The organism is Spirosoma agri (assembly GCF_010747415.1).
GTDB classification, from domain to species: domain Bacteria; phylum Bacteroidota; class Bacteroidia; order Cytophagales; family Spirosomataceae; genus Spirosoma; species Spirosoma agri.
The window spans coordinates 1557132-1614802 of sequence record NZ_JAAGNZ010000002.1 but is presented as its reverse complement, the minus strand read 5'-3'; the positions used below and the strand labels follow the sequence as shown (position 1 = coordinate 1614802).

Here is a 57671-nt window from a genome sequence, read left to right as displayed (position 1 = left end):
ATAAACCACGTACCAGACTCTGTTAGTTGGTCAATGTACTGGCCGAGGAGTTCATTTTCCTGAGTACTGTAAAATCCCCAACTGGCATTAACGGCGGTTAACTTTCCTCGTAAACGATCTGTCAGTAAGTATTCGCAAGCACAACAAATAGCAAACAAGCTACCAATTCCTTGACTATCAATTACTTTTAAAGGCATTATACGAACCTTTCCATCGGCAATACGGCTGATGATGGCCGCGATTCTACTCCCGTGTTTGTTCGTTTCATTATCATCATAAGGGTAATTATGATCGTTGATAAAATCCCAGCCAATATAGTCAGGTTCTATCATATCACACGTTGGCGGCTCCGTGTTGTAATAAGTAGGCAGACTTTCTGTATTAGGATACCGAAAGTCAATGCCTGTATCCATCACAGCTACAACCGGATAGTCGTCCAGCGAATCGTGCTGCTCTCGTATTCGACGAAGCTGGTCGTCAAATGACGCCGGTAATAAGGGGACTGGGTGCCCCCCACCGCCAGACGATGACCGAATAACGTGCGGGGGCGATGTATCTTGTTCAGGACTGTATCCAATATCGTTTGCACTGCTTCTAACGACACGCGGTAGTGAGGTGTCCTGATCAAGGCTGTATCTTAGGTCAAGCTCGTCGGTCAGCAAATGGGCCTGTTCTCCTTCTACTAAAACCAATAAAGGATTGCAGCGGCAAGCCCGTGTGACGACAACGTCAACTGCTTTTCGTTCCGAATTTATTATGTACTTACCCGTTAATCTTAGCTTACTTTTTCTGGAAACTTCCAATGGTTTATCCAGATGCAGGATCAGTTGGTTGCGGACAACCAATCGCAGCGGGTCAGTAGGATATTCAACTACATCGGGAACAGCATGGCCGCGCTCACCTAATCTTCGAATTTTATCATGAAACTGGATGGATTTAATATCACGGGGAGGTACTTGCTGAAAATATTGCTCGTCATTGTCCATAGATTACTAGTGTGGGTTTGAATGTCTTGAATTAGTACCTCAACCTTCGTTTGCCCTCCAAGTTCTTAGTAATCACCGCATCAAGCAATTTTTTAGCCTCGCTTTTATCTATCGGTCGTCCGCGCTTCAATAAGGCAAGGCTCTCGTAGAATAAGCCGGGGTTGGCGAACAGATCGATGCGCTGGCTCAGGCGGTGGAATAGGTCGATGGATTTGTCGTGATAGCTATGACAGAAGATAATAAACCCAGCGATTAAAATGCGCTGGGTTTATTATACCAAAGTGTTTTTGCATTGAACTGTATTCCTGTAGTAGCGATTTTTATCCCTTCGCTTCTTTCTACACGACTATTTACAGCGTATTATCCTGGTAATAATTATCTTGACTAGCCCTTTGTACCAACTGTTGGCGGAGGAGTATCCGTCCCTGGGCTAAATGTGGTAGGAAGTTTAGCCTTTTTAGGCTGAATCTCTTCTTTCTTGCAACAATAAAACGAAAGCGAAAAGACAGATAAGGTCACTACTAAGCGAAACGTCTTCACAAGTAACTAAATTTAGAGTTAGCGAATACTAGATAATAGTAAAATTTAAAAAACCACAAAAATCAAATTATACAGATTGTTCATTAATACGACAGGCATTTTCCTAGATTCAGTCACTTATAATCTGACTTTTTAGCGATCCCAATTATCGTTTGTTTGTTAATCACATCCGCTTCTTTTTCAGATAAACCAAACTTAGTGAAAAGACATTATGTACTATTCAGATTTACGTGCAGATCAACTTGGGAATATCTTTCACAACTGCTTAACCAATTCTTCGGCTTCACGTTTGCCCTCCAAGTTCTTAGTAATCACCGCATCAAGCAATTTTTTAGCCTCGCTTTTATCGATCGGTCGTCCGCGCTTCAACAGGGCAAGGCTCTCGTAGAATAAGCCGGGGTTAGCAAACAGGTCGGTGCGCTGGCTCAGGCGGTGAAACAGGTCGATGGCTTTGTCGTAATTGCCCTGCTGGAAGGCAACAATACCCGCAAATTTTAACGCAGTGTCACTATCGGGATGGCGCGTCAGAATAGCCTGAAAGACGTTGCCCGCTTCGGTCAAATTGCCTTTATTGAAGAGATCGACGCCCGTTTTCAGACTGTCGGCATCGCTATCCATCATCGTCGGTAACTGCATGAAATGCGAAGAGACGTACGAATCAACCTGCTGGCTGGCAACCAGGGTCGCATCCGTTGCTGGCCGGAAGAAATACCAGCCCAATCCCAGTAATAGTACAATACTTGCCGCAGCAGCTGCATAGGTTATCCAGCTGGCAGACGACCGCTGACCAATTCGGGGTTGCTGACGCAGGGCTTTAAATTCAGCGATACGTTCCTCACGGGCCTGCGCCTTTGCCACCTGCTTCGAGAGGACATAAAAAGCCAGCGCGTCGGCTACGGCAGGGTCCGTTTCGAGCGCTGATTCAAACTGCGCACGTTCTCCGGCGGATAGCTGGTTCGTCAAATACTGTTCAATTGTTTCCAGATCAGTGTTCATAGGATGTCGCGAAAACGTTCACGGAGTTTATCCAGACAGCGCAACCGGCTGGTTTTGGCCACAGCGGCCGAATTATACCCAAGCGTCTGCGCAATTTCGTCGTCCGAATACCCTTCACCCCACGACAGAATCATGGTTCGACACTTCTCTCCCAGATTATTCAATTGACGATAGAGACGCTCTACATCACTCCGGGCAATGAGGTCCTGTATAGCCGACCGGGCCGCATCGGGCAGTTGTAGCAAGGAATCGTCGAGCGAAAGTGCATCGTGGACGCTACTTCGATTAGTCGTCTTTTTTCGAATAGCGTCAACACATTTGTTCGTAAATATTTGATACAGGTACGTTTTGAGCCCGGAACGGCCCTCGAAACGGTCACTAATTACGTTTTCGATCACCGTCATGATAGCATCCGAATAGGCGATTGCGCAGTCATCTTCACTCAATCGATGCTTACGGGTTCCTTCAGCAATCAAATAATCGTATCGCTCATACAGCTTATTTTCATAGAGCCGACGCTGCGTTCCGCCCGCTCGTATACCCGCCATCAGGTCAACATCGGAAAGTTGTCGGGAGAAGAAAGCCATAGGTTGGTAGATAGAACAGGCGGTAAGGTACTAAAAAATAAGAAACAGGGAAGTACTAGTCCTCAGTCTTTTACGAACGAACTACGCACCTCGCTTGTCATTTTTATTCCCTAAAGTTTCAACCCCCGCATCACTTCGGAATGACTTAATTCCTTAACCTGACCGGGTAACATAGCTTCAGCCGTGAGCCCTTCGATGGCCCAGCGAACAAGCCGAAGCGTTGGAAAACCGACAGCGGCTGTCATTCGGCGCACTTGCCGGTTTTTGCCTTCGTGGAGCGCGATCAAGAGCCAGGATGTTGGAATGCTGGCCCGATAGCGAATGGGCGGATTTCGTTCCGGCAACCTCGGTTCGATCAGTGTCCGGGCCTCGGCGGGGAGCGTGTGGTAGGCTTTACCATCGACCGAAATAGTAACTCCTTCCGACAACTGACGGCAAGCTCCGTTTGTCAATTCGCCTTCAACCTGCACGTAATAGGTCCGATTGTGGCGAAATTTTGGATTCAGCAACCGGTGGTTGAGTTGCTTATCACTCGTCAGCAACAGCAGCCCTTCGCTGTCAGCGTCGAGCCGACCGACCGGATACACGTCCTTCGGAAACTCGTAGTCCAGATCCGCCAATGTTGGTTTACCACCTTCCCGGCTAAACTGGGAAAGCATCAGGTAGGGCTTGTAAATGAGGTAGTACATCGTTAATGGTGAATCTGCGAAGGAGTGATGGAGTGAATAACTGACGGATTGTATTCACTCCATCACTCCTTCGCAGATTCACTCATCGACAGCCACACGGGGCAATGGTCGGCGTGAACGACATCGGGCAGCATCTGGCAATCGATAAGCCGATCGCGCAACGTATCGGTGATGGACGCGTAATCGATTCGCCAGCCTTTGTTATTCGTTCGGGCCCCGGCGCGGTAACTCCACCAGCTGTAAGCAACCTTGTCAGGATGTTTGAACCGAAATGAATCCGTCATGCCAGCCGCAAACCAGCGATCCATCCAGGCCCGTTCTTCGGGCAAAAAGCCCGTCGTATTTTTGTTCCGGACCGGATCGTGAATGTCAAGGGGCGTATGCGCAATGTTGTAGTCGCCTACAACAATAAGCCTGGGACGCGTCTTTCTCAATTCATGAACGTAGTCATAAAAATCGCGCAGGAATTCCATCTTAACCCCTTGCCGCAGATCGCCACTCGTGCCCGACGGGAAATAACAGTTTAGCAACGTCACGTCGCCAAAATCCGTACGAAGAATCCGGCCTTCGCAGTCGTACACCGGTAAGCCGCAACCGAGCACGACATTCGTAGGGGCAATTTTCGAGAACGTGGCCACCCCCGAATAGCCTTTTTTTTCGGCGGCATGCCAGTGGTATTGATAACCCAATTGCTCAAAAATCGACAAATCCACGACATCGGTCGTTGCTTTCACTTCCTGAAAGCAGAGAATATCGAACGGTTGCTGAGCGAGCCAGTCGACCAATCCATTGCGGATCGCGGCCCGAATTCCATTTATGTTATACGAAATGAGTTGCATATAAAAAGAGAAGGCAGGCGTCATTCACCTGCCCGTTCGTCTTGCTTCTTTACTTCATCAATTGATTTGCTACTCGTCACTACTCACGGTACGCTCAATCATAAATTTCCCGGCACCAGTTCGTCACTGTTGGTCTGAACGCGTTTGTTGTCGGTAAAGAGCAGCACAAAAACGACCAGCACCGCAGCCGCAATACCCGCCGGAACAAGCCAAAAACTAGTCCAGTCGACAGTATCCCCCGTTTTGAACATATCTTTTACAATACCAGACAGGTAAGAACCGATACCCATACCAATACCGTACGTAGCGAGCGAAATGAGTCCTTGCGCCGATGATTTAATTTTTGCACCTGCTTTGTTATCCGTATAGATCTGACCCGTAACGAAGAAAAAATCGTAGCAAACGCCATGAAGCAGAATAGCAATGTAAAGCATCCATTCGCTTGACCCACCATCTCCGTAGCCGAAGCCAATAAACCGTACAATCCAGGCAACCAGTCCCACAACCAGCATATTCTTGACACCAAGACGTGTGTAGGCCAACGGAATAAGCAGCATAAAAATCACTTCCGATGCCTGTCCCAGTGACATTTTATTCTCCACATTCTGCATGCCACCATCTGTCAGGGAGGGGTTGGCCATCGCGTAATAGAACGACAGGGGAATGCAAATGAGAACCGATGAGAGAAAGAAAATGGCGAACGAGCGGTCTTTGAATAATTTGAACGCATCCAGACCCATAATTTGCGAGAACGAAGTTGCCGTTGTCGCTTTAGGGGGCGTGTCGGGCAGAAAGAAGGCAAACAGGCCCAATGCAACGGACGAATACATCGACAATTGAAAAATGGTCACTTTGTCGCCGAAGCCATAGTAGCCAACAATATTAGTTACAACGATCCATGAAACGGTTCCCAGCACACGAATACCCGGAAATTCCTTCTCGGGACTGGTCATCTGCTGCATCGCGATAGACGTGGTCAAAGCCAGCGTTGGGGCAAATGTCAGACAGTAAAGGAGCAATACCCAGAAAAATTGATCAGCATCATCCACTTGAAGCAGATAGAACAGAATAGCCGCCCCCAGCAGGCTGAGAACACCCAGAACTTTTTGCGCAGCAAAGTAACGGTCGGCGATCATACCAACGAAGAACGGAGCGACAAGCATGGCAATCGAAAAGGTAGAGAAAGCGGCCCCCTGTTGTATACCAGTAGCATGGAGCTGCGTCTCAAGATATTTTGTTACCTGACCGTACCAGGCTCCCCACACAAAAAACTGGAGGAACATCATAACGGAAAGTTTAAAGCGGGTTACTGATAGCATTTTATGGATTTATTGCGTTTTATAGTTAAGCCAGTGAAGGTATATAACCGCCATCAGCCCTGCAAGCCGATTGCCCGCTAAAATTGCCGATCGTGCAGGATGCAGACTGGTTTCTGCCCATCGCTGTCGAAACTCGTACCGTCTTTCAGCAGCGATTAGTATCTTTGACCATGTTACTGACTATTTTTTCATGAGAAAACAACTGATTACCCTTGTTGCCCTGGTGGCGATTCCGGCACTGACCTTTGCGCAAACGGCCGATGAAGTAATTAACAAGCATATTGCGGCCCTGGGTGGAGCCGACAAAGTGGCAGCGGTTAAGACGATGGATTTTGAGCAGTCGATGTCGCTTCAGGGGATGGAACTGACCTCAAAAAGCACGTTCGTCATCGGTAAATCATTCCGCAACGACATCTCGGTGATGGGCCAGCAGATTACCAACGTTATCGACGGCGACAAAGGCTGGATGGTTAATCCAATGGCGGGGGGCACTGCTGCGCAGGATATGCCCGCCGATGCCCTTAAAGCCGCGAAGAGCGCAACTGAACCACCGATGTTTCAGTTGGCTTACGCAAAAGCCAATAAACTTCCTTACGAGCTGGTGGGCAAGGAAAAGTACAACAACAAGGATGCGTTCAACATTAAACTGACCCGTCCTGAAGGTGTGTTCAACTATTTTGTGGACGCGGCCAATTACCAGCTGCTGGGCATGAAAGGAATGGTCAACATGGGTGGTCAGCAAAGCGAAACGTCAGCTACGTATTCGGACTATAAGCCCGTAGATGGCCTTTCGGTCCCGTACACCAGTGAAGTTACGGCTCCGCAGATTCCTGGCTCCATTACAGCAAAAATCACCAAGATCAACGTGAATGGCACGATCGATCCCTCGGTTTTTAACAAACCTAAGTAACCGGCCGTAGTTTGCTGATCGTCGTCAACTGCTTCTGTTCTCGATAAACAGGCAAACGATTCGATCGGCCAGTTGGCAATAAAAAAGGAGATGTACGATTTGTACGTCTCCTTTTTTATTGCCAAATAATTAATTAATAGTTCCCGATTTTACCACATCTAATTCCGATATTTGATGCGAATACAACCTGATTCTTATGCAATACTTCTCTTTACGTAAGACGACTTCTCTGGCAATCACGCTGGCATTCGGTGCCATTACGGCGCAGGCGCAGTCAACAGCGGCCCCGTCACTCACTGGATTCATCCCAGCGCGACAGGCTGCACAAACCAAGCTCGAAAGCGACTTCAAAACCAAACAGTCAACGGACGCGTTCAAACAACACCTCATCAAGCTGAGCAGCGTGCCACACATCACCGGCTCGAAAGAAAATGAGCAGGTGCGTGATTACATCGCCGAAACCATGCGCAAGGCAGGCTGGCAGGTTGACATATACCCGCATGATGTGTTACTGCCCAAAGGTCCGGGCGATATTGCCGTCGAACTGGTCGAGCCAACCCGGCAACCCCTGAACATCCGTGAGTTTCTGTTTAAGGAAGATAAGTACAGCAGCGACCCTCGGCTAACACCTGGTTACAATGCCTGGTCGGGATCGGGTGACGTGACCGCCGAAGTTGTCTACGCAAATTACGGTCGCAAGGAGGATTTCGAGCAGCTCAAATCGATGGGCATCTCCGTTAAGGGCAAAATTGTACTGGCCCGCTATGGTGGTAATTTCCGGGGATACAAAGCGCAATGGGCGCAGGCGGCCGGAGCCGCTGGTGTCATTATTTTCACCGATCCAGCCGATGCCGGTTACATGCGGGGCCTGACCTTCCCCGAAGGTCCATTTTACAGCGAGAGTGTTATTCAGCGCGGTTCTCTATTGACGACACCGTATACGGGCGATCCGCTCACACCCGGCGAAGCGGCCCTCCCCATGGACGCCAAAAACACGCCGAAACGAATCGACCAGAACGCGGTCGGGTTGCATAAAATTCCGGTAACGCCCCTCCCCTACGGCTCTGCAACCGAAATTTTGAAGCGCATGACGGGCACCAAAGCCGTTCCGGCGGGCTGGCAGGGCGGTTTACCGTATACCTACCGGCTCGAAGGCGGAAACGGGTTAAAGGTTCGGCTGATGGTGAAGCAGGAAAATACGATTCAGCGCATTTATCAGGTCGTTGGCACATTGACCGGATCGGACTTTCCGGACGAGTGGATCATTGCCGGTTGCCACTATGATGCGTGGTCGTACGGAGCTACCGACCCAAACTCGGGAACGGCGATGCTGCTAAGCATGACCGAAACGATGGGCAAACTGGCCAAAGCCGGTCAACGCCCCCGCCGGACCATCAAGGTTTGCCATTGGGATGCCGAAGAACCCGGTGTGATTGGGTCGGCCGAGTGGAGTGAGCAGTTCCGCGATGAACTGACGCAAAAAGCGGTAGCCTACATGAACTACGACGCAGCCGTTTCGGGTCGGACGTTCGGGGCCAGCGCATCGCCTTCCATGAAGAAACTGATCATCGAAGCGACTCAATCTGTTCAATATCCTGATTCGAATAAAACGGTTTATCAGCACTGGCTGGGTCATAAAGCAGCCGGAAATCCAACGCGGGTTACGGGTTCATCGGCTCCGGCAACACAAGCGGGCGAACCGACAATTGGTAACCTCGGCGGTGGATCGGATCATATTGCGCCCTACATGCACATTGGCATTCCGTCACTCAGTGCGGGTATGGAAGGGCCGACGCTCTACCATTCGCAGTACGATGATTTGTATTTCTACGACAAATTTGCCGACCCGACCTATAAAATGGGGCCGATGATGGAGCAGGTTGTCGGAACAATGACCATGCGACTCGCCAACGCCGACCTCGTTCCCTACGATGTTGTACGATACCCTAACGATCTGGCCGTTCACCTAAAAGCCGCCGAGAAAGCTATTCAGGCCTACGCCCCAACTTACTCGATCGAACCCGTGCTAACCGTCGTTGCTGATCTGAAAAAGAATGCCGAAGCCTGCGAACTAGCGCGGCAGACTTATCTGAAAACGGGTCGTACGGACAAGCTGGTCGAATTAAACAAAGAACTGCGGCTGCTGGAGCGGTCATTCATTGACCCAAAAGGCAATGCATTCGGGGCCTGGTATCGCTCGCTCTACGCGTCGTCGGACCCCAATAGTGGCTATGCTTCGTGGATGCTGCCCGGCTTTTTGTACGAAGCCTCGCTGAAATCGACGGCGAATCTGCCTGACCTGGAAATGCGCTACAAAAAAGCCATTCAAACACTCAGTGACAAGCTCTTAACGCTATCGCAGGGGATGGGTAGCCCATCAGCCGTGGGTGGCGGAAAGTAGCCTTTTTAGCCGCAATACCCCCGCTTCCGGCAAGTCTGACTTGTTGTTGAAGCGGGGGTATTGGCGTTTTAACGCTACACCAAACCGGATAATCAGTTATGCAACGGTCCCTAGTCAAGTCTGTCGGCACCGATTACCTTTGTTGAATTCAACTCCATTCACGACAAACGATGAGTTTATCTTTGCATGAAATTCGCCTACATTGATGCTTTACGCGGTGTGGCCATTCTGAGTGTGATCTGGTTCCATTGCCACCTTTATCACTACAGCGATCCAGCCTTTTATTCGCTTATGGACACGTTAGGGTCGCCAGCGGCCATGGGCGTTCAACTGTTTTTTGTGCTAAGTGCTTTCACGCTTTTTCTGTCCCAGAGCCAACGCAAAGACACCGAACATGCGCGGTTTAATTTTTTCATCCGGCGCTTCTTCCGCATTGCACCCATGTATTACGTGGCGATGGCGTATTATCTGTGGCAGGATGCTTACTCTTACCAGCAATCGCTGTCTACTACAATCGCCTACAATAAGTATGGTATTATAGCCAATTCGCTTCTGCTGCACGGTCTGAGTCCGGTCTGGATAAATAGCATTATTCCGGGCGGCTGGTCAGTTGGCATTGAAGTATTGTTCTACGCAATGGTACCGTATCTGTTCACGCGGATCACCACCCTAAACCGGGCCGTTCTTTTCACCACTGCTGCATTGCTGGGCGGTTTTGTGTTCACATCGGCATTGTCGCAGGTTCCAGCCATCCAAGCGAACAGGCAGCTGAACGAATACCTCTTTTATTACCTGCCGTACCAATTACCCGTCTTTGGGTGTGGTATCGTTGCCTATTATCTGGTCATTCGGGGAGAACGACATATTCGTCTAGGGGTAGCCATCTTCGCGATTGGTGTACTGGCTTTCCTGATTCTCAGCAAAACCGTTGGCAAATTATTTATTCCAGACCTACCCCATACCCTGCATCTATTTGGTAGCCTTGGTTTCATTCTGCTTATTATCGGCGCATCCAGGCATATGTACCCGGTCCGGTTTTTCCTGATCAACCGCCTTACCCGATACGTTGGTAAGGTCAGTTATAGTGCCTACCTGACCCATTTTGGCGTTTTGTTCTGGATGGATCGGGTAATTCCTCAGCAACTCATACCGGTGCATAGCGTTCTGACAAATATGCTTAACTTTCACCTCAAGTTCCTGCTGATCGTCTTGATAACGGTGCTGATTTCGACCGTCACGTATCGTCTGATCGAGGAACCCGTTCAGCAGTTTGGCAAGCGTTTTTTGCGCCGACGCGTCGACCGGGAAGTTCTCGTAGCGGCTTAACAGAGTGGTTGGTGAACGTGTCACGTATTCCCCGAAAAAGACAAATGCCATAACCACTGACGGTTATGGCATTTCGTTTATCAGACCGCTTTGGCAGCCGGTTTCGCATGTTCGGGCTTCAGCACCACCACATCCCGAACGATACCGCCCGCGTTTATTTTTTCGACCATCTTGTCGAGCAAGGGCGTTGCCCAGTCGGGAATGTATTTGTCAGTCGTTTGAATCAAAACCTTGGGGAAATCATACAAGGCGCGGCCTAATCCGAACTGGACAGCACACCGCTTCATGGCATCGCTGATCCCTCCTTTTACCGGCTCGACACTCGTGCGGCTGGCCCCGTCCGTTTTCCGAACGATTTCGCCACCGGGCAAAACTGCCGTGATCGTGCACAGAAAACCGCCTTCAATTTCCTTGATCTCGTTCTGCCAGCCTGCCCAGCCGAACTGATCGTCGAATCGCTGCATGACACACCGGTTGGTTATGTAGGGTACAACAACAATTTTTTGCCCGTCTTTCGTCTGACTTTGTACCCGCCATTCAACTTCCTGAGGAGTGAGTGGAGCTGTTAATACGTTTAAGTTCATGTACTTGTTGTTAACTAGTTAGTTTTTAATTGTCTCACTCCGCCATCTTCAACAGCTCATTCAGTTTCAGCAACGCTTCAATAGGTGTCAGCCGGTTTACATCAATCGTGCGCAGCTTTTCTTTGATCGCTTCTGATTTCGGGTCGCCGGATTCGATGATTCGCAACGCCAGTTCCGGTCCCATGTCGCGGGGGGCAGCATCCCGAATTTTTTCCCGATTCTGTTCGCGCCCGTGCGACGATTCGAGTTCTTTCAGTATCTCATTGGCCCGGCTTACGATCTGAGCGGGCATACCGGCCATTTGCGCCACGTGTATCCCGAAACTATGCTCCGATCCGCCTTCTTTCAGCTTCCGCAGGAAAATCACTTTGTTGCCCATTTCCTTGACGGACACATTGTAATTTTTAATCCGGGAGTTGTCGGTAGCCAGGTCGTTCAGTTCGTGGTAGTGCGTGGCAAACAGCGTCTTCGGGCGGCAATCCGTCTTGTTATGGAGGTATTCGGCAATGGACCAGGCAATCGACACCCCGTCGTACGTACTCGTACCCCGGCCAATTTCATCCATTAGTACCAGACTACGCTCGCTGAGGTTGTTGAGGATACTGGCCGTTTCGGTCATTTCGACCATGAACGTACTTTCTCCCCGCGACAGGTTATCGGATGCGCCTACCCGCGTGAAAATTTTATCAACAATTCCGATCTCGGCAACCGACGCCGGCACAAAACTCCCCGACTGAGCCATCAGGACAATCAGTGCCGTTTGCCGCAGCAGCGCCGATTTTCCGGCCATGTTCGGTCCGGTGATAATAATGATCTGCTGTGTTTCATCATCCAGAAAAATGTCGTTTGGAATGTACGATTCGCCGGGGGGCAGTTGCTGCTCAATAACCGGATGGCGACCGTCCTGAATACGCAGCACTTTGGTCTCCGTGATCTGTGGCCGCACGTACTTGTTTTTGACGGCTATCCGCGCAAAGGAGCCCAGCACATCCAATACCGACAAGGCACGAGCGTTCTGCTGAATAGCTCCGACGTATTCGCCAGCCGCCAGAATCAGCTCATTGAACATCCGGGATTCGATCTGAAAGATCTGCTCTTCAGCGTTCAGAATCTTATCTTCATATTCCTTAAGCTCCGGCGTAATGTACCGCTCGGCATTGACCAGCGTCTGCTTCCGGATCCAGTCTTCCGGCACGCGACTTTTGTGCGCATGGGTCACTTCCAGGTAATAACCGAACACTTTATTGTAAGCGACTTTCAGGGACGTAATGCCCGTACGCTGCACTTCGCGTTCCTGTAGCTGTAATAGATAATCCTTGCCCGTATACGCAATGGCGGTCAACTCATCCAGTTCGGCGTTGATACCCGGCTTGATGATGCCGCCCTGGTTGGAAAGCGTCGGCGGATCCTCACGCAGTTCAGCCTCGATCCGGTCGATCAGGAAGGCTACCGGATTAAGTTGGTCCGCGTATTTTTTTAACGAACCGGGATGCCGGCCCCCGGAGTGCCGGCCAGGCGATTCGCTCTGGCTCAGGGCCGTAATGAGCAGTTCTTTGATCGGCAGCACATGTTGCAGTGACCGTTTGAGTTGCAACAGCTCGCGCGGGTTGATGCGTCGCACGGCTACCTTCGACACCAACCGTTCGAGATCGCCGATTTGCTTTAGGTGATTGACGAGCGTTTCCGACAGGTCAACGTCGTCCGTCAGCAGTTCAACCATGTTCAGCCGCTCGTCGATCAATGCTTTTTCTTTGAGGGGTAAACTGAGCCATTTCCGGAGCAATCGCGCGCCCATCGGTGTAACGGTCTGGTCCAGAATCTGGATCAGGGGAACGCCCCCCTCCTGCTGGGCAACGGTCAGCTCAAGGTTCCGAATCGTAAACCGATCGAGCCAGACATAGCGGTCTTCCTCCAGCCGGGTTACGCGTGTAATGTGCTGAAGGTCTTTGTGCTCTGTTTCGTTCAGGTAGTGCAGGATGACACCAGCAGCTATAATACCATCGGGTAAGCCATCAATACCAAATCCTTTCAGCGAGGTTGTCTGGAAATGCTGTTTTAAGAAATTATAGCCAAAATCGTAGGTAAACGCCCAGTCTTCGAGCGTGTAGGTATGAAACTTATCGCCAAACAGGGTGCCAAACTCCTGCCGGTTCCGCTTGCAGTACAGCACTTCGGATGGATTGAAGCTTTGCAATAACTTATCAACATAGGCCGAATTGCCCTGTGATGCCAGAAACTCACCCGTCGAAATATCGAGAAATGAGATGCCGAATGTGTCATCGGCCTTACCGAAATGCACTGCTGCCAGGTAGTTGTTGCGCCGGGTATCGAGCACGTTATCGTTGAACGAAACGCCCGGTGTTACCAGCTCCGTAACCCCCCGGCGAACGATCCCTTTGGCTACCGAAGGGTCTTCCAGCTGATCACAAATGGCTACGCGTTCACCCGCCCGAACGAGCTTGGGTAAGTGCGTATCGAGGGAATGATGCGGGAAACCAGCCAGCTCTTCGTTCGATCCGCCATTGTTCCGTTTTGTCAGTGTGATGCCCAGAATCTTGCTGGCCCGCACGGCATCTTCGCCGAATGTTTCGTAGAAATCACCGACACGGAAGAGCAGCAACGCACCGGGATATTTGGCTTTAATCTGGTTGTATTGGCGGTTGAGCGGAGTTTCGTTCTTCTTTAGATGCGGTTTTACTACCGTGGCTGTCTTCACTGACTTTGGTGTATTGTTATTAAACAAAAATACCAAAATTTGCGGAGAAAGTGGCTATTTTCCGCCCCTATTAACGACATACCCCTTTCCCCAAACCACCTACTTATGCTCCCTCAATCCGAACCAGTGCTTCCGTTCAGGGTCACGTTCAATCCAATCATCCGGACGTACCTATTGCTGTATGTATCGTTCTGTCTGCTTGTCTCTGTTGTTGGTATCCTTCTCCTCCCAATCTGGCTGCTGGGTGTAGGTCAGTGGTGGAGTAGTCATTACTTCAGGAAGCTTGACTGCGAATTATCGGAGCATTCCTTACGCTTCCGCAAGGGTATTCTGGTCGAAGTTGAAAAAACGATCCCACTCGAAAACATTCAGGACGTTACCTTTGTGGCGGGCCCATTGCTGCGCTACTTTGATCTTTGCATTTTAAAATTCGAAACCGCCGGGCAGAGTCCCAATCAGGCTCACAACATGGAGCTCATCGGCATCATCGATGCACAGACGTTTCGGTCCCGGATTCTTAACCAGCGGCAGAAACTGATCGCGGTCCGAACCAGCCAGCAACCGGTCGATACGGATCAGACGCTGCTTGCCGACATTCGGGATACGCTGCACGACATCCGGCGGTTAATACAGGCTAATCTCAATCAAACAAATGCATAAACTTTCCCTCGACGAACTCAATCGTTTATCGGTCGTTGACTTTAAAGAATCCGAGAAATTCCCCTATTGTCTGATCCTGGATGATATCCGCAGCCTCAATAACGTTGGGTCGGTCTTTCGGACGGCGGATGCGTTTCGGGCAGACACGTTGTATCTCTGCGGCATCACCGGTCAGCCACCCCACCGTGATATTACGAAAACGGCGTTGGGCGCTACCGAGTCCGTTTCCTGGACCTACGTAGCCGATGTTGTATCACTGGTCAGGCAGTTACAGGCAGCAGGCTGGGTCGTGGCAGCAATCGAGCAGGCAGCGGGCAGTACGTCACTGAGCGATTTTGAACCGGAGCCAAACAAACGATACGCGTTTGTGTTTGGTAACGAGGTGACTGGCGTACGGGATGACCTTATTCAGCTGGCCGATCTAGTGCTTGAAATTCCGCAATTTGGCACGAAGCACTCCCTAAACATAGCGGTCACAGCCGGTATCGTCTGCTGGGATTTCATCCAGAAAATATAACAAAAACTTAACATTGGGCTTTTGATTCTCCCAATTTTTCCGTATTTATTTGTAAATTTTTTTTATCTGAACAAATGGCAAACAAAACCACCAAAACCAAGCACAAGTCGCTGGCAGCCGACATCGTCACCTCAATCGAATCGAAGTTGAGCGAAGCAGGCACCGCTACGAAAAAAATGAAGAAGTCTATCGAGAAATCGGCAGACAAGTTGGCCAAGAAATTAGCCAAGCTGATTGACAAATCGGAAAACAAGAAAGCGAAGCCGACCAAGAACGCCGAGAAAAAAGCGAAAAAAGACTTATCAAAAGCGAAGAGAAACGCGGAGAAAGCCGAAAAAAACGCAAAGCGGGCGGCCAATAAGATAGATGATACGGCTGCCGATGCAGTGGTATCAACGGCACCCAAGCAAACGCGGGGACCCCGTAAACAGACGCCAGCCCCTAAACCGGCACCGACCACGCGTCGCGCGGCCGCTAAGCCTGCTTCCGTTCCGGCTGCCACTGATAGTCCGGCTGATACCGAGTAGATACGATATGCGTTGATACCGTTTTATCATTTGCCCGTCACAAGCGGGCATTTTTGTTTACATAATTAGTATTTTTATTTCCATATATTACTTTTTCTGTATTTTTTTTGTGACATTTACAGAGAAGCTACGTCTATTTACCGTTTTCTCGCCAACCCTATTCAGCAGGAGTTATGTTGCCACGGTCTACAGTCCCTCCTCTTTTTATAGTCTCCCTTCTGCTGTCGATTGGTACGGGCGTGTTGATCTATGTCAACTGGTCGGCAATTCCCGCAGCTACGTTGGTAGCCATTCCATCGCTTCGCTGGGTGGCGCTATTTCTCCTCGCGCTGTCATCACAGTTTCTGCTTGGCTTCTCGCTATGGTGGTTATTACGCCGTCGTCAGCGGTCGGTGGTACAGACCGAAGTACTCCATTCGATTGTGCACGAATTTCAGACGCCCATTACGGCCATCCGGATGGCAGCCGATATTCTGGATTCGCCCATCGCCCGAAACCAGCCGGAGCGGACGGAAAAATACGTGCGTATTATTCGCGAAGAAACCGAGCGGCTCCAGCATCAGGTTGAAACCATGCTGACCCTGGCCCGCGCCGATCGAAACACGTTAACACTAAATCACGAGCCGGTTCACGTCCATCACCTTCTGCACTCCATCGCCGAACGTCATGGTGACTATCTGGCGTTGAATCTGATCAGCACTGATGTACACGTACTGGCCGACCGGCTTCATCTGACCAATGTACTGCACAATCTGATTGACAACGCGCTAAAATACAGTGCCGACAATCCTGAGATCACCCTCTTCACCAAAGTAAACGCCGACGGTCTGACGATAACGGTGCGTGATCGTGGTGTTGGCATTGCGCCCAAGTTATTGACCCAGATTTTCCAGCCTTTTTTTCGGGTTCACGACCAGAATCAGCCGAGTGTAAAAGGGTTCGGATTGGGGCTGAGTTACGTGCAGCGTATCATTCAAGCGCACAATTGGGCGATCTGGGTGAAAAGTGACCTCGGCCACGGCAGTGATTTTATTATTCAGATACCCCCTTCATCCTTATTACCGGTTTTACCCGACCCAATTCGAACAAAAAAAGCGACGTCGGAATAACCAGCCCCATCACAAACAGCAATTCCGATCATTGATTACCAGAGGTAGCCAATGACCGGAATTACTAGTTACTGTCTATACCTACTTTGCTGTTACAGCAGAAGTTCCTTTAGTAACCTTCATTACGCCATTCATAATACGCCAGTGACCCGGAAACGTACAGACGAAGGGATAGTCACCGGGTGTAGACGGAGCCGTGAACTTCAACCGATACGTTTGATCCGGATTGACCAGCGGTGTTGCCGCAATGATCTGCGGTATGGTCGGCACGTAGTTTTTCTCCGCTCCGTCCTTTGCTGTAATCAACTTATCGGCAGCAGCCCCAATGGTTTCCATGCTTTTGGGTTTACCGATCACCAGATTGTGCTGCATGGCATCGGGGTTTTCCAATACGATCTCGACCTGTTTCCCCGCCGTGACGGTAAACTCTTTTTTGTCGTACCGCATCTCTTCACGAACCGTTTTCATGCGTACAACCTCTACGTTTGGATCGGCCGGAGCCTCTTTCGTTATACCCCAGGCTTCGTAAAGACGACCCAGCCGTTCGCGGTTATCTGCCGAGACCGAACTAGTCAGGCTCGCCAGAAATTCCTTGTCCTGTGGAGTTACCTGCGCCTTGTTGCGAACATTCCAGCCTTCCGATACGCCTTTCACAATGGCTTCACTCTGGGATGCGTCGAGCTTTTTGGTCTGGCGAAGCAGGGCAACAACGGAGTCAATGGGCGCAACGGATGCATAACTACGGGAGGCCCGTTCGAGCACGTAAGCACTCAGGCTTTGTGGAGCACGATAGGTCAACGTATGCGTAGCATTGTTATTTTGCTCATTGCTTTCGGCAATTTTGTTCTCCCGATCGAGCATAGCCGTCAGCGTATACTGTCCGGCGCGCTCGAAGGTAACGCCCATATCGCCAACCCACGGTCCGTTGTTCGATTTACTGATCGTCACGGTTTCGCCCGGTTTGATACCCGTATTATGCGTAACGCTGACAAAATCGATCTTCGCGCCTTCGGCAGCTCCTTTCGGCCCCTCAACACGTAGCGACAAGGGAATTGGCGTTCCCGCCGGAATTTCCACCCCGCCCGCGTTTGTCACATCCACAAAAATTTTGGTTCCCTCCCGAACGCTGGGTGACTCCGGTGTTGTACGAATGGCTGCAATAAGCAGGTCAGGCTGGTTACCAGAAACCACAGGAGCCGCTTTAGGCATTGGCGCGTTAGGACCATGACCTTCGGCATGTGTGCTCATATCGTGAGCGGGAGCCGCCTTAGGTTGTGCCGGTGTGTTCATACTAACCTGTTTCAGATACGTCTTCATCAACTGACCGTCCTGACCCGTTAATGCACAGGCAAATGCGTCGGGCAACCAGCGGTCACTCACTTCGGTCGATTTGTCCAAACGGCTCAGAATCGCCTGTTGAGTGGCCGGACTCTGCGGCATTTCAGACAACGCCAGCAAAGTATTCAGCACAACAACGGGCTCTTTATCGCTTAGCATGTTGGTCTGAAGGAGCGCATTGACCGTCTGTTGATTTCTGGGCAATACCTGAACGGCTGTCTTACGTACACCGGAACAGGGGTGTTTCAGCGCCGAGTTAGCCGCCTGTAAGGCATCGCCATCCAACGCACCCAGACCATGCAACGTCCACAAAGCATGAACAGCCGCCGGATTGATACCAATTTCATCGACTGACTGGTCATTCACGAGGGCGATCAGCTGGGGCACAACGTCTTTGTTATTACGTTCGATCAGCAACCGCTGAGCCGCTGTCCGCCAGAACATATTCGTGTTTTTCAGGGCAGCTACCAGTTCGGCGGGGCGGTCCTTGCTCAGGGCCATCGGCACATACGCCGGCGCATTCTTGTACCCTACCCGATAAATCCGGCCGTGGGTAAAATCACGAAGCGGGGTTTCGTAGGCGTTGCCAGATCCGTTACTTCCACCAGGTGGCGTTGGGTTATGCTGAATGATGTAGCTGTACCAATCGACAACCCAGACGGCTCCGTCCGGACCGACTTCAGCGAAGACGGGTGCAAACCATTCGTCCGCTCCTGCCATAAGATTAAAGCCTTCCGCATCCTCATAATCGCTGCCGTTCTTCTGCATTACATTCTGATGAAGAATGTGGCCCGTTGGCTCCGATACGAAGGCAACCTTGTTCCAGTATTTTTTTGGAAACGCGCGGGCGGTGTAAAGATTATGGCCTGCTGCCGCCGTAAAGCCACCAAATACATCGACCTGCCGCACTTTTTCGGTGATCGGTTTCATATCCTTGTGCGTATCCGTACTCCGGCTACCGTTTTCGCGAATATGCGGTGCGCCGTGAAAATACCGATTCGGAATAGCCATGTACCAGCCATGTGCGTTATTGGCCGTACTGCCGAAAATGTCGCCGGTTTCGCTAAAGCCCAGACCCCATGTGTTGTTCGACGTGCTGGTCACGTGTTCAAGCTGCGATCCATCGGGTTTGAAGCGGAAAAATCCCTGGCTGAACTTCACACTGTCGGCCCCTATTTTTCCTTTGAATCCCGAATAGCCAACGCTACCCCAGATCCAGTTATCGAAACCATAGTGCAGGTTGCTTGGTCCGGCGTGCGTATCAAACGTACCGAAGCCCGTAAAAACAACTTTCTTCACATCGGCCTTGTCGTCACCGTTGGTATCCTGCAAAAACAGCATGTGCGGTGCCTGTGATACGTACAACCCCCCATTGCCAAAGGTCATCCCCGTTGGAATGCTGAGCCCTTCCGCAAAGTTGGTAAACTTGTCGGCTTTACCGTCTTTGTCGGTGTCCTCGCAGATAACAATGATATCGGAACCACCTTCGGGTTTGCGCTCGTTCGGGTAATCCTTGGTAATGAGCGCATAAAGCCGGCCCCGTTCATCCCACGTCATGGCGATGGGGTGCATCACGTTTGGCTCGTGGGCAAACAGATCGAGGGTAAAATCGACCGGAACCTGGATGTGCTTCATTGATTCTTCCGGCGACAGAGGCTCCTGCTCCATCTGTACACCGGGCCGTTTTTCGTAGTTCGGCAGTTTGGCTTCGTGGTAGGCAAACGCCTGTGGGTTCAGGTTATCGTGCAGCTTTTTCACCTCGTCGCCAACCGACCAGAGAATCCCCCGTTCCAGCAACTGCTGAAATCCGGGCTGACCCCAGGTACGCTCGTCGTGCCCGTAAGCCGTGTAAAATACTCGCCCTTTTCCGTACTGACGCGTCCAGGTATACGGTTCTTCCTTGACACCCGGTTTATCTTTGGCCTGATCGGCTTTGATTTCGCGAACGGCAAGGACATTGTTGTCGGCTTGAAGGTGTGAGTGCAGGTAGGTTTCGTCATACGCTTTGAACGACGGTAAGCCTGCTACAATCGGATTGTTCGGTTGCGTGAAGCGCGTCTGGATCGTGTCCATGCGATGCCGCCAGAACTGACCACCAACAACCTTATCGACGTATTCCGTCGAATTACGGAAGCAATACGACGCACAGTGCACCGGAATCAGCCCTTTTCCCGACGATACGTAATCGAGCAATGCTTTTTCCTGTGGCTTGGGAATGCTATCCCAGTTCGCAAAAATCAGCAGTCCGTCATACTTGTTCAGATTGTCCGGATTGAGGTCTTCCAGCTTGTCCGTATAGGTGATATTGATCCCTTTGCTACCCAGGGCCGCCATCAGTTGCGGCACCCGTTCGATGGGTTTGTGATGCCCGTTATCGCCCAGAAACAGAATTTCGATCCGACGCGCTTTGGTGACGGTCTGCTGCGTTGACGATTGATTAGCCGACTGGCGGGCGCACTGGGTAAGCGATGCGATCACCGCCAGGGCCAGAAAAATTTTTATTTGCTTCATCAACATAGAAATAGTTCTTTCAAAAAGGTAGTTCATCCAATCCGCCACTGATATCGGCACTTTCGCCGTTCGCCATCCCGATACATATCATTGTCCGGTGGCAGATCAATGATGTCTATCAATTCAGCGCCAATGTATTCGCACGTACGACGCGATGGCCAGTTATCGGGATCGCAGGTAATGATCAGTTCTATAAATCCATTTTGCAACGCTATGGCTTTCAGCGCTAAACACGCATGGGCAGCGTAGCGTTTACCCCGGTGAGCCTGATCCACATTGTAGCCGATATGCCCGGCGTACAGCAGAATATCATCCTTGTTGCTCAACCGAAATCGGATTGCCCCTACTTTTTCCAGTGACTCTTTTTCAACGATCGAATACTGTTCAGCAGGAACTGTACCATCGACCAGATATGATTTCGCAAACCGGAGAATCACTGGCGACTCGTTCATGCATTCGTAAAATCCGGTAGCTTGATCAGTTGTCCGCCCTGTAGAGCCGACTCATGCGCCAATATACCTACGCTCGTCCAGTTCGCCGATTGGGCCGCATTGGGAAACGGATCACGATCCTCCACAATGGCCGACACAAACTCATGGACCATGTGCGGGTGTGACCCACCGTGACCACCGCCCTGCGTGAAGGACAGGTGTTGCTGGTCGTCGGCGTCGTAAACGCCCTTCGTCGTAAAACGCTGAATTTCTTCGGGAAGCAGTCGGGCGTAGTCAGGTACGGCGACTTTTTCGGGGATTTCCGGCTCCGGCTTTTTCGCGGTATGAATAACGGGCTGCTCATCTTCGATCAACTGCCACTCGAACGACTTCTTATCGCCATATACTTCAAAACTCTCCCGGTATTGCCGCGCCACATCAAACAGCGACCGGTAAACATAGGCCGACAAATCGCTGTCCTTGAACTTAATGTGCGCCGACTCGACCGCAAACGGTGAATTGTGGATTTTCGTCAATTCCTCCCGAATCGTTCCCGAGCCAAAACAAGACACATAGTCCGCTTCGAGTTTCAACAGACCCGCCACCGGTCCAACGCAGTGCGTAGCGTAGTGCATTGGGGGCAACCCAGGCCAGTAATCAGGCCAGCCGTCCATATCCTGCTGGTGACTGGCTTTCAGGAACTGCACCTTTCCTAACTCGCCATTTTCATACAGTTCTTTTACGAACAGAAACTCGCGGCTATACACCACCGTTTCCATCATCATGTATTTTTTGCCGGTCTCTTTCGTCACCTTCACGATTTCCATACACTCCTCAACCGTCGTAGCCATCGGTACGGTACAGGCAACGTGTTTGCCCGCCCGCAACGCTTTCAGGCTCTGTTCGGCATGGTTCGGAATCGGCGAATTGATGTGAACAGCATCGACGTCTGGATCGGCCAGCAATTCATCGTAATTGCTGTAGCGTTTTTCAATACCATACGCGTCGCCGATCTCGTTCAGTTTGTCGACGTTACGCTGGCAGATCGCGTACATGTTTGCGTTCGGGTGGCGCTGATAGATCGGGATAAATTCAGCCCCAAATCCGAGGCCAACAATAGCTATGTTAATCATTGTAAACGAGTAAAAGAATGAATGAGTGACTGATTCGCCGTAGCGATAAAAGAGCGAAAATCCGCAGAGCACTCGAACGAGGCAGCCTTATGATGCGAGTACTTCGCTCCCTTGTTTTTTCGTTAGCTCACTTTTTATAAACGCCAGTCCATCGACCGCCAGCTGTTCGGGCGATTCAAACATGGGCCGGAAAATATGAGTAGCAGCAGCCAGTGCGGGCGGGTTCGGACCGAAGGCTTCGATGGCAATCGGGCCGGTGTACTCTACTTCCTGCAAAGCGCTGAACACATCGTCGAAATTGATATGTCCGTGGCCCGGTGTTGACCGGTCATTTTCCGAAATCTGTACATGCATCAAGTAAGGCGCGACTTTCCGCAGCGCGTCACCGATGTTTTTTTCTTCCATGTTGGCATGAAACGTATCAAAAGCGGCCCCGCAATTGGGATGATCGACCGCTTCCACATAACGTACGAGTTCGTCGGCGCAGGTGAGCAGGTAGGTTTCGAAACGATTCAGGTATTCCATCGCTAGAAGTACCCCTTTGGTTTGAGCATGTTCAGCAACTTCGCGCATGCCGGCAACGGACCACGCCCATTCATCGGCGGTGGCGGGTTTGCCGGTAAATGCTTTGAAACCGGCGTAGAATGGCCCCATCAAAATCGTAGCGCCGGCCAGCGAGGCACAGTCGACAATCGACTTGAGGTAGTCGATACCAGCCCGACGTACAGATTCATCGGCGCTGATCAGACTGTACTCTGGTCCGCAAAGCGTGCAAGCCTGTACGCCCAGGCCCAGTTCGGCCAATTGTTGACCGATACGCGTCCATTTGTCTACATTCGTGTCGTTAATTGGTATTTCGACAAATTCAAAGCCGCTCGTTTTCAGGAACGATAGCGTGTCAGAGAGGTCTTCGTCCATTGACATCGTCCAGACGAACATGTTCATTCCCAGCTTATTCATATTCAGTCTCTAAAAAATTAAACAAATGTAAAGAGTAGCGAATATATTTGTACGGCTTTTATTAGCGAATACCGACTCTATTTTTACATAAAACGGGAAAACAAGCCATCATTTACGTTAAAAAAGAAATAATTGAATGAAACAACCTCTCCGTAAAGACCTTGAGCCAGTTGCGACCTCATTCATTGTCAAAGAGTTGACTGAACTCCACTTTGATCCCAACTGGCACTTTCACCCGCACTACCAGTTATTTCTGGTTGAGGAGGGAACGGGGACTCGCTTTATCGGGGATTCAATAAAACCGTTCGGCCCAGGAGATCTGGTTTTTCTGGGGCCAAATTTGCCGCATCTCTGGCGCAGTGATCAGGCTTATTTCAACAAACAGTCGGGTTTAGTCACCAGAGGTATCGTTGTTTATTTTGCCGAAGATTTTCTCGGTACGGACTTCTTTGGCAAACATGAGATGACCTTACTGCGGCAGTTGCTGAACCATGCCCGGCAGGGGCTCGAATGGACCGGCCCGACGCGCGCCCAGGTCGAAGCTGCTCTACGCACGATGAGCAAACAATCGGGGGGCTTTGACCGAGTCATTAGCCTGCTGACTTTGCTGAACAGCCTGTCTCACGCGACTGATTTCCGGTATCTAACCAGTCCCGGCTACACGAATACTGTTAAACCGACAGAAACGGATCGGATGCAACTGGTTCATGACTACGTATTAGGCCATTTTCCGGACGATCTCAGCCTCGATACCATTGCTGATCTGGCGGGTATGACGCCCCCGGCATTCTGTCGCTATTTCAAGGCTCGTGCCAACAAGACGTTTTCGGAATTTGTCTCCGAAGTTCGGATCGGTCATGCCTGCAAACTGCTCATCGGGGGCAAATTAAGTGTAACCCAGATCAGTTTTGAAAGTGGGTTCCGAACGCTCTCTAACTTCAACCGTCAGTTCAAGGACATTACCGGGCAGACACCGTCGGCCTACGTCAGAACGTATCGACAGTTGTAAATGATAACGTCGGGGTCAGCTTCACGTTGTTCATATGCCGTATCTTGGATATACGGCATATGAACAACGTGAAGCTGACCCCGACGCGCAAAGAATAGTATCAATAACTTAATACAACGTTGTTGTACCAACGGGTTCGCGAACCGTTACGCCTTCCTGAATGAATGCCAGCAGGTCTTCGTTCAGCCGGTCTTTTTCCGTCATGAACAAGCCGTGTGGCGCTCCGTCATAAACAAGGTACTGAGCACTTGGCAAAGCGTTGGCGGTTAACTCGCCTGACGATTCGATGGGCACTGTTTTGTCGGCATCACCATGAATGATCAGGGCTGGTACATGAATCTGGGTCAGGTCATTCCGGAAGTCCGTCGTGGCAAAAGCATTCGCGCAATCGAGCGTAGCTTTGTGGGAGGCCACGTAGGCACGGGCAAAATCGCCATCAAGATGAGCCTGGCTGACGGGTTTACTAAGCAGACTCACGCCGTAGAACTGCTTACCAAAGGTTTGCAGGAAGTCAGCGCGGTCTTTCTGAAGGTTTTCTGTGATCTCGTCAAATACACTCTGATCAACGCCGTCTGGGTTGTCGTCTGTTTTGAGCAAATAAGGGGTTACAGCACTAACGAAAGCTACTTTCGATACACGTGCTCCACCGTAACGGCTCATGTAGCGGGCCACTTCGCCCCCACCCATCGAGAAACCTACCAACGTAACATTCTGTAGATCAAGCTCGTCGAGCACAGCTTTTAAATCGTCTGCTAATGTATCGTAGTCATAACCGTCCCAGGTCTGGGTCGATTTACCGAATCCCCGGCGATCGTAAGCGATCACCCGAAGTCCGTGAGCGGGAAGTTCTGCTAGTTGATAATCCCACATTTCGTGGCTCAATGGCCAGCCGTGGATCAATACTACTGGGTTGCCAGTACCTAAGTCCTGGTAGAAAAGTTTAATGTCATTGCCGGACGCATCCGTACCTGCTTTGATGTAGCTCATAACGTATTAACTTGTTGAGTTGAACTCTTGTACTCTATTCACTTACTTAACTAGTACGGTACAAAATGGTTTTCCGTCGCTCATCCATTTGGTAGTTTTTCACGATTGGTTTATCATTAAGCCATGAAACAAGCGCTTCTTACCCGGCTGGCTACTCAGCCTGATGCCCTGACCCACCTGTTGTTTGGTCTTACGGAAGATCAAATCAGGCAACGACCCCAATCTGGCAAATGGTCAATTTTCGAAAATCTGGCTCACCTGGGACGGTATCAGGAAATTTTCACCGATCGAATTCAACAGATTAATACCGAGGACGCTCCAGTATTCAGCCGCTACGTTGCTGATAGTGATTCCGGGTTTATGGGATGGACACAACTCTCGTTCGACACCCTGATCGAGCGGCTACGCGGTGAGCGGGCTGCGTTAAATGCGTTTCTGAGTATTCTGCACGAGGAGCAGCTCACGAACATTGGCATTCACCCCGTCTACGGCCCGATGACCATTGAAGGATGGGTAGAGTTCTTCCTGCTCCACGAAGCCCACCATTTCTTCACCATTCTGCAAGTAGGTGGCCCCCTTCGAACGAGCGATCAACCGATGGGCTTGTACCCGCTGGCCGTTGGGTAAAAGCGTTCGTATACGTTTTCCCGGATCTGCTTGCTGAAAGTGCTGAACCGTTCCTGATCGTGAATAGCCGGTATTGACAACAGTTCCATCGGAATGCCGGTGCCGTCTGCGCGGTAGGGAGGCTGGTGGTAAGCGAAGGGATTGCGGGAAAAGCCCTGCCGTTCATAAAACTGAATCCGTCGCCTGCTGATGTCGTCGGTGGGGAGTTCCACTTCCAGAACCAGCCAGGCAGGATCTAACGTTACTAAAAGCTGCATTGCTTTTTGTCCAAACTGCAATCCGCGCTGCTGCGGGTCAATGGCAAAATGCTCAACGTAGAGCAACGTGTCCCACTGCCAGTAGATAATGAATCCGACCAGTTGCTCCTGCTCCAGTATGGCGCAGAGGTTCATATCCGGACAATCGAGGAGTTGGATCAGTTGCCCGAACGTACGCCGTTCGGCTAGTGGGAACGACTCTTCATACCACATTCGGATTTGCGCTAAATAAGGGTGTTCCTGGGTGATTCGTAGAAAATGCATAGCCAGTTATTAATCAGTACCGTACAGTCCGTTTCCGCAGTCGAATTCGTCAACCCGACTGCGGAAACACTTACATCAACACACCCTGAAACACTTCATCCAGGCGGGATACAGGCTTGATACTGATCTTATAGCCTTTCGTATCCAGCCCTTTCATGTTGTACTTGGATATAAACATCTGCTTGAACCCTAATTTTTCGGCTTCGGCGATGCGCGACTCAATCCGGCTCACCGCCCGCACTTCACCTCCCAACCCAATTTCGGCAGCGAAGGCAACCGAGGGCGGAATGGCAATATCTTCGTAACTGGACACCACGGCAGCACACACGGCCAGATCGATCGCCGGGTCTTCGACGCGCAGGCCACCCGCGATGTTCAGGAATACGTCCTGCTGCCCTAGCCGGAACCCGCCACGCTTTTCCAGTACGGCTAGTAACATGTTCAGTCGCTTGGCGTCGAAGCCAGTGCTGCTACGCTGCGGAGTACCATACGTGGCGACGCTGACCAACGCCTGGGTTTCGATCATGAGCGGTCGGTTTCCTTCCAACATTGAACCAATCGTTACGCCACTCAGGGCTTCGTCTCGCTGAGAAATCAGAATTTCGGAGGGGTTGGTTACCTGACGGAGACCCGTACCCAGCATTTCGTAAATACCCAGTTCGTCGGTGCTGCCAAACCGGTTCTTGTTTGTCCGCAGAATTCGATACGTCGTATGCCGGTCGCCTTCGAACGTCAGCACGGTATCGACCATGTGTTCCAGCACTTTAGGACCGGCCAGCGCGCCTTCTTTGGTGATGTGCCCGATCATAAAGACCGGCACCCCGCTCTCTTTGGCGTATTTCATGAACTCGGCGGCACACTCACGCACCTGCGAAACACTCCCCGCCCCCGACTCGACCAATGACGACTGCATAGTTTGAATCGAGTCGATAATCAGGATTTCCGGTTCAAAATGCTCGATCACCCGGAAGATGTTCTGCGTTGACGTTTCGGTCATTACGTGGCAGTCGCTTACGGGCACGTCCAGTCGTTCGGCGCGCATCTTGATCTGTTGTTCGCTCTCCTCGCCCGATACGTACAGCACGCGCATACTCGACAGGCTAAGCGCGATCTGAAGCAACAGGGTGGATTTACCGATGCCGGGTTCTCCACCAATCAACACCAGCGATCCTGGCACTATGCCGCCACCCAGCACGCGGTTCAGCTCAGCATCGTTCGTATAAATGCGCGGCTGTTCTTCGTAATTGATGGCGTGTAGAGCTTTCGGTTTGGCTACTACTTTTACGCCACCGGGTCCGGTCGATGGGCTGCGCCAGCCGCCTTTTTCGGGTTCATCCTTTTGAAGAACTTCCTCAACCAATGTATTCCATTCCCCACAAGCCGGACAGCGGCCCAGCCATTTGGCCGACTGATGGCCACAACTCTGACAAAAATAGGTGGTTTTAAGCTTAGCCATTTTTCGGTTAACAGTGAGCGGGAAACTGGGTATTATTAAAAAAATCGAGCGTCAATTAAACGTTTTGGCAGACGGCTTATCCAACCGACAATGCCGGCCAGATTGGCGTCTGTTTAGGGGTAACTACTCTACCAGGTAAACGCCGTTTGATCGAAATAAGTTGACTTTTCATACCGCTCCGGGACAATTCGCGTTTAACCAAATGGTTCATCTATTTTACAACCAACTATGAAAAAGAACCTTTTATTCATTGCACTTTTACTGCTCCCGGCACTGACATTTGCCCAGGGCGGCTTTCAAATCGGCATCAAGGGAGGAGTTAATCTTTCCAAGCTCAGTTTCGGCGAGTTCATACGAACGGGCACCAACGCCAACGGTTCACCAACGGCGGGCGTTGATGGGCAAACATTTCGCGACAATCTGAGCGCAAGCCTCGACACCAAAACGGGTACCTCGTTCGGTATTTATACTCGTTTTGGCAAGAACCTGTTTCTGCAACCCGAATTGCTCTACTCCACAAAGGCCGGTTCGTTCAACATCGTGCGCAATGGGGTTTCGGAAAACGTAACGGTTAAAACAACCAGCTTCGACGTGCCAATTTTGCTGGGTATCAAAGGCGGCCCGATTCGGGTGATGGCTGGTCCTATCGTTTCATTCAGAATCAACGACAACCAGAGTTTAAGTAACGCGATCCAGCAATATACAAGCAGCTCGCTCAATGACGCCTGGTCTAAAGCGTATTACGGCTATCAGGTCGGTGGTGGATTAGACCTCGGCTCATTTGGTCTTGATGTTCGTTACGAAGGAAACCTGACGGATATAGCGCAGATCGAAAACGGTGCGGGCAAATTTAGTCAGCGGCTGAATTCGTGGCAGCTCACATTAGCGTACCGCTTGTTCTAATTAGTAACGGTAACAACCCGTATTGAAAAAGGCGATCCTGCACATTGCGGGATCGCCTTTTTCAGTACGGGTTTGTTCAGGTCAGCACACTATGTTTTAACATTCCGCGACAAATCACCGTAACAAAAACAAACCGTTGCCATCCACTCCCAGGGAGTCCGCAGCAACGGTTGTTCTGTTTATTAACCCACTAGATTATGTGCAAACCAATTGCATTCGTCAGCTCCCGATAAGCGGAGTCTGGTCCACCCACACTTGTTAGTTGAGTAGCCGCTGCCAGAACTGCGTTAGCTGCAACGTGATGTCTTTCATGCGACGACGGGAAATAGCGACTTCACGGCCATCGGCAAGTTGTACCTGGCGTTCTTTATTGAAAACGCTGCGTTGCACGTAAGCCAGATTTACGATGTATGATTTGTGAACACGAAGAAAGATCGATCCGTCGAGCGTTTTTTCGAACTCTTTCAGTGTTTTGGATACCAGGTATTTTTTGCGATCGCGCGTAAAAAGGAACGTATAATTTCCTTCGCCCTGAAGACATAAAATGTCATCGACAGAAATAAAAATGGTACGGTTCAAGTAAGGCAAAGCGATTCGCTGCGAACCCCGCTGATAAGAAGCCGGGAACTGAGGGATTATGGCGAGTGGCGGAGAAGAGAGAACAGTGGCTTCCATAGCGATTACGTTTTTGGTTCAGTGTATTGATTGGTCATTGGTGAAACAAAATTACCGTCTTCGCATGGGTTGAAAAACGAATGGCTTGATCGTCAAGGCCTGAATTTTCATCCAAGCTATTGACAATCAAGCCATTGTATCAATATACACTAAATTCTTCGAGTGAATGTACCCAACTTAATACGTAAAACTACGTGGTTGAGCCAGTGGGAAGCATACGGGGTACTTCCGGGGAAATAACCCCATTCTGATCTAATTCAAGGCTACAGGTTGAAAATCGCGGATACGATCCATAAACATTTGCGCCCGGCGACGTGAAATTTTCACCTGCTGGCCATCCGTCAATTCTAACTCGCCTTCTTTCTTCACGAAAAACTTTCTTACAAAACCAAGATTAACGATACATGACTTGTGAACCCGAACAAACGCCTGGCCATCGAGCAGCATTTCATACTCTTTCAGGGTACGAGACACTAACATTTTGGTACCATCTTTCAGGAAAAAATTAGTATAGTTGCCGCAACCTTCCAGACGAACGATTTCGTCGACAGACACGGTACGTTTACGGTCGTAAAATGGAATCAGTAGTTTTTGCAGACAAGAGGAATCGGCAATTTTTTCCACACTTTTGTGGAACGGCATGGACATGGGATCGAAGATGGAGTCGTTGGCAAATGTTTTCATAGCCGCTACAAGTGAGGTTTGATGATTAATACTTTGAGATTGACTTTCAGGGACTTATTCTACCGATCCACCGACGGATTGTGTAATCTAAGTGTGTATTCTACTGAGTATAAGCACAAGAATCAGTCCTACTTAGTGCACAGACGACAATTTCTTCATATTATTTTCTAAATATCTATATTTCAGTGTAGTTTTGCCGCTTACTCAACAAATCTCGGCGGAAATATTTGTTTACTACGAGGGCATCTGTTTCGTAAAGCTGAGCAAGTATGACCTCAATCGGTACGTATGGCTGGCAACTAACAATGGCTGCTCTGCCGGTTTTACGTATCTTTGCCGGTAAAAAGACTGATCAACCTGTAGCTTATGCTGGAGAACGTTAAAGCCATATACGAAGAGATTAATCACTATACGGTTGCCTCAAAAGAGCAGCTGGAACAATTTCGGATGCGGTTCATCAGTCGCAAAGGTGTTATAACCGAGTTGTTCGAAGGACTGAAAACCATTCCGGCAGCCGACAGACGCGCCGTTGGACAGGAACTCAATGGGTTGAAAAATCTGGCGCAGGAACGTTTCGACGCCTTTAGTCAGCATGTAGACGATCAGCAGACTTCGGCCAATAGTGCTCCCCCCGTTGACTTGACGCTGCCGACGGTTCCCAACCTGACCGGTACGCAGCACCCGTTAACCCTGGTCAGACAACGAATTATCCAGATTTTCGAACGTATCGGTTTCAATGTGGCCGACGGCCCGGAAATCGAGTCAGACTGGTACAACTTCGGCGCGCTGAATTTCCCCGACAATCACCCGGCCCGCGACATGCAGGACACGTTTTTCGTCGATAAGAAGGACAACGATCCGTCGGGCGATATGCTGTTGCGGACGCATACATCGAACGTGCAGATACGCCTGATGGAACACCAGAAACCGCCTATCCGCTCCATTATGCCCGGACGGGTTTACCGGAATGAAACTATCTCGGCACGGGCGCACTGCATGTTCCACCAGGTCGAAGGTATTTATATCGACCGCAATGTTGGGTTCAAGGACCTGAAAGACACGCTTTATCATTTCGTGAAAGAGTTGTTTGAACCGGGTACGCAGATACGGTTCCGCCCCTCCTACTTCCCGTTCACGGAGCCAAGCGCCGAAATCGATATTTCGTGCCAGATTTGCGGTGGTAAAGGCTGTAATATCTGCAAACAGTCGGGTTGGGTCGAAATTGCCGGATCGGGTATGGTCGATCCGCAGGTTATTGCCAACTGTGGCATTGACCCGGACGAATATACGGGCTTCGCGTTCGGTATGGGTATCGAGCGCATCACCCAGTTGAAGTACGTAGTGAACGACCTGCGGCTGTATACTGAAAACGACGTTCGCTTCCTGCGACAGTTCGAAGGCTTATAATCTGGCGAAAAAGCGAGTGAGTGAACGGGCAAATACGACTCATTAGTTATTCACTCAATAGCTCACTCACTCTTTCACTCACTCGCTTTTTTCACTATGTCTCCCATCCGTCTTTCTGATTTAGCCTTTACACTCGAAGCCGTTATCGACGAAGCGTTCGGGCAGAAAGCGGTTTGGGTCATTGCCGAAACGAGCGACATTAAGAATTATCCGGATCGAGGCTATTGCTTTCTGACGCTGGTTGAACGCGATACGACCGGCTCATCGACCGGCAAGGAAACACTGGCCAAGCTCGATGCGGCCATCTGGCGGAAACATTACCACACAATCAGGGAGTTCGAGAGCGCTACCGGCGTGGGGTTTGCCCGTAATATTCAGGTCTTGCTGCTCGTCTCCGTAGGCTTCAATCCAGTTTATGGCTTACGACTGGAGATTCTAAAAATTGATCCGTCCTACACGCTCGGGAATCTGGAGCGCGAACGGCAGGCTGTTCTGGATGCCCTCGTGCTCAATCATCCTGATCTGGTCTGGCTCGAAGCGGGTCAGTACATTACGGCCAATCAATTACTGCCCCGCCCCGCCGTGATGCAGCGACTCGCCCTGATTGCCGCCCCCGGCTCCGATGGCTGGCGCGATTTCCGGCACGAGTTAACACAGAATCCGTTCGGCTATAATTTTCTGGTCGATGAGTATTTGACGCAGGTTCAGGGAAAAGGAGCCGAAAAGTCCATTTGCGACCAGCTGGAGCGCATACGAACGAGTGGTGTAGCCTATGATGCCGTGATCATTGTGCGGGGGGGTGGCTCACAGCTCGATTTCGGCTCGTTCGATACGTATCTAATGGGGGAAACCGTTGCCGGGTTTGGTATCCCTATTCTGGCTGGTATTGGGCACGAGCGTAACGTCAGCATTACGGATTTGCTTTGTCACGAGAGCGTCAAAACGCCCACGAAAGCAGCCGCCTTTCTGCTTGAACACAACCGCCAGTTTGAGGAAAGTTGCCTTCATCTGCGCGACCGACTGAGTGTAGCCGCTCGTGAAGCGCTGCAAACGGCCCGCGAACAACTTGATACTGAAACCGAACGGCTTCGGTTCGTTATGCACAATTATTTCCGCGATTGCCACACCGATCTAGCAAAGAAAGCCGTCACCATTCGCCACCTCGATCCGGCCAACGTGCTTCGTCGTGGCTACGCACTTATTCTGCGCAACGGTCATATTTTGACCCAACGAAGTACGATCCAATCCGGCGAAACACTTCAGATACAGATGGCTGACGGAGTTGTTACTGTAACCAGTGATTAGATGACGAGCCAGCCATCTGAAAAATTGCCTATTAAACACGCACCTATGACTTACCAGGAAGCCTACGATCAGCTCGCTACATTGGTCGATGAAATTGAAAATGACCAGGTTCCACTCGATGAGCTGCCCGGAAAAATTCGATTAGCCACCGAATTGATCACCTTCTGTCAAAATCGGCTTCGGGATGTCGAAACAGAATACCAGGAAGTTATAGAGCGGTTACCCAAACGGTGAAATCGGGAATTTTATCGGTAAGCTTTATGTGTCCTTTGCCAAACCTTACCTAATTTTATCGCCATGGGACTTACCCTGGGGTATATGTGCCGATTTTCGGTTGTGATGTGAGAAGTTACCCCTACAGACTGCCTGATTGAAACTCGTTCTATGAATTTGTTTGCCACGTTAACTGAAGTATTGAATCCGGACGTCCTGACGCGTATTGCGGCCTATATTGACGAGCCGACCGAAAAGACAAACAGAGCCGTCAATGGTCTTGTTTATACGATCGTGGGTGGACTGATGAAACGGACCACGACCGAAATAGGTGTTAATCAGCTTTTTAATCATATTCAGAAAGGCCGTTACGACGGTTCTCTGACTGACAATCTAGCCAACGTTTTAAAGGATGCCACGCAAACCTATGCGCTCATCAACCAGGGCGACGAAGTGATCAGTCATCTGCTGCCAGCCATGAAAAGCTCCATTGGCAGCATGATTTCCAGTTATGCTGGTATTCGTAATTCGTCGGCGATCTCGTTGCTCGGTCTAACCAGTTCTATCGTCCTGCATGTCCTGGGCAAGCAGGTAAAAGACAAGAAACTGGACGCTGATGGATTAGCCTCTTCGCTCTTCGCCGAACGGGACGCCTTTGTCACTACGGTTCCTGAAGATTTTCTTCCCCGACTCGTTGAGAAAGTTGGTCTTCAGCAAATTATGAGCGGTCTGGCTGTTCCGGCACGGCGCAATACAGCCGAAGCGCCCGGACGTTCATTCGCTACCACGTCCAGTCCGGCATCACGGTCGACCACTACCGTTACCCGCCCATCTATTAACTACGATCCTGTCGACGATTCGGATACTGACAGCGGGGCGCTAACGAAATGGGGAATGGGGCTGCTGATCGCCGGGCTTCTCGCCGTTGTGATTTATTACGTGTATCAGAACACCATAAATCATTCGTCTACCTCCGAACAGGCCAGTGATGTAACCACGATCACGGGCGACACCATTCAGGCTGACACCGTCACCCGGTCGCTGGCGGTCCCCATCGATACGACAGCGAAGCCGAAGCCCAAGGCGACCATACCCGTTGCTACGACAGCCGCCTTAGCAGCTCAACCAGGTGCTCTGGCTGGTAATCTGACCCAGCAGATGACGCCTTACCTCAGCAATCCAGCCCTGCCCAAAGGACGAGCATTTCCATTGGCGGGCCTTGCTTATTACCCTGGCTCGCTATCGATGACGGCTGGTTCTCAGGCCGTAGTCGGTGAATTAGCGACCTTATTGAAAACACACCCGCAGCTTCAGATCCAGCTTGTCGGCTATGCGAACGATGCGCAGAGAGGCATCACCAATAAAAGTTTATCCTTCAAGCGGGTCAACCAGATCAAGCAGCAACTGATGACCTCCGGTATTGATTTTTTGCGGATTGATGCCCTTGGCCGAGGCACGGGTGTCGCCCGAAACGATACATCCGCCGTGCCAAAGCCAACGCTCCGCAAGATCATTGTGAAAGTTGTTGTCAAATAAGTGATTCCGGCCAACGGGTCGTTCGTACACATGACTAAGCCGTTGGTCCAACAGCTCAGTCATCAAACAACTTCATATCTGCCGGGTTGAGTAAACGAAACCTAATCAATTTACTCAACGGGTATGACAACCGAAGTAGGAAAAACAGCGCTCATTACGGGCGCATCAAGTGGCATAGGCCGGGAACTGGCGACCCTGTTCGCTAAGGACGGGTATAATCTGGTACTGGTTGCCCGTAGCGAAGACAAGCTACAGGATCTGGCCGACAAGTTTAAGCAGCAGTTCGGCACCTCGTCAGTAACGGTTATTGAAAAAGACCTGTCCAATCCGGCGGCTCCTCAGGAGATCTATGACGAAGTGAGTCGGCAAAATATAACCGTCAACACCCTTGTCAACAACGCGGGTTTTGGCGAGTATGGCAAATTCGCGACCGAAACGGATCTGCAAAAAGAACTGAACGTTATCCAGGTCAATCTGACCGCGCTGGTTCATCTGACGAAGCTGTTCCTGAACGATATGGTGCAGCGCAACGAGGGCAAAATCCTGATGCTTGGTTCCATTGCCTCCATCATGCCTAACCCACTCATGGCGGTTTACGGGGCAACCAAGTCGTTTATCTATTCATTTTCGGAAGCGCTACGCAACGAAATAAACGACACCGACATCACGATCACCGTCCTGATGCCACCCGCCACTGATACGGATTTCTTTAACAAAGCCGGTGCGTCAAACACGGTTGCTCAGGAAACGGCGCGTTCCATGGACCCGGCTGACGTAGCGAAGGAAGGTTACGAAGCACTGCTAAAAGGCAAAGACAAAGTAATTGCTGGTTTCTCGACGAAGATGCAGGCTGCGGCTTTCCGCGTCCTGCCCGACTCAGTGGTAAGTCAGGCGGCTCGGTCGCAGATGAAGAGCGTGGCCGAAGCGGAATCGGAGAAGAAATCATCGGCACTGGCCATCGGTATCGGCATCGCGGCTGTTGCCCTGGCGGGTATTGTGATTGCCTCGAAATACAAAAACCACAACGGCTGGACTGAAGGGGTAAAACTGGGCAACGTGATTGATCGGGCACGCTATCGGTATAAAGCCGGACAGGCTGTCGATTCAGCGAAAGACGCCGTTAAATCCGTCGCTGATTCGGTAAGCAGTACAGTTGCTGGTGCCAAATCGAAAGTAGAAAGAGCAATAGCTTAACCGAATTGGCCGATTACGAATGGCCCACAGAGGCACAACGAATACCGAGATTTACCGTAGTTTAAACCTCTGTGCTCGTTGTGCCTCTGTGGGCCATTCCGCGTAATTTTAGTTAGGAACGCTTTCCGGGAAATTTAGCAAAAACGTTACGGATAGCTTCCCCAATCTGTACGGGCGTCACCTGCTTGCGGTTAACCACACTCGACACCGCTACATCCCAGATGAGCGCATCGCGCTGGGCATCAACGATATGCAAGCTGACCGTTCCTTGCTGATAGGTACCAACCGGCACTTCCTGGCTGCGCCACTGATACCGCCGTTGCCCGGTATAGAGGGGTGCTTCGTTGATCGTTGTTTGGCGCGTTTGTGTTTTTTCGCTTATCACCGCGCCAATGTTGACCAGCAAATCAGGATTGTCCTTCGTTGGCTGGTAACCGCGATTGGCTAATTCGGCAGCTACAGCTCGTTTTATTTCCTCAACCGTCGCCTGATAAGCGTCGCGGGGCGTAGGGTCGATGCGATTGGTATCGACGAAGGCAAACGTTCGGTATGCCGACCAGGTTGCTGACTGATCGGTTTGATTCCGGATGATCCGATACGGCGAACAGCCCGCGAACAACAGACCCATCAGCATAAGAGCCACTACATACGTCTTCATACTAGTCTTCATGGTAGTTGGTTGAGCGTGAAACAGACGCCCTTCTTCACAACGATCCTGCGATGAATGGCTCCCGAAACCTCGTCAAAAAAGTTAGAAAAACTACTAGTTCGAGTTGTTTCCCGCCATCGATAAACACCGGAGAATCAAAACAACTTTCAGCCACCGTAGTTCACTAGGTTACTCACTAACCAGTCGAACGTTATGAATTCAGTAACAGGAAAAACCGCTCTGATCACCGGAGCTTCTAGTGGAATCGGTCAGGAACTTGCCAAACTTTTCGCGCAGGATGGGTATAATTTGGTATTAGTTGGTCGTAGCGACGATACGCTGGATCGTCTGGCGGAAGTCTTCAAAGGTAATTACGGTACGCAGCAGGTAACCGTCATCAAAAAGAACCTGTCAGAAGAAGATGCCGCTCAGGACGTCTACAATCAGGTTAAAGCCAAAGATATAACGGTCAATGTATTGGTCAATGATGCGGGTGTAGGACTCTACGGTCTATTCGCGACCGATACCGATTGGGAACGTGAAAAAGCCATGATTCACCTCAACGTGCTGGCCCTGACCCAAATGACCAAACTGTTTCTGTACGACATGCTGGCTCGTAATGAAGGGAAAATCCTGAATCTGGCTTCTTTATTGTCCATCACGCCTTCTCCGCTGATGGCGGTTTACGCCGGAACGAAAGCGTACGTGTACAACTTCACGCAGTCACTGGTCAACGAGTTGAAAGATACGAATGTGACCATCACCGCGCTGTTGCCAAACGCGACCGACACCGACTTTTTCAACAAAGCGGGCGCACAGAACGCCAAAGTGACTGACGAAGTACAAGACCCCGTTATGGTCGCGAAAGACGGTTATGAGGCATTGATGGCCGGCAAACCGAAAATTGTTCCAGGCGGACTGAAGAATAAATCATACGAGGTGCTTGCTTATGTAGCGCCACAGGAAGCGCTGGCTTCGCTTATGCACAGCAAAATGTTACCGAAGCCGGAACCGGATGCAGACAACGATATGTCACCCAAGCTAGCCTGGGGAATCGGTTTCGGCATTGCGGTACTGGCGGGTGTTGCGCTGACCGTGGCCTATAACAACACCAGTGTCTACGACAAAGCCCGCTACCGGTATAAAGCAAAGTCAGCAGGCAATGCCATTTCTGACGCACTATCGTCTGTATTGGACACGGTTGCCGATGTCTATCAGAATGCAAAATCAAAAGCCGAAGAGCTTGCTCCCAAAGCGAAAAAAGCAGAAGAGGAACTAGTCGCCTGATCTCATTGATTGGGTGCGCCGAAGTCTTCACTGGAAGCGATGTCGGCACACCCTCCCAATCCTAGATTTGTCATGAAAAACTCATCATTTTGGCGTATTGCGACAACCGTGTTCGCTGTCGGTAGTATTCTTTACACAACGCTTTCGAGCAGTCAGTCCCGCCAGCAGAGCCGCCAGCGTCAGCAGGAAGACCCGGACGATTCAGATCACGAGTATGACGTTCCGGTCGAATATCAACACGTTTTCGAAAAGAACCTGATCGTTCCGGCTGGCTGGGCGTTTGGCGTCGTCTGGTCAACGATTTACACCGGACTGGGCGCTCTGTTGGTTCATCAGGCATTGCCGTCACAGGTGTTTAATCCGCGTTACCAGAAGGCGCTTCCGTGGTGGTGGACAAGCCTGACCTGCAATGCCATTTTTGGTCGTTTCTTTTCGCAGAACGATCCACAGAGCATTGTCATCTCCGACCTGACGACCAAGTTCAATTTACCGGCGGCACTGGCTTTACATCAGAGTCTGGAAATCGGCAAAACCGACGTACCCACACCCGAAAAATACCTTCGGATTCCAGTCAGTCTTTACGCGGGTTGGCTAACGGCAGCAACCGTTGTTGGTACGCCCAACACGCTGCTCACGCTCGGCTGGTGGGAGCGCGACGAGGAACGTGACGAGCCCGTTGCCGCCGGTATTCTGGGCGCTACAGCCGGAGCTGGCTATCTGATCGCCCGACAACTCAACGACCCATGGTATATGGTTCCGTTCGTAGCGGCTTTCGGTGGTATTGCGAACCGGCAGTGGAACAAACCAGTTGTTGGCTGGACAGCTGCAAGTCTGGCAGCCGTTTATGTAGGTCTATTGGCCTACTGGCTCCCCAGAGGCAAGTTTAAGGAGTACGACAAAATCATCGTTCACGACGCGGAGGCCGAGGTAATTACCGAAGGCATCGAAACGTCAGAGCCGCATCAGGCCGAGATCGTTCGCGAACGGATGAAGCCCATAGAGGCCGAAGGATTAGATTAAGTCCGTTCAGACAACACAAAAGCCGCTCTTCACAGGGCGGCTTTTGTGTTGTAATGGCTATCATTCAGCTTAACTAGCCTGGCGAGCCTACCTCTTTGTCCTAATTTCGTCCAAACAACTCTATCTTAGCTAATTCATACGTGAGGGCTGTAGCCAGGCAGACGCTATAGGTGGTAAGTACTGCGTTTACCACAGTATGTCAACCAAATCGTTGTAAAGTGGGAAATTATGGTCCGCAGAAACAACAGTCAAGCCTTCAGCCAATGCTATTGCCAGCATCATTCGATCGAAAGGATCGCGGTGATTGTCAAAAAGTAGTATTTGCTGGTAAGCCGCTACGTGATGACGTTGCAATGGTAACCACTGAAAGCCAGATGCCAACGATTCGGTAATGATATCATCCAATGGTCGCTTAGAGCCTATATCCCGACCAATACGAAGTTTGATCGCTAACTCGTAGAAACTTATAGGACTAACAAAGACCGCATCGGCCGACAGCATGGCGTCCTGCGCCTTCGATGTAATTTTGTTTCCGTCTTCAAGTGACCGAATGATTGCCTGCGTATCCAGTAAGATTTGCATTACATATAATCATTCAAATCATCAATTGGATCGTTGAAGGTATCTGTCATCCAGAAATTATCTTTCATACGGCCAAACTGAATTACTGGCTTGGCGACTTCATCCAGAATTGTCACGATCACGCGAGCTTTGCGTGTTACGGGAGGTTGCTCGTCCAGCGTAATCTGGCCGTCTTCGTAGGTGCCTCTGATGGATGTAAGCATTATATACGGTCGCGTTATTTCTGACAAAAAAAATGAATCAGTTGGTATTAAAATTAACTCTTACGCACTACCTACAAACGGGTTGCTGACTTACTACCGGCCGTTAGCGCATCATTGCCCTCATGAAGTAATTTCTAAGCGCATAAAGCTGAGTAGAGTCTATCTCAAAATAAATGGCTAAACCCTCACGAAAGCCAAAGTCATACAGATCGTTCCCATCGTCGTATTTTATGGCAACAGCGATATGTCCATTTGCGCTAATCGTCTTGAGTTGCATTAAAAATTGCTCATCAAAAAATGATGGTAGCTGAGCGAACCCCGTTCTCGTCGCATCCAGATTTTCCAATTGACTTACAAAAACTGTTATGTTCCTTATCGTCAAACCATACACGTTTACTGAAGATGTGTACTTTCTTCGTACAAATTTCTATATCAAAGTTGTAAGACGGCAACCAGTTTTCGTCATCTGTCTGAGTAACAAATACAAACTGCTGATTGTACTCGTCTGATATCTTGAATGAATGCATACTATGAGACAATATGGCGCAATTAATGCTATAAATTAGCAAACTCCCGCCAAAATGACCGAAAAACTACTGCGGCCTGTGTTTTGTTAACGTATAGTCATACAGTAATAACCTAATCCTTCACTGTCATGGACTTTAAGAATTACACCGTAAAAGCACAGGAAGTTGTCCAGAAGGCATCTGAAATTGCCCTCGGCAACGGCCAGCAAGGAATCGAGACGGGTCACCTGCTCCAGGCGATCCTGTCGGAAGATGAGAACGTTATCGGATTCATCACCAAAAAACTTGGCGTCAACATACAGAATACCACTGCCGCGTTACAGGCCATTCTGACTACCTACCCAAAGGTTTCGGGAGGCAACGGAAGCGTTTACCTGAGTAACGACACCACCACAGCTTTAGCCAAGGCCAGTAACTACACGAAAGAATTCGGCGATGAATTTGTAAGCGTCGAGTTGATGTTGCTGGGCCTTATGGCGGGCAAAGACCAAATTGCAACCCTACTGAAGGATGCTGGTTTCGGCGAAAAACAAACGAAAGCAGCAATCAACGAACTTAGAAAAGGAAATTCGGTGAAAGACCAAAACGCAGAAGCAAAATATCAATCGTTAGAACGGTATAGCGTCAACCTCAACGAACGGGCACGGTCGGGCAAAATTGACCCGGTTATTGGTCGCGACGAAGAAATTCGGCGGGTACTACAAATCCTGAGCCGTCGGACCAAAAACAACCCGATTCTGCTCGGTGAACCCGGTGTTGGTAAAACGGCTATCATTGAGGGACTTGCCCAACGCATCGTGTCGGGCGACGTGCCTGAGAACCTGAAAACCAAGACCATTATCTCGCTCGATATGGGGCTGCTCATTGCCGGTGCTAAATACAAAGGCGAGTTCGAGGAGCGGCTGAAAGCAGTTATTAAAGAAGTGACCGACTCCGACGGACAGATCATTCTGTTCATCGATGAGATTCATACACTCGTGGGTGCCGGGGGTGGTGGCGAAGGGGCAATGGATGCAGCCAACCTGCTCAAGCCAGCGCTGTCGCGTGGTGAACTCCATACCATCGGTGCCACTACGCTGAAAGAGTATCAGAAATACATTGAGAAAGACAAAGCCCTCGAACGGCGTTTCCAGGCCGTAGTTGTGGATGAACCGGACATGGCCGATGCCATTTCGATTCTGCGCGGTATCAAAGGAAAATACGAGCTGCACCACGGTGTCCGGATCAAAGACGATGCGGTCATTGCCGCCGTTGAGCTATCAACGCGCTACATCACTGACCGTTTTCTACCCGACAAAGCCATTGACCTTATGGATGAGGCAGCGGCTAAACTACGGCTGGAAATGGACTCGGTTCCCGAAGAACTCGACGAACTAAACAGGCGGATTATGCAGCTGGAAATTGAGCGGGAAGCGATTCGGCGGGAAAACGATAAAGAAAAAGAAACCCTGTTGAACAGGCAGATTGCCGACCTGAGCGAGCAACGGAACAGCCTGCAAGCCAAGTGGGAAAACGAGAAAGCGTCGGTCAATGAAGGGCGCACGCTAAAAGAACAGCTTGATCAACTTCGTTTTGAAGCCGAACAGGCCGAACGCGCGGGTGACTACGGTAAAGTTGCCGAAATTCGTTACGGTCGGATTCCGGAACTCGAAACAAAACTCAATACGCTGGATAAAGACGATGCGGATAACAACGCGTCGGAGCGGATGATGCAGGAAGAAGTGACCTCAGAAGACATCGCCGAAGTGGTTGCCAAATGGACGGGCATACCAGTGTCGAAGATGCTGCAAAGTGATCGCGAGAAGCTGCTTAACCTGGAGAAAGTACTCGGCAAACGCGTAGCCGGACAACACGAAGCGATTGAAGTTGTTGCGGACGCCGTACGTCGGAGCCGGGCCGGTATGCAGGATCCCAAACGGCCTATCGGTTCGTTTATCTTCCTTGGTACGACGGGCGTTGGTAAAACAGAAGTTGCCCGGACGCTGGCCGAATACCTGTTCAATGATGAGAACGCCATGGTGCGGATCGATATGTCGGAATACCAGGAGCGCCACGCAGTAAGCCGGTTGATCGGTGCCCCTCCGGGCTACGTTGGTTACGACGAAGGTGGTCAGCTGACCGAAGCCGTACGTCGGAAGCCCTATTCGGTGGTTTTGCTTGACGAGATCGAAAAAGCGCACCCTGATGTCTGGAACATCCTCTTGCAGGTACTTGATGAAGGTCGTCTGACCGATAATAAAGGACGCGTGGCCAACTTCAAGAACACGATCATTATCATGACTTCGAACATCGGTAGCCACCTGATTCAGGAGAAGTTTGCCGACGATGAAGGCTGGAATCATTCGCTGGTTCTGGAAGAAGCGAAGTCGGCGGTGATGGAGTTGCTGCGGCAAACGATCCGGCCCGAATTCCTGAACCGGATTGACGAAATTGTGATGTTCGAGCCGCTGACGCAGGCTAACATCCGCAAAATCGTGGATATTCAGTTCAATGAGATCAAGAAACGCCTGGCCGAAAATGGCATTCAGCTCGACGCTACGGAAGAAGCGCTTACCAAAATCGGTGAAGAAGGTTTCGATCCGCAGTTTGGTGCCCGTCCGCTGAAACGCGTGTTGCAACGTCGCGTTCTCAACGAACTGTCCAAAGCGATTCTCGCCAGCACGGTCAAAAAAGAGTCCGTGGTCTTAATGGAGCTTAACCAGGATGGTGAGATTGCCTTCACCAACCTCGATGCGGAGATCGATCGTGCCCGGTTGTAATCGATAACTAAATCCGAAAGCCCGGCCCCTGCAAAGTGGCCGGGCTTTTTTATTGGATCATTGTTAGAATAAAATTGTTATATTCACTTAACAAAACTGTATAGTATGCCTGCTGCTAAACTGACTAATGTTCAACTAGAGCTTCTTAAAACGTTTTCGTATACGTTGCCAGACGAGCAATTGGTCGAAATTCGACAACTACTGGCCCAGTATTTCTTGACTAAGGTTGACACTGAGATGGATCAACTTTGGCAAGAAAATGAATGGAATGCAAACACAATTGAAGAGTGGGCTAAAGGGCACGAGCGCACTCCCTATCAACCGCAGAAATGAGGGTTATCATTGATACGAATGTCTTGCTGGCAGCACTTCCTAAAGTATCACGGTTCAGGACTATTATTACAGCACTAGTTCTAGGGAAGTTTGAACTGGCTGTCAGCACAGCTATTTTGCTTGAATACCAGGAAATCCTGTCTCGTAAAACAAATGAGATTGTTGCTACTAACTTCCTGGAGTTTCTAACAAAACTACCTGGTGTAATTCGCGTTGACACTCCGTTTATCTGGAACATTATTGAAGCTGACCCGGACGATAACAAATTTGTTGATGCGGGTCTGATGGCGGGTGCCGACTACATTATTACGTATGACAGCCACTTCAACGTTGTGAAATCACAGCCATTTCCAGCAATTGGCGTATTAACTCCGGATGATTTTTTATTTCTATTGTCTACTCCGAAAGATCAATAATTGATACGCCGTGTCTCCAAGATACGGCGTATCAATTATTGATTAAACACTACAAATCAATCAACTGACGGACTAGCACTTCATTGATTCGGACGTAACTTTCGTGGGTCCAGCCCGCAATGTGGGGTGTCAGCACTACACGATCCGACTGACGCAGGTAATCGAACGACGCTTGCTGATCGGGAGTTAGTTTCGCCAGCTTTTCGTTTTCGAGCACATCGAGACATGCGCCCCGCACGTTACCATTTTCCAGGCCGCGAACCAGCGCCGATAGCGACGTAATTTCACCCCGCGCCACATTGACCAGATAAAACGGTTTGGCAAATCGACCGATAAATTCATCGTTGACCATCATCCGGGTATCATCCGTTAAGGGAACGTGCAGACTCAACACATCGGCTTCGGCAATGATCTGATCCAACGTGGCTTCTTCAGCGAAGGCATCGCCATAATCGGTCAGGTATTTGTCGTAGGCCATCACCCGGCATCCGAAACCACTCAGCCGACGGGCCGTTGCACTTCCGTTGTTACCATAGCCAATCAGTCCAACCGTCAGGCTGCCGAGCTCATAACCGCGATTTCCTTCACGATCCCAAATACCCTGTCGTACTTCCCGGTCCGCTTTCAGAATGTTGGCCAGCAGGCCAAGCAGCATCCCGACCATATGCTCGGCTACAGCGTCCCGGTTGCCCGTACCGGCATGAAACACGCGAATATGCCGGCGTTCGGCTTCCTCAAGGTCAATTAAATCCAAACCAGCACCGGCCCGACCAATAAATTGCAGCGCAGGAGCCTTACTAAAAACCTCGTTATCGACGGTTGTTTTACTGCGAATAATAAGCCCGTCGAACGTAGCTAACTGGTCAAGCAGCCCTTCCCGCGTGATTTTTGGTTGGTAATCATAACTAAAGCCCGCTTCGTCGAGCATGGCAAAGAGCGACGGGTGCATTTCGTCGGCAATGAGAATAGAACGCTGATTCTGGGACATCCGTGGGGTTTTCGTAACTTGCGACCATTAAAGACATTGGACGCTACATCGTAGATAGCGGAGGAACAAAGTCCAGTATCTAAAATAGAGTATCCAACGTCCATTCAAACTAGTTGGCGAAACTAATAAAAGTAGATGGAACAACGCCAATCCGACGATCCAAACGAAATTCGTACGCCCCAGCCAGCCAGTCCCGACACGGGCAATCAGCCAGCCGATAGCCAGCCAGCGAATGCGAAGCCAGCAACCGATCAGCGGGAAACGCCACAGCGTCCCACTCAACGGGAGGGTAATCAACGTAATCAGCACCAGCGGGATAACCGCCAGCAAAACAACCGTCCGGGCGGACAACGGGACGACAATCAGAAAAATAACCGGCAGGACAGGGATGCAGGAACGCCCAATCGCGAACAACGGGATGCGGGTACGTCTGACCGGGCACCACGAGAAGCGGGTACGACCGACCGGCCCCAGCAGGAACGAGCACCACGGGACGTGAGTCCGACCGACCGGCCTCAGCAGGAGCGGGCACCACGAGATGCGAATGCCCCTGAACGCGCTTCTCAGGAACGGGGGCAGCGGGATGGCACTACGCCTGATCGAGCACAACAGGAACGGGGGCAACGGCAGGATCGTGACCGTACACCACGGGATACGAACGCACCCGAACGAGGAACCCAGGAACGGGGTCAGCAGGAACGCGGACAACGGGACGCAAACCGGCAGGAACGCCAGCCCCGCGACGGCAGCCAGAATCAACGAAGCGATTCCCGCCCAACGGATCGGGATCGTAGTACGGGGAACCGCGAGCGCAGTGCGTCCGAACCCCGCAACGCAGGCAACCGGGACCGCCAGCCCTCCGACAATGGGGACTTTATAGATGACGATGCTGATTCGCAGGATCGTAGCCTCCGTGAAACCGGAACCGACATCCGCGACGAACGGTTGGTTATCGGGATCAGCCTCGGCGACTACAACGGAATAGGTCCCGAAGTGATCCTTAAAGCCCTGCAATATAATCGGTTACAGAAAATTTGCACACCCGTCATCTACGGATCTATGCGCGTGCTAAACCGTTATCGTAATCTACTGAACCTGAAAGACTGGAACCTGAACGGAGCCCCAACGATCGGGCAAATCAGCCACAAAATGACCAACGTCATTACGTGCTGGCCCGATCAGAATCAGGATATTCAGCCGGGCCAGGTAACGGCCGATGCCGGGCAGGCAGCGCTGGCCTGTTTGCAACGCGCGGTCGACGATCTAAAAGAAGGGAAGCTGGATGCCCTCGTTACGGCACCGATCAATAAATACAACATCCAGTCGGACGAGTTCAAGTTTCCGGGTCATACCGAATACCTGGCGCAGGAATTCGGTGTTGACGATAACCTGATGTTTCTGGTCAGCGAACGCTTACGAGTAGGCGTTGTCACGGGTCATGTGCCGCTTGGCCGGGTTCGGCAGAACGTAACGAAGGAGCGGATTTCGCAAAAGTTATCGCTGATGATGGCGTCACTCCGACAGGATTTTGGCATCGAAAAACCGAAAATTGCCGTACTGGGGCTGAATCCACATGCGGGCGAAGAGGGTTTGCTAGGCAACGAAGAACAGGATATTATCAAACCGGTCATTGCCGAATGGCGCAACAAAGGGCAGATGGTGTTTGGCCCCTACCCTGCCGACGGTTTCTTCGGTACTCGGGGTTATCTGAAGTTCGACGCGGTGCTGGCTATGTATCACGATCAGGGATTGATTCCATTCAAAGCCATTGCGTTTGAGGATGGGGTCAACTTCACGGCGGGAATGCCTGCCGTCAGAACATCACCCGACCACGGCACGGCGTATGACATTGCCGGTAAGAATCTGGCGGATGAAACGTCGATGCTACAGGCGATTTATACGGCTATCGATGTGGCCCGACAGCGTAAGGAATTTGCAGATCTGGAAGAAAATTCACTTAGCAATCAATCCGTCGAGAAATAAATAATACCGGGTTTCGTCGTGGCCGCGCAACGACGAAACCCGGTATTACAACCTATAAACCCTTTTCAAATGCTCAAATCCATGACTGGCTTCGGCAACGCAACGGTAGAAGCTGGTAGTCTATCGGTAACGGCTGAAGTAAAAACCCTCAACTCTAAATTCTTAGATATTTATTGCCGGATTCCCCGGCAGTTTTCGGATAAGGAAATTGAATTGCGTGCGCTATTGACGCAACAGTTGGAGCGCGGCAAGGTCGAATTATCGCTGAATCTGACCCGTACCAATGCCATACGGCCCGGCGTAACCATCAACCGACCGCTGGTGGGTGCTTACGTCAGCGATTTGAAAGAGACCGCGAACGGTATGCTGATGAGCATTCCCGATAGCGACGTTCTTCAACTGGCCCTGCAACAGCCCAACGCCTACCTGACGGAATCGAACGATACCACCGCTGACTCATCCGACTGGGAAACTGTGCTATCAGCCGTAAAAGAGGCTATTCGGCGGTGTGACGAATTCCGTCGGCAGGACGGGGCCGTGCTGGAAAGCAAATTTCAGCAGTACATCCAGATCATTACCGATCGGTTGGCGGACATTGAACTACAGGACGTCAGACGGATTCCTGCCGTGCGGGACCGGATGCGAAACTCTGTTAAAGAACTGCTGGACAGCGAGACGTTCGACCACAACCGCTTTGAACAGGAGCTCGTTTACTACGTCGAGAAATTCGATATATCCGAAGAAAAAGTTCGGCTCAGCAATCACCTCGACTATTTTCTGGAAGTGCTTGCAACAGAAGAAGCGAATGGTAAAAAACTGAATTTCATCTCGCAGGAAATTGGACGTGAGATCAATACGATTGGTTCCAAAGCCAATGACGCGGCCATTCAGCGCTTCGTTGTGCAGATGAAAGACGAACTGGAGAAAATTAAGGAACAAACGATGAACGTTATCTAGAAAGTGGTTTGCCAACTCTTCATCAACGGCCGGATTGGGTTGGGGTAACGAAGCGGCAAACCACTTTTTATAGGTGCATAATTCCGGGTACTCCGTACGCTGAAACGGCTGACTGAGCGTCCATTTACGATTTACAGGACTGGCGGTTAGCGCATCTTTTTTTTTATACAATTAAGGATTACCTTGCTATCTGTCCACTGATTCTATGGCATTAACCCTCAAATGCTTTATTATTGATGATGAACAACCAGCACGGGCCGTGCTGGAAAAGTTCATTCAGCGCGTTCCGTTTCTTGAGTTGGTTGGTCAAAGTTATAATGCCGTTGAAGCACTCTGGGAAATCCAACAGGTGCAACCCGATCTGATTCTGCTGGATGTAGAAATGCCCGAAATGTCGGGTATCGAGTTCTTGCGGACGCTCAGTTCACCCCGACCGCAGGTCATTATGGTCACGGCGTCTCCGCAATATGCCGTGGAAGGCTTTGAACTTGAGGTGCTTGATTACCTGCTGAAACCCGTTGCGTTCGACCGTTTTCTGCGGGCCATCAATAAAGCCGTTTCGAAGTTACAGCCGTCAGCAGCCCCAATCGTTAGCCTGCCTCCACTTACGCCACCACCGACCGGACGCGCTGCCGAACTACCCGCTAGCCCAAACGCGCCCGCCAATTTCTTTCTTGTTAAGGAAGACAAAAAGCTGATTAAGGTTTTGCCGGAAGAAATTGTGTTTGTGGAAGCGATGAAGGATTACCTGACGATTTATTTGCCGACGCGCACGATTGTTACGCACATGACCATGACAAAAATCGAGGAGATGCTGCCGTCGGCCGATTTTCTGCGGGTCAACCGATCCTACATCGTTCGAAAGGGAGCAATCCGGGAAATTGACGGAAATCTGATCACAACGACCGATGGGAAACGCGTACCGATTGGTGTTACCTACCGGGAATCTGTATGGAAGGCCATGAAAGAAAATCTTATGTGAGTCCCTCTCAATCGGGTATACTCAATCGATTTGTTGCCGCCTTTATTCGCCATCGTCGCCTGGTCCGCAGCGTTGGCCGGGTTCTGATTATCAGCTCAATCATTGCGGTTGCACTGAGCATGGCCACGTTATCGGTCGGTAACGACTGGCCGGTGTTTACGGTGTTCAGTCTTACGCTATTGACCCAGCATCTGCTCATTTACTACCTGATGGGCTACTGGCTGTTGCCGCGTCTATTGTACAAACGTCGGCTGGGGTGGCTCCTGCTCTGGATCATGCTGGGTATTTGGATCGTATACGTGATCAACCGGACAATGATCGTTACCGTTGATCCGACCTATCCGCAGTCGATCCGCTACATCACGCAAATTCGCTCGCTACTTGAGGGGAAAGGTTGGTTCGGCCCGTTTCTATCCTTACGGGTCTTCCTCTGGAATTTTATTTTCAGCGTTTTTTCCCCCTTTATTTTTCTGACGCTCAAAGTCATTAAGGATACGGCTGTTCTGCGCCAGCAGCAATTTCAGCTCCAGCGAAACCGCCTGTTGCTCGATCAGGCCAATACTATTCTGAAGCAGGATTTCCTGAAAGCGCAGGTCAGTCCGCACTTCCTTTTCAATACACTCAACAGCATTTATTCACACGTCGTCAGCGTTGACGAGGGAGCGGCTGACATGGTTCTGCGCCTGGCCGAACTGATGCGGTACAACCTGGATATGACCAGCGCCACGCAGGTGCTCCTCCAGGAAGAGATCGCCTACCTGCAAAGCTATATTGTTCTTGAACAGGCCCGGCATGGTGATCGTCTTTTCGTGGACGTCGACGTAAGCGAAACGCTAACCGATTACATGATTGCCCCCCTACTGCTAGGAGCCTACGTCGAAAATGCGTTCAAACACGGAATCCGATCGGGTGCCGAGGGTTCCTATGTGCTCGTCAGCGTAGCGATGGAGGCCGATACGCTTCTGTTTGCGGTCGAAAACAGCATTAGTCACGGACCAACGGTCACAGTAGCCCGCAAATCGGGTGGGGTCGGCTTGCTGAATGTGCGAAAGCGGCTAGCATTGCTGTACGCCGGGCGGCATAGCGTCGAACAGGACATTACGGATCAGTACTACCGCGTTACGCTACGGATCGATCTGACCCGAGCTGGCGCAATCGATGCCCTGACCTAACCAAACCAGTAATGAGCGCAGCCAATTTTCTTTCCATAATACGCCGAACAGCCCGTCGCGGATTAGTTTGGTTGTTCATGATCAGCCTGGTTGTCATTGCCGACGGAATCTACGTAAAACCCGCAGAACAGGCTTATTTCTGGCTTATTTCTTTTTTCACCGCCGGTCTAACGATCCTGACGTATGAATTATACGCCCACTGGCTGTTTCCCCGCTACCTGTTCCACGGTCGGCTGATCTGGTTTTCGGGTCTATCAATTTTTGTGTTTTCGGTGATTTTTGGGCTCATGTACAGCTTTTATCCGCTTATTCAACAAACGGCCCGTATACCCGAACAGGTCCTGACGATTGTGACCTATCCTCGGCTCAACCAGTGGTACACGGTTCACCAAGCCGGGATAGTTGGCTGGTTGCACACACCTAAAACGGTAGCCATCGTTCTGGGAACGCCTTATTTTCTGGCAAGCCCCTTTCTGTTTATTCAGCTCGTTCGGTATTACCTGACCCAACGGCAGCACAGCCAGCAGACGGAACTGGCCAATCTGCAAATCAGTAATGAGAACAAATTGCTCGAACTAGACCTGCTCAAAGCGCAGCTCAACCCGCATTTTCTGTTTAACTCCCTGAACAGCATTTATGTGCGGGTGATCGATGTGAACGAACAGGCTGCCGATCTGGTGTTGCGGCTGGCGGAGCTGATGCGCTATAATCTGTACGAAGCCGACGCACCGGTTGTCGCGCTGGAACAGGAGCTGGATTATATCGAAAATTACCTCCAGTTAGAGCACGCCCGACAAGGCCAGCGCGTCGAAATCCTGTTCAGCAACGAGGTTGTCGCCAGCGGCCTGGTAATTACGCCCATGATCCTGCTGACATTTGTTGAGAACGCCTTTAAATACAGCATTGGTGGCACCCAGCAGAACGCGTATGTCTGGGTCGAAGCGCATCTCGACCAAGCTGACACGCTTGTATTTACGGTGCAGAACAGCCTGACCAGCGCCCACAATCGATACGTGGCCGATCGCACACTGGCGGGTATTGACCTGCCTAATGTGCGGCAGCGGCTGGCACTGCTTTACAAGAACGCGCACCGGATCGAAACGGAACAATCGGAAGAAAGCTATTCGGTTTCGCTCTTTATACAGCTTGCTTCAGCAGCGTAGTATCGGTGCCCATTTTCATTCGTCTATAAAAATCGCGCATTCATCGAAGCCAGGCGCAGCATAGGTCTAAATTAGTTGAATCGACCCTTTACGGCCGACTATCTTTGATTCGTCAACCAGCAGATAACACCGAAAATCAACTTAGTCCCGTACGTTTCTTAAACCCTAACTCTTTTTTCCCATGCAAGCTCCAGCCCAAGTCAACCGCCTGTCCGTTAAAGTACAACGTGTCGTCAATCTGAATGCAGTCAGTGCAAGCACATCGTCAACCAAATCCGGTATCATCTGCGAGTGGTTCACCATTGATTTAGGTCGCTAATGAACAATTCCATTCGCTGCTCACTGGTCAATTACGACGGGGGTAGCCAGGCGCTTCTTCAACAGTATATTCGTCGGGCTGGGTGTCAGGAATCGACACTGCCAACCAGCCCGACGCTATATGCGGAGGATGCAAATCCCGCAATGAGTTCCGATCTGATCTTTCTACACCTGTCTTCTCCGGAAGAGTCGGTGCAGAAAGATCTGGCTACTCAATTGCGGCATCATCAGGGCGTTGTGATCACATCGCCGTTTCCAAAACAACAATTTCAGGACCTGTTTACGGAGCCGTTTGCTTTTTTGACCGAGCCGTTTTCCTACGCTCAGTTCAATAAATGTCTACTGACTTACTGCCAGACTCCTATTTAGTGCCAACTAGTTTATTTTTTCATTAATAATGTGTGCTTTTACTGAACTGGTAAACAAGAATTAAATAAATTGGAGGGTTACACCGACCTTCTGATTATGATACAACCTTTAGACTTCTTTGTCATTCGGCGTCCGGTGTTTCCGGTCGACTCGTTACATTCACTCTACCAGTTGCTCAGGAGTAATCCGAATGCGTTACCCGACATCCTTCGAACCTGGTTTAGCGCCCCGCTCCAACAACAGGCTTTAGAAACAGCCTCTCCCCAATTAGTAGCCCGGGTACAGCGGTGGCTGGCGGGCGAAACGCTCTCTGACGAAGCAAAACTTATCAATACCCTACACAAGTATTTAATCAGAATGACCACCCGCAGTACGCCCTATGGCTTATTTGCCGGGTGTGCCCTCGGTACAATCGGCGACACGACCCTGCTTCAGGCTGGATCGCCCGAAACCATCGCTCCCCACGTTCGCCTGGACATCGATTATCTTCAGTCCGTTAAAGACTGGTTGCTGGCCAAGCCCGACCTACGGCGGCAGTTACGAGTCTCGACCAATTCGACGCTTTATCAAGCCGGTAATTTTTTTCGATTTATCGAACAGCAGCTGGAAACAACCGGCCGAACCTATTTTATCAGTGCGGTTGGTGCCGACGATTTGCTGACCGACCTGTTTGTGTTTGCGCAACAAGGGGTGACGACTGACGAGCTCATCGCATTTCTGCACAGCAGCTACCAGGTTACACCCGACGATGCCGCCCATTACGTAAGTGAACTGATTGATAGTCAACTTCTTGTTTTTGAACTGGAACCGTCCCTTACCGGCGACGCGTACCTGACAACGATGCAGAAACGCTTGGCTGACCTTAACGAATCTCCTTCGGTCTGCTATAGCCAGCAGGTTATTGACGATATAAACCAACTATTGGCGACCCGACCGTTACAAGTGCCAGCCCTGTCGGATTATCTGGCGGAGCAGGGAATCGCCAAACCCGGCAACGATTTGGTCCAGATCGACACCGCGTTCCCGAACGACCAGTATCAATTGAGCGAACGCTGGCTCAAAAATCTACAACGGCAACTAAATGTCTTAATGGTGCTGAATCAGCCCTTCCGCAGCAACGACCTCGACGATTTTCAGCATCGGTTTTATACCCGTTACGAAGAAGAGGAAGTTCCGCTGGCGCTGGCACTGGATCACGAAATGGGCATTGGTTACGGCAGCAATTCAGCATTGGGCGTAGGCAGCGCCCCCATGATCGATAGTTTGTCCCTGCCCGGCGCCGTTGTTCATCAGGCTGCTTCCCTAACCGACTGGCAGTCGTTTGTGTTGAATCGGTACACAGAAGCCCTTCGCTATGGACAGGGCGAAATTGTACTGACCGACGCGGATCTACGCCACGTTGGCGACCAGTCAAATAAGCACTTGAAGCTACCTACAAGCTGCTACGCTTTCGGGACCGTGTTGGCTTCTTCCGCTCAGACGATGGATGCTGACGATTACCTATTTGTGTTATCGGGGTTCAAAGGCCCGTCGGCGGTTAATCTGATGAGCCGGTTTGGTGAGTCAGACCCGGTGCTGGCCGAGCGGATAAAAGCCTGTGCGCGGCAGGACGAAGAAAGCCATCCCGACGTCATTCTGGCCGAAATTGTTCATTTCCCCGAATCCAGGGCGGGCAACATTCTGGTTCGTCCCACACTCCACCGCTACGAAATTCCGTATTTGGGCCGGGCATCGGTAGCGCCTGACTTTCAGATTCCGCTATCGGACCTTTATTTATCGGTTCGTAACGACCGGCTCATTCTCCGCTCGAAACGGCTCAACAAACGAGTTATTCCCCGGCTGTCCAATGCGCATAATTTTCAGGGGGGCTTGCCCGTCTATCAGTTTTTGTGTAACCTTCAATACCAGGACGCGTACCTTGATTTACGCTGGAACTGGGGGCTACTGGCTCAACAGGTTTACCTGCCCAGAGTACGCTATAACAACATCGTCGTCAGCCGGGCCACGTGGCAGATCACAGCCAAGCAGTTCGACCTCAATGACCTGTCCCGCCTTCGCGACCAACTGAACGAAGCTGGTTTACCCCACGAATTTCTGCTGGTTCACGGCGATAATGAGCTGCGTATCGATACCAGCATCGATGCGGCCGTTCACTTACTGGTGCATGAACTGCGCCGGACCAATACGGTGCGACTGGTCGAGTGTTTGCAAACGCCGGACCGCTGCCCCGTCCGTGGACCCGGCGAACAGGCGTTTACGCATGAACTGATTCTTCCCTTCCGGAATCCGTCGGCCTTACCGTATGCGCCGATCGACACCGATACCAGTGATATTCCCCAGCGCCGGTTTTCGGTCGGGAGTGAGTGGCTGTATCTTAAAATTTACGCGGGCGAAAAAGCGTCGGATAGTTTGCTGGTGGATGCCCTGTATCCGGCCATCAAGGAATTGGTCGATCAGAAAATCGTGCAGAAATTCTTTTTCATCCGCTACAAAGATCAAGACCCCCACCTGCGCCTGCGATTCCACGGAAATCCATTCATTGAGTTTTATCATTACGTGATCCGGCGCATCGAGCGGGCATTACAGCCGTACGTACAGAGTGGTGTCGTCCATAAGATTCAGACCGATACCTACCAGCGGGAACTGGAACGTTACGGGATAAAGACAATGACGACCTGCGAAGATTTCTTCCATCACGACAGCCTAAGTACCCTACAGTTCATGAGCCAGACGGGCGACAGTTTCGACGAAAATCTGCGTTTTGCCTTTGCTGCGCACAAAGTCGATCGGCTGCTGAAGGGAATGAACATGCCCACGAACGACTGCCACACGCTTCTCAATCGCTTAAGGGAGCGTTTCTTCGTCGAGTTTAATGGTGATGCCACCCTTCGCCAGCAACTGAATGAACGCTACCGATCCTATAAACCGCTTCTTGAGCAGGCACTGAGCCGCCCGTTTCCGTTGGCAAACGGCATGGAGCACTGGGTCGAACAACAACAACCCTTCTTGAATGAACTGGACCAGCCCGGTCAATGTAATCCGTCGATTCAGTCGCTGGCCGCGAGTCTGATCCATATGACAGTCAACCGGTTATTTCCCTCTAAACAGCGGGCTTATGAACTGGTTCTTTACCATTGCCTGGCCAAATATTACGACTCGCAGCGGGCAAGGCAACGAACCGAAGCCGGGCAGTTGACCGACACCTAAACTATTCGCCCAGCGAATGACTTAGTCACTGGATTTATTGAAAACAGGGGCCAAAGCCGCGACATTTGACTATACCAAAACCCCTGATAGTCATGAAGACGATAGCCCTGAACAAAAAAGCGAGTATGGCAGCCCTGTCCGACGATCTTTTCTTCGATGAGAACGACGGCGATTTCGACGACAACTGGATCGTTTCGGCGAACGATATTTTTGGCGTGTTCGACCCACTCACTGACGAAACGGACCTGACCACCTATTATGAACAAGCCGCATGACAGTCCATGAACCGATGGTATCAAGCTCCTCACTTACCGGTTGAGGAGCTTTTTTTTGCCAGTCGATTTTGATTAACAAATAACCTGTACTACTCAGGCAAATACGGCTGAAAAGCGGCTCCCCCATTTGCGCACGTACCAATAGTCTACCAACGAGCAGCTTCGTTTCAAGTAGGGGCAAACAGTCCGGAAACGCCTTCACTTTGCCGCGATTACCCTTTATGCGCTGAAATCCCGCCTGCACGACCAGAGACTGGTTGACGAGGTTGTATCAATCACCTACCCGGCCTTGCTGGACCGGGGCAAACGCTTCTTTTCGGATAGCGTTAACGCGCGAACTTGCTTTTATCAGCACGAAGACCGCACCAACGAGCGTGCTGCTCAACATATATTAGCCTGCAAATCTAAGGCCTGAGTAATCTTGGTTTGTTACCAACCGTTAGATTTGAGCCGTGTCACGCTTCCTGTAAGCAAACGGACAAGAATGTTATGGCATACAATTTTTCAACACCCATCCGGTGGGGAATCATCGGGGTTGGTGACGTGTGTGAAGTGAAAAGTGGGCCTGCTTTTCAGAACGTGGCGGGTTCGGAACTGGTATCCGTTATGCGACGATCCGGCGAACTGGCCCGCGATTTCGCGCAACGGCATGGCGTGCCCAACTGGTCTGACAACGCGGACGACCTGCTCAACGATCCCGAAATTAATGCCATCTACATTGCCACACCGCCCAAAAGTCACGCCGAATACGCGATCAAAGTGGCTAAGGCCGGTAAGATCGTCTACGTCGAGAAGCCAATGGCACGGACCCACGCTGAATGCCTGTCGATGATCGATGCCTGCGCTGTCGCTCGGGTGCCACTCTTCGTAGCCTACTACCGACGGGCGTTACCCAATTTCCTAAAGATAAAGGAACTGTTGGACAGCAAAACCATTGGCGATGTCCGCTTTGTCGATGTGTGCGTTCGAAAGCCGATCCGTCCCGATATTGTCGGGCAATCAGACAATCTGACCAACTGGCGAACCGATCCTGAAACGGCGGGCGGGGGCTATTTCTATGATCTGGCCTGTCATCAACTGGACATCCTCGATTTTCTATTCGGACCAATCAGTAAGGCGCAGGGATTCTCCAAAAATCAGGGTGGCGCTTACCCCGCCAACGACATTGTACTGGGCAATTTCGTCTTCGACAATGGCGTGCTGGGCACCGGCACCTGGTGTTTTACGGCCAATACGGCTAGTGAAAACGAAGTGACAACCATCGTAGGCAGTAAGGGGCAGATCACCTTTCCCTTTTTTGGCGATCATTCCGTTACGCTCCAACTCGAAGGACAACCGAGCCAGCGCCTGACGTTCGACATACCGGTCAATATTCAGCAACCCTTTATCCAGACGATTATCGACGAATTGACTGGCGTAGGCTCCTGCCCAAGCCACGGGGAGTCGGCGGCACGAACCAATTGGGTCATGGAACAGCTGTGCCAGCCCGTTTAGTCGGATACGTTAGTCTTAATCCGCGACAATACCTAATACCAGTTTGCCCGTATTATGGCCGCCAAAAAGCTGGCCCAGCAGCGTGACGAATGTATCGACCCGCCCCGACACCAGATGAACATCAGGTCGGATTGTACCCTCCCGAATCCATTGGGCGAGTTCGGCACGAGCGTCGGCAAACTCGTCGTAGTAGTCGATACCGACGAACCCATCCATGCGAGCGCGGGTCGAGATGAGGGTCAGGTAGTTGGCAGGACCGCGCATGAACTGCATATTATTGTACTGCGATAAGGCCCCCGAAAGAACCACCCGGCCACCCCGCGCCATGTGCGGTAAAGCACCGTTGAGCACATCTCCGCCCACATTGTCGAAAAAAACGTGGACACCATCCGGGCAAAGAGCGGCCAGTTCGTCACGCCAGGTGGGCGACTTGTAGGACAGGCAGGCATCAAATCCGAATTCACGGGTTACCAGCTGGCATTTTTCGGGCGTACTGGTTATGCCGATCACGCGACAACCCTGCCGTTTGGCAATTTGCCCGGCCAGGCTACCTACCCCACCGGCAGCGGCTGAAATTAATACGGTCTCTCCGGCCTGGATCTGCCCGACCCGCAGCAAGCCGAAGTAAGCGGTCATGCCTGGCAGTCCCAGAGCCCCGAGATAGGTCGGCAGGGGGGCTACGGTTGGATCGACTCGGTACGGTTTGTTCCCGTAATCGGGCTTTGTCAAATGCTCTTCGGTCAGCAGTGCGTATTCCTGAATGCCGAGATTCGTGTACAGGTGGTCGCCGGGCTGGTAGTCCGGATGGCGTGATTCGACCACGATTCCGGTTCCTAGGGCTCGCATCACAGCACCGACCGGCACCGGATTGATGTACGATTTGCCGCCCGCCATCCAACTCCGCATGGCCGGATCAATTGAAACGTAGCGGTTCTGAACCCGTATTTCGTTGATACCAAGCGATTGAAAAGGTTGCGCTTCGACCAGGAAATCAGTGGCTTTGGGTAGCCCGAGCGGTCGGTTGATGAGTCGAACTTGTGTGTTTTGCATAGTTGTAGACCGGTTCTAGTTCTGCAAAAGATCGTTAAGGGTTTTACTACGCTTGTCGATACCCCAGTTTATGAAAAGCCCCAGGTAATAAAAGCGTCTGGCCAGTGGTGTGACCGCTTCCCGCGCACTGGCTGAACTGTATTGATAACCAAACACTTGCTGACTGCCCAATAAGTTGTTGGCCGAAAAGGCAAAGGTCGTATTGGCTTTGCCGAAGTGCGACAGATAAGCAATCGTCGCGCCCACGTTATGATAGGCTGGTGTTCGGTCCGTCATGAACCGATCGTTCGGCTGATTCGGGTTGTAATAAGGGCGACCGGACGCAAACGTATAGGTCAGCC

Annotated in this window: 54 protein-coding genes (2 of these 54 cut by a window edge); 30 read left to right on the top strand and 24 right to left on the bottom strand. The window is 50.8% G+C overall.

Translation table 11 applies throughout. The features are described from left to right. The 6 genes from GK091_RS23280 to GK091_RS23255 all read right to left on the bottom strand — a co-directional run. On the bottom strand, positions 1–986 hold the 5' portion of the coding sequence (locus GK091_RS23280; RefSeq protein ID WP_164042524.1) for a S8 family serine peptidase. 463 nt of this gene lie to the left of the window's left edge; only the first 986 of its 1449 coding nucleotides appear in the window; it begins with the start codon at positions 984–986; its stop codon lies beyond the left edge, outside the window. 795 nt (positions 987–1781) lie between these two features. After that, positions 1782–2522: a tetratricopeptide repeat protein gene (locus GK091_RS23275; RefSeq protein WP_164042521.1), complete on the bottom strand. Its 741-nt coding sequence runs from the start codon at positions 2520–2522 to the stop codon at positions 1782–1784. After that, positions 2519–3109 (bottom strand): RNA polymerase sigma factor, encoded by a 591-nt coding sequence (locus tag GK091_RS23270; RefSeq protein WP_164042519.1) that lies wholly within the window; start codon positions 3107–3109, stop codon positions 2519–2521. The genes GK091_RS23275 and GK091_RS23270 overlap by 4 nt, the downstream gene beginning before the upstream one ends. Before the next feature lie 110 nt (positions 3110–3219). Beyond that, a complete protein-coding gene (locus GK091_RS23265; RefSeq protein WP_164042517.1) occupies positions 3220–3798 on the bottom strand; it encodes a pseudouridine synthase in 579 nt (192 codons plus the stop codon). A gap of 62 nt (positions 3799–3860) precedes the next feature. Continuing rightward, entirely contained in the window at positions 3861–4637 is a 777-nt protein-coding gene (locus GK091_RS23260) for an exodeoxyribonuclease III (protein ID WP_164042515.1), read from the bottom strand. Positions 4638–4735: 98 nt separating this feature from the next. After that, positions 4736–5956 carry a nucleoside permease gene (locus GK091_RS23255; RefSeq protein WP_164042513.1) on the bottom strand — a complete coding sequence of 407 codons (1221 nt, stop codon included), beginning with the start codon at positions 5954–5956 and terminating at the stop codon, positions 4736–4738. A 190-nt stretch (positions 5957–6146) separates the two neighbouring features. On the opposite strand from GK091_RS23255, the gene GK091_RS23250 reads away from it, so the two are divergent. From GK091_RS23250 to GK091_RS23240, 3 genes are all read left to right on the top strand, one after another. Then, positions 6147–6866: a LolA-like protein gene (locus GK091_RS23250; RefSeq protein ID WP_164042511.1), complete on the top strand. Its 720-nt coding sequence runs from the start codon at positions 6147–6149 to the stop codon at positions 6864–6866. 196 nt (positions 6867–7062) lie between these two features. Beyond that, the gene (locus tag GK091_RS23245) at positions 7063–9267 is read left to right on the top strand and encodes a M28 family peptidase (protein ID WP_212592994.1); all 2205 of its coding nucleotides are present in this window, start codon (positions 7063–7065) and stop codon (positions 9265–9267) included. A 186-nt stretch (positions 9268–9453) separates the two neighbouring features. Beyond that, positions 9454–10593 carry an acyltransferase family protein gene (locus GK091_RS23240; protein WP_164042509.1) on the top strand — a complete coding sequence of 380 codons (1140 nt, stop codon included), beginning with the start codon at positions 9454–9456 and terminating at the stop codon, positions 10591–10593. 80 nt (positions 10594–10673) lie between these two features. Here GK091_RS23240 and GK091_RS23235 read toward each other — a convergent pair whose 3' ends face one another. Then, entirely contained in the window at positions 10674–11177 is a 504-nt protein-coding gene (locus GK091_RS23235) for a Rad52/Rad22 family DNA repair protein (RefSeq protein ID WP_164042507.1), read from the bottom strand. A gap of 34 nt (positions 11178–11211) precedes the next feature. Continuing rightward, on the bottom strand, positions 11212–13893 hold the full coding sequence (gene mutS / locus GK091_RS23230; RefSeq protein ID WP_164042505.1) for a DNA mismatch repair protein MutS: 2682 nt from the start codon (positions 13891–13893) through the stop codon (positions 11212–11214). Positions 13894–13998: 105 nt separating this feature from the next. Here mutS and GK091_RS23225 point away from each other — a divergent pair, with 105 nt between their 5' ends. From GK091_RS23225 to GK091_RS23210, 4 genes are all read left to right on the top strand, one after another. Continuing rightward, positions 13999–14553 (top strand): PH domain-containing protein, encoded by a 555-nt coding sequence (locus GK091_RS23225; RefSeq protein ID WP_164042504.1) that lies wholly within the window; start codon positions 13999–14001, stop codon positions 14551–14553. Further along, positions 14546–15070, top strand: a complete 525-nt coding sequence (locus tag GK091_RS23220; RefSeq protein ID WP_164042503.1) for an RNA methyltransferase — start codon at positions 14546–14548, stop codon at positions 15068–15070. The genes GK091_RS23225 and GK091_RS23220 overlap by 8 nt, the downstream gene beginning before the upstream one ends. A gap of 74 nt (positions 15071–15144) precedes the next feature. Continuing rightward, positions 15145–15597: a hypothetical protein gene (locus GK091_RS23215; protein WP_164042502.1), complete on the top strand. Its 453-nt coding sequence runs from the start codon at positions 15145–15147 to the stop codon at positions 15595–15597. A gap of 173 nt (positions 15598–15770) precedes the next feature. Then, complete coding sequence (locus tag GK091_RS23210; protein ID WP_164042501.1) at positions 15771–16706, top strand: sensor histidine kinase; 936 nt, start codon at positions 15771–15773, stop codon at positions 16704–16706. Positions 16707–16787: 81 nt separating this feature from the next. Here GK091_RS23210 and GK091_RS23205 read toward each other — a convergent pair whose 3' ends face one another. The 4 genes from GK091_RS23205 to GK091_RS23190 all read right to left on the bottom strand — a co-directional run bounded on the left by GK091_RS23205 (position 16788) and on the right by GK091_RS23190 (position 23079). After that, positions 16788–20555 carry a PVC-type heme-binding CxxCH protein gene (locus GK091_RS23205; protein ID WP_164042500.1) on the bottom strand — a complete coding sequence of 1256 codons (3768 nt, stop codon included), beginning with the start codon at positions 20553–20555 and terminating at the stop codon, positions 16788–16790. A 32-nt stretch (positions 20556–20587) separates the two neighbouring features. Continuing rightward, complete coding sequence (locus GK091_RS23200; RefSeq protein ID WP_164042499.1) at positions 20588–21007, bottom strand: GNAT family N-acetyltransferase; 420 nt, start codon at positions 21005–21007, stop codon at positions 20588–20590. Then, positions 21004–22119 carry a Gfo/Idh/MocA family protein gene (locus GK091_RS23195; RefSeq protein ID WP_164042497.1) on the bottom strand — a complete coding sequence of 372 codons (1116 nt, stop codon included), beginning with the start codon at positions 22117–22119 and terminating at the stop codon, positions 21004–21006. Before GK091_RS23195 ends, GK091_RS23200 begins: the two co-directional genes overlap by 4 nt. 87 nt (positions 22120–22206) lie before the next feature. Next, positions 22207–23079 carry a sugar phosphate isomerase/epimerase family protein gene (locus tag GK091_RS23190; RefSeq protein WP_170312769.1) on the bottom strand — a complete coding sequence of 291 codons (873 nt, stop codon included), beginning with the start codon at positions 23077–23079 and terminating at the stop codon, positions 22207–22209. Positions 23080–23215: 136 nt separating this feature from the next. Here GK091_RS23190 and GK091_RS23185 point away from each other — a divergent pair, with 136 nt between their 5' ends. Beyond that, on the top strand, positions 23216–24088 hold the full coding sequence (locus GK091_RS23185) for an AraC family transcriptional regulator (RefSeq protein ID WP_164042495.1): 873 nt from the start codon (positions 23216–23218) through the stop codon (positions 24086–24088). A 108-nt stretch (positions 24089–24196) separates the two neighbouring features. Here the strand turns inward: GK091_RS23185 and GK091_RS23180 are convergent, their stop codons facing one another. Beyond that, positions 24197–25075 (bottom strand): alpha/beta fold hydrolase, encoded by an 879-nt coding sequence (locus GK091_RS23180; protein ID WP_164042493.1) that lies wholly within the window; start codon positions 25073–25075, stop codon positions 24197–24199. Positions 25076–25198: 123 nt separating this feature from the next. Between GK091_RS23180 and GK091_RS23175 the strand changes: the two genes are divergently transcribed. Further along, the gene (locus GK091_RS23175) at positions 25199–25702 is read left to right on the top strand and encodes a DinB family protein (RefSeq protein ID WP_164042491.1); all 504 of its coding nucleotides are present in this window, start codon (positions 25199–25201) and stop codon (positions 25700–25702) included. On the opposite strand, the gene GK091_RS23170 is transcribed toward GK091_RS23175, so the two are convergent. Continuing rightward, complete coding sequence (locus GK091_RS23170; RefSeq protein WP_164042489.1) at positions 25666–26223, bottom strand: GNAT family N-acetyltransferase; 558 nt, start codon at positions 26221–26223, stop codon at positions 25666–25668. The genes GK091_RS23175 and GK091_RS23170 overlap by 37 nt on opposite strands. A 70-nt stretch (positions 26224–26293) precedes the next feature. Next, complete coding sequence (gene radA, locus GK091_RS23165; protein ID WP_164042487.1) at positions 26294–27679, bottom strand: DNA repair protein RadA; 1386 nt, start codon at positions 27677–27679, stop codon at positions 26294–26296. A gap of 228 nt (positions 27680–27907) precedes the next feature. On the opposite strand from radA, the gene GK091_RS23160 reads away from it, so the two are divergent. Further along, positions 27908–28582, top strand: coding sequence for a porin family protein (locus tag GK091_RS23160; RefSeq protein WP_164042484.1), 675 nt, complete (start codon positions 27908–27910; stop codon positions 28580–28582). 258 nt (positions 28583–28840) lie between these two features. Here the strand turns inward: GK091_RS23160 and GK091_RS23155 are convergent, their stop codons facing one another. Then, complete coding sequence (locus GK091_RS23155) at positions 28841–29257, bottom strand: LytR/AlgR family response regulator transcription factor (RefSeq protein WP_164042482.1); 417 nt, start codon at positions 29255–29257, stop codon at positions 28841–28843. Between the two features lie 252 nt (positions 29258–29509). Continuing rightward, positions 29510–29941, bottom strand: a complete 432-nt coding sequence (locus GK091_RS23150) for a LytR/AlgR family response regulator transcription factor (RefSeq protein WP_164042480.1) — start codon at positions 29939–29941, stop codon at positions 29510–29512. A 366-nt stretch (positions 29942–30307) separates the two neighbouring features. Here GK091_RS23150 and pheS point away from each other — a divergent pair, with 366 nt between their 5' ends. The 5 genes from pheS to GK091_RS23125 all read left to right on the top strand — a co-directional run bounded on the left by pheS (position 30308) and on the right by GK091_RS23125 (position 35596). Further along, positions 30308–31348 (top strand): phenylalanine--tRNA ligase subunit alpha, encoded by a 1041-nt coding sequence (gene pheS / locus GK091_RS23145; RefSeq protein WP_164042478.1) that lies wholly within the window; start codon positions 30308–30310, stop codon positions 31346–31348. Positions 31349–31444: 96 nt separating this feature from the next. Further along, the gene (locus GK091_RS23140) at positions 31445–32653 is read left to right on the top strand and encodes an exodeoxyribonuclease VII large subunit (protein WP_164042476.1); all 1209 of its coding nucleotides are present in this window, start codon (positions 31445–31447) and stop codon (positions 32651–32653) included. A 45-nt stretch (positions 32654–32698) separates the two neighbouring features. After that, positions 32699–32887 (top strand): exodeoxyribonuclease VII small subunit, encoded by a 189-nt coding sequence (xseB, locus tag GK091_RS23135; RefSeq protein ID WP_162391239.1) that lies wholly within the window; start codon positions 32699–32701, stop codon positions 32885–32887. Positions 32888–33037: 150 nt separating this feature from the next. Further along, entirely contained in the window at positions 33038–34402 is a 1365-nt protein-coding gene (locus tag GK091_RS23130) for a DUF937 domain-containing protein (protein ID WP_164042474.1), read from the top strand. A gap of 123 nt (positions 34403–34525) precedes the next feature. Further along, on the top strand, positions 34526–35596 hold the full coding sequence (locus GK091_RS23125) for an SDR family NAD(P)-dependent oxidoreductase (RefSeq protein WP_164042472.1): 1071 nt from the start codon (positions 34526–34528) through the stop codon (positions 35594–35596). A 112-nt stretch (positions 35597–35708) separates the two neighbouring features. Here the strand turns inward: GK091_RS23125 and GK091_RS23120 are convergent, their stop codons facing one another. Next, positions 35709–36266 carry a DUF4136 domain-containing protein gene (locus tag GK091_RS23120; RefSeq protein WP_246202362.1) on the bottom strand — a complete coding sequence of 186 codons (558 nt, stop codon included), beginning with the start codon at positions 36264–36266 and terminating at the stop codon, positions 35709–35711. Positions 36267–36458: 192 nt separating this feature from the next. Between GK091_RS23120 and GK091_RS23115 the strand changes: the two genes are divergently transcribed. Next, positions 36459–37532, top strand: a complete 1074-nt coding sequence (locus tag GK091_RS23115) for an SDR family NAD(P)-dependent oxidoreductase (protein ID WP_164042470.1) — start codon at positions 36459–36461, stop codon at positions 37530–37532. Between the two features lie 72 nt (positions 37533–37604). Next, positions 37605–38552, top strand: coding sequence for a TspO/MBR family protein (locus GK091_RS23110; RefSeq protein WP_164042468.1), 948 nt, complete (start codon positions 37605–37607; stop codon positions 38550–38552). A 186-nt stretch (positions 38553–38738) separates the two neighbouring features. Here the strand turns inward: GK091_RS23110 and GK091_RS23105 are convergent, their stop codons facing one another. The 3 genes from GK091_RS23105 to GK091_RS23095 all read right to left on the bottom strand — a co-directional run bounded on the left by GK091_RS23105 (position 38739) and on the right by GK091_RS23095 (position 39683). Then, positions 38739–39134 (bottom strand): type II toxin-antitoxin system VapC family toxin, encoded by a 396-nt coding sequence (locus tag GK091_RS23105; RefSeq protein WP_164042466.1) that lies wholly within the window; start codon positions 39132–39134, stop codon positions 38739–38741. After that, positions 39134–39337, bottom strand: a complete 204-nt coding sequence (locus GK091_RS23100) for a DUF2281 domain-containing protein (protein ID WP_164042464.1) — start codon at positions 39335–39337, stop codon at positions 39134–39136. Before GK091_RS23100 ends, GK091_RS23105 begins: the two co-directional genes overlap by 1 nt. A 103-nt stretch (positions 39338–39440) precedes the next feature. Beyond that, a complete protein-coding gene (locus GK091_RS23095; RefSeq protein WP_164042462.1) occupies positions 39441–39683 on the bottom strand; it encodes a hypothetical protein in 243 nt (80 codons plus the stop codon). Between the two features lie 309 nt (positions 39684–39992). Here GK091_RS23095 and clpB point away from each other — a divergent pair, with 309 nt between their 5' ends. From clpB to GK091_RS23080, 3 genes are all read left to right on the top strand, one after another. Further along, positions 39993–42623 (top strand): ATP-dependent chaperone ClpB, encoded by a 2631-nt coding sequence (clpB, locus tag GK091_RS23090; protein ID WP_164042459.1) that lies wholly within the window; start codon positions 39993–39995, stop codon positions 42621–42623. A 105-nt stretch (positions 42624–42728) separates the two neighbouring features. After that, positions 42729–42956 carry a hypothetical protein gene (locus GK091_RS23085; RefSeq protein WP_164042457.1) on the top strand — a complete coding sequence of 76 codons (228 nt, stop codon included), beginning with the start codon at positions 42729–42731 and terminating at the stop codon, positions 42954–42956. Then, positions 42953–43372, top strand: coding sequence for a putative toxin-antitoxin system toxin component, PIN family (locus GK091_RS23080; RefSeq protein WP_164042455.1), 420 nt, complete (start codon positions 42953–42955; stop codon positions 43370–43372). Before GK091_RS23085 ends, GK091_RS23080 begins: the two co-directional genes overlap by 4 nt. A 49-nt stretch (positions 43373–43421) precedes the next feature. Here GK091_RS23080 and GK091_RS23075 read toward each other — a convergent pair whose 3' ends face one another. Then, positions 43422–44360, bottom strand: a complete 939-nt coding sequence (locus GK091_RS23075; RefSeq protein WP_164042453.1) for a 2-hydroxyacid dehydrogenase — start codon at positions 44358–44360, stop codon at positions 43422–43424. Positions 44361–44495: 135 nt separating this feature from the next. On the opposite strand from GK091_RS23075, the gene pdxA reads away from it, so the two are divergent. The 10 genes from pdxA (at position 44496) to GK091_RS23025 (ending at position 56280) form a co-directional block, all read left to right on the top strand. Then, the gene (pdxA, locus tag GK091_RS23070; protein ID WP_170312768.1) at positions 44496–46343 is read left to right on the top strand and encodes a 4-hydroxythreonine-4-phosphate dehydrogenase PdxA; all 1848 of its coding nucleotides are present in this window, start codon (positions 44496–44498) and stop codon (positions 46341–46343) included. A gap of 69 nt (positions 46344–46412) precedes the next feature. Further along, entirely contained in the window at positions 46413–47300 is an 888-nt protein-coding gene (locus GK091_RS23065; RefSeq protein ID WP_164042451.1) for a YicC/YloC family endoribonuclease, read from the top strand. 205 nt (positions 47301–47505) lie between these two features. Beyond that, positions 47506–48282, top strand: a complete 777-nt coding sequence (locus GK091_RS23060; protein WP_164042448.1) for a LytR/AlgR family response regulator transcription factor — start codon at positions 47506–47508, stop codon at positions 48280–48282. Further along, complete coding sequence (locus GK091_RS23055; RefSeq protein ID WP_164042445.1) at positions 48279–49454, top strand: sensor histidine kinase; 1176 nt, start codon at positions 48279–48281, stop codon at positions 49452–49454. Before GK091_RS23060 ends, GK091_RS23055 begins: the two co-directional genes overlap by 4 nt. An 11-nt stretch (positions 49455–49465) precedes the next feature. Beyond that, positions 49466–50617, top strand: a complete 1152-nt coding sequence (locus tag GK091_RS23050; protein WP_164042443.1) for a sensor histidine kinase — start codon at positions 49466–49468, stop codon at positions 50615–50617. A gap of 181 nt (positions 50618–50798) precedes the next feature. Then, positions 50799–50936 carry a hypothetical protein gene (locus GK091_RS23045; RefSeq protein WP_164042440.1) on the top strand — a complete coding sequence of 46 codons (138 nt, stop codon included), beginning with the start codon at positions 50799–50801 and terminating at the stop codon, positions 50934–50936. Further along, the gene (locus GK091_RS23040) at positions 50936–51304 is read left to right on the top strand and encodes a hypothetical protein (protein ID WP_164042438.1); all 369 of its coding nucleotides are present in this window, start codon (positions 50936–50938) and stop codon (positions 51302–51304) included. Before GK091_RS23045 ends, GK091_RS23040 begins: the two co-directional genes overlap by 1 nt. A 96-nt stretch (positions 51305–51400) precedes the next feature. After that, a complete protein-coding gene (locus GK091_RS23035; RefSeq protein ID WP_164042437.1) occupies positions 51401–54511 on the top strand; it encodes a lantibiotic dehydratase in 3111 nt (1036 codons plus the stop codon). A 92-nt stretch (positions 54512–54603) separates the two neighbouring features. Next, entirely contained in the window at positions 54604–54786 is a 183-nt protein-coding gene (locus GK091_RS23030; protein ID WP_164042435.1) for a hypothetical protein, read from the top strand. A 489-nt stretch (positions 54787–55275) separates the two neighbouring features. Continuing rightward, the gene (locus GK091_RS23025) at positions 55276–56280 is read left to right on the top strand and encodes a Gfo/Idh/MocA family protein (RefSeq protein ID WP_164042432.1); all 1005 of its coding nucleotides are present in this window, start codon (positions 55276–55278) and stop codon (positions 56278–56280) included. Positions 56281–56295: 15 nt separating this feature from the next. Here the strand turns inward: GK091_RS23025 and GK091_RS23020 are convergent, their stop codons facing one another. Together GK091_RS23020 and GK091_RS23015 are read right to left on the bottom strand one after the other, a co-directional pair. Beyond that, the gene (locus tag GK091_RS23020; protein WP_164042430.1) at positions 56296–57330 is read right to left on the bottom strand and encodes an NADP-dependent oxidoreductase; all 1035 of its coding nucleotides are present in this window, start codon (positions 57328–57330) and stop codon (positions 56296–56298) included. Positions 57331–57345: 15 nt separating this feature from the next. Next, on the bottom strand, positions 57346–57671 hold the 3' end of the coding sequence (locus GK091_RS23015) for a TonB-dependent receptor (RefSeq protein ID WP_164042429.1). It continues 1888 nt past the right edge of the window; 326 of the gene's 2214 nt are visible here — the last part of the coding sequence; the start codon falls outside the window, past its right edge; the stop codon is at positions 57346–57348.

Excerpts from the sequence above, each read along its gene's own strand:
- GK091_RS23120 (WP_246202362.1), bottom strand. The coding sequence starts at position 36,266 with ATGAAGACTAGTATGAAGACGTATGTAGTGGCTCTTATGCTGATGGGT.
- GK091_RS23080 (WP_164042455.1), top strand. The coding sequence starts at position 42,953 with ATGAGGGTTATCATTGATACGAATGTCTTGCTGGCAGCACTTCCTAAA.
- GK091_RS23125 (WP_164042472.1), top strand. The coding sequence starts at position 34,526 with ATGACAACCGAAGTAGGAAAAACAGCGCTCATTACGGGCGCATCAAGT.
- GK091_RS23045 (WP_164042440.1), top strand. The coding sequence starts at position 50,799 with ATGCAAGCTCCAGCCCAAGTCAACCGCCTGTCCGTTAAAGTACAACGT.
- GK091_RS23245 (WP_212592994.1), top strand. The coding sequence starts at position 7,063 with ATGCAATACTTCTCTTTACGTAAGACGACTTCTCTGGCAATCACGCTG.
- pdxA (WP_170312768.1), top strand. The coding sequence starts at position 44,496 with ATGGAACAACGCCAATCCGACGATCCAAACGAAATTCGTACGCCCCAG.
- GK091_RS23250 (WP_164042511.1), top strand. The coding sequence starts at position 6,147 with ATGAGAAAACAACTGATTACCCTTGTTGCCCTGGTGGCGATTCCGGCA.
- GK091_RS23050 (WP_164042443.1), top strand. The coding sequence starts at position 49,466 with ATGAGCGCAGCCAATTTTCTTTCCATAATACGCCGAACAGCCCGTCGC.
- GK091_RS23105 (WP_164042466.1), bottom strand. The coding sequence starts at position 39,134 with ATGCAAATCTTACTGGATACGCAGGCAATCATTCGGTCACTTGAAGAC.
- GK091_RS23100 (WP_164042464.1), bottom strand. The coding sequence starts at position 39,337 with ATGCTTACATCCATCAGAGGCACCTACGAAGACGGCCAGATTACGCTG.
- GK091_RS23260 (WP_164042515.1), bottom strand. The coding sequence starts at position 4,637 with ATGCAACTCATTTCGTATAACATAAATGGAATTCGGGCCGCGATCCGC.
- GK091_RS23035 (WP_164042437.1), top strand. The coding sequence starts at position 51,401 with ATGATACAACCTTTAGACTTCTTTGTCATTCGGCGTCCGGTGTTTCCG.
- GK091_RS23110 (WP_164042468.1), top strand. The coding sequence starts at position 37,605 with ATGAAAAACTCATCATTTTGGCGTATTGCGACAACCGTGTTCGCTGTC.
- GK091_RS23240 (WP_164042509.1), top strand. The coding sequence starts at position 9,454 with ATGAAATTCGCCTACATTGATGCTTTACGCGGTGTGGCCATTCTGAGT.
- GK091_RS23060 (WP_164042448.1), top strand. The coding sequence starts at position 47,506 with ATGGCATTAACCCTCAAATGCTTTATTATTGATGATGAACAACCAGCA.
- GK091_RS23065 (WP_164042451.1), top strand. The coding sequence starts at position 46,413 with ATGCTCAAATCCATGACTGGCTTCGGCAACGCAACGGTAGAAGCTGGT.
- GK091_RS23130 (WP_164042474.1), top strand. The coding sequence starts at position 33,038 with ATGAATTTGTTTGCCACGTTAACTGAAGTATTGAATCCGGACGTCCTG.
- GK091_RS23025 (WP_164042432.1), top strand. The coding sequence starts at position 55,276 with ATGGCATACAATTTTTCAACACCCATCCGGTGGGGAATCATCGGGGTT.
- GK091_RS23220 (WP_164042503.1), top strand. The coding sequence starts at position 14,546 with ATGCATAAACTTTCCCTCGACGAACTCAATCGTTTATCGGTCGTTGAC.
- GK091_RS23255 (WP_164042513.1), bottom strand. The coding sequence starts at position 5,956 with ATGCTATCAGTAACCCGCTTTAAACTTTCCGTTATGATGTTCCTCCAG.
- GK091_RS23275 (WP_164042521.1), bottom strand. The coding sequence starts at position 2,522 with ATGAACACTGATCTGGAAACAATTGAACAGTATTTGACGAACCAGCTA.
- GK091_RS23195 (WP_164042497.1), bottom strand. The coding sequence starts at position 22,119 with ATGATTAACATAGCTATTGTTGGCCTCGGATTTGGGGCTGAATTTATC.
- GK091_RS23235 (WP_164042507.1), bottom strand. The coding sequence starts at position 11,177 with ATGAACTTAAACGTATTAACAGCTCCACTCACTCCTCAGGAAGTTGAA.
- GK091_RS23225 (WP_164042504.1), top strand. The coding sequence starts at position 13,999 with ATGCTCCCTCAATCCGAACCAGTGCTTCCGTTCAGGGTCACGTTCAAT.
- GK091_RS23205 (WP_164042500.1), bottom strand. The coding sequence starts at position 20,555 with ATGAAGCAAATAAAAATTTTTCTGGCCCTGGCGGTGATCGCATCGCTT.
- GK091_RS23185 (WP_164042495.1), top strand. The coding sequence starts at position 23,216 with ATGAAACAACCTCTCCGTAAAGACCTTGAGCCAGTTGCGACCTCATTC.
- GK091_RS23150 (WP_164042480.1), bottom strand. The coding sequence starts at position 29,941 with ATGAAAACATTTGCCAACGACTCCATCTTCGATCCCATGTCCATGCCG.
- GK091_RS23115 (WP_164042470.1), top strand. The coding sequence starts at position 36,459 with ATGAATTCAGTAACAGGAAAAACCGCTCTGATCACCGGAGCTTCTAGT.
- radA (WP_164042487.1), bottom strand. The coding sequence starts at position 27,679 with ATGGCTAAGCTTAAAACCACCTATTTTTGTCAGAGTTGTGGCCATCAG.
- GK091_RS23020 (WP_164042430.1), bottom strand. The coding sequence starts at position 57,330 with ATGCAAAACACACAAGTTCGACTCATCAACCGACCGCTCGGGCTACCC.
- GK091_RS23030 (WP_164042435.1), top strand. The coding sequence starts at position 54,604 with ATGAAGACGATAGCCCTGAACAAAAAAGCGAGTATGGCAGCCCTGTCC.
- GK091_RS23160 (WP_164042484.1), top strand. The coding sequence starts at position 27,908 with ATGAAAAAGAACCTTTTATTCATTGCACTTTTACTGCTCCCGGCACTG.
- pheS (WP_164042478.1), top strand. The coding sequence starts at position 30,308 with ATGCTGGAGAACGTTAAAGCCATATACGAAGAGATTAATCACTATACG.
- GK091_RS23170 (WP_164042489.1), bottom strand. The coding sequence starts at position 26,223 with ATGCATTTTCTACGAATCACCCAGGAACACCCTTATTTAGCGCAAATC.
- GK091_RS23265 (WP_164042517.1), bottom strand. The coding sequence starts at position 3,798 with ATGTACTACCTCATTTACAAGCCCTACCTGATGCTTTCCCAGTTTAGC.
- GK091_RS23175 (WP_164042491.1), top strand. The coding sequence starts at position 25,199 with ATGAAACAAGCGCTTCTTACCCGGCTGGCTACTCAGCCTGATGCCCTG.
- GK091_RS23200 (WP_164042499.1), bottom strand. The coding sequence starts at position 21,007 with ATGAACGAGTCGCCAGTGATTCTCCGGTTTGCGAAATCATATCTGGTC.
- GK091_RS23215 (WP_164042502.1), top strand. The coding sequence starts at position 15,145 with ATGGCAAACAAAACCACCAAAACCAAGCACAAGTCGCTGGCAGCCGAC.
- GK091_RS23270 (WP_164042519.1), bottom strand. The coding sequence starts at position 3,109 with ATGGCTTTCTTCTCCCGACAACTTTCCGATGTTGACCTGATGGCGGGT.
- GK091_RS23140 (WP_164042476.1), top strand. The coding sequence starts at position 31,445 with ATGTCTCCCATCCGTCTTTCTGATTTAGCCTTTACACTCGAAGCCGTT.
- GK091_RS23190 (WP_170312769.1), bottom strand. The coding sequence starts at position 23,079 with ATGAATAAGCTGGGAATGAACATGTTCGTCTGGACGATGTCAATGGAC.
- GK091_RS23085 (WP_164042457.1), top strand. The coding sequence starts at position 42,729 with ATGCCTGCTGCTAAACTGACTAATGTTCAACTAGAGCTTCTTAAAACG.
- GK091_RS23075 (WP_164042453.1), bottom strand. The coding sequence starts at position 44,360 with ATGTCCCAGAATCAGCGTTCTATTCTCATTGCCGACGAAATGCACCCG.
- GK091_RS23180 (WP_164042493.1), bottom strand. The coding sequence starts at position 25,075 with ATGAGCTACATCAAAGCAGGTACGGATGCGTCCGGCAATGACATTAAA.
- xseB (WP_162391239.1), top strand. The coding sequence starts at position 32,699 with ATGACTTACCAGGAAGCCTACGATCAGCTCGCTACATTGGTCGATGAA.
- GK091_RS23040 (WP_164042438.1), top strand. The coding sequence starts at position 50,936 with ATGAACAATTCCATTCGCTGCTCACTGGTCAATTACGACGGGGGTAGC.
- clpB (WP_164042459.1), top strand. The coding sequence starts at position 39,993 with ATGGACTTTAAGAATTACACCGTAAAAGCACAGGAAGTTGTCCAGAAG.
- GK091_RS23210 (WP_164042501.1), top strand. The coding sequence starts at position 15,771 with ATGTTGCCACGGTCTACAGTCCCTCCTCTTTTTATAGTCTCCCTTCTG.
- GK091_RS23155 (WP_164042482.1), bottom strand. The coding sequence starts at position 29,257 with ATGGAAGCCACTGTTCTCTCTTCTCCGCCACTCGCCATAATCCCTCAG.